The organism is Pseudoalteromonas sp. NZS71 (genome assembly GCF_015864715.1).
Taxonomy (GTDB): Bacteria; Pseudomonadota; Gammaproteobacteria; order Enterobacterales; family Alteromonadaceae; genus Pseudoalteromonas; species Pseudoalteromonas arctica.
On record NZ_JADYWS010000023.1, the window covers coordinates 1 to 57,671 of the forward strand.

52 protein-coding genes, 2 tRNA genes and 4 pseudogenes (1 of these 58 running past the window's edge) are annotated in these 57,671 nt (G+C 39.7%); 20 read left to right on the forward strand and 38 right to left on the reverse strand.

The annotated features are described in order from the left end of the window. The 3 genes and pseudogenes from I6E85_RS14970 to I6E85_RS14980 form a co-directional block, all read right to left on the reverse strand. Window positions 1-317 (reverse strand): annotated as a pseudogene (locus I6E85_RS14970) (transposase); the annotation flags it as partial. Between the two features lie 44 nt (window positions 318-361). Beyond that, window positions 362-1,660, reverse strand: coding sequence for a tetratricopeptide repeat protein (locus tag I6E85_RS14975; RefSeq protein ID WP_231621069.1), 1,299 nt, complete (start codon window positions 1,658-1,660; stop codon window positions 362-364). A gap of 229 nt (window positions 1,661-1,889) precedes the next feature. Continuing rightward, the gene (locus I6E85_RS14980) at window positions 1,890-2,999 is read right to left on the reverse strand and encodes an endonuclease/exonuclease/phosphatase family protein (protein ID WP_197237106.1); all 1,110 of its coding nucleotides are present in this window, start codon (window positions 2,997-2,999) and stop codon (window positions 1,890-1,892) included. Between the two features lie 506 nt (window positions 3,000-3,505). Between I6E85_RS14980 and I6E85_RS14985 the strand changes: the two genes are divergently transcribed. The 4 genes from I6E85_RS14985 to I6E85_RS15000 all read left to right on the forward strand — a co-directional run bounded on the left by I6E85_RS14985 (window position 3,506) and on the right by I6E85_RS15000 (window position 9,570). Further along, the gene (locus I6E85_RS14985; RefSeq protein ID WP_197237082.1) at window positions 3,506-5,797 is read left to right on the forward strand and encodes a peptidase U32 family protein; all 2,292 of its coding nucleotides are present in this window, start codon (window positions 3,506-3,508) and stop codon (window positions 5,795-5,797) included. Window positions 5,798-5,810: 13 nt separating this feature from the next. Continuing rightward, window positions 5,811-6,470: a glutathione S-transferase gene (locus tag I6E85_RS14990; protein ID WP_197183370.1), complete on the forward strand. Its 660-nt coding sequence runs from the start codon at window positions 5,811-5,813 to the stop codon at window positions 6,468-6,470. Window positions 6,471-6,604: 134 nt separating this feature from the next. Next, the gene (locus I6E85_RS14995; protein ID WP_197237083.1) at window positions 6,605-7,867 is read left to right on the forward strand and encodes a valine--pyruvate transaminase; all 1,263 of its coding nucleotides are present in this window, start codon (window positions 6,605-6,607) and stop codon (window positions 7,865-7,867) included. Window positions 7,868-8,370: 503 nt separating this feature from the next. Continuing rightward, complete coding sequence (locus tag I6E85_RS15000; protein ID WP_024589155.1) at window positions 8,371-9,570, forward strand: Nramp family divalent metal transporter; 1,200 nt, start codon at window positions 8,371-8,373, stop codon at window positions 9,568-9,570. Between the two features lie 103 nt (window positions 9,571-9,673). Here the strand turns inward: I6E85_RS15000 and I6E85_RS15005 are convergent, their stop codons facing one another. Next, window positions 9,674-10,126, reverse strand: coding sequence for a hypothetical protein (locus tag I6E85_RS15005; protein ID WP_197237084.1), 453 nt, complete (start codon window positions 10,124-10,126; stop codon window positions 9,674-9,676). Between I6E85_RS15005 and I6E85_RS15010 the strand changes: the two genes are divergently transcribed. Next, window positions 10,111-11,301 carry a PQQ-dependent sugar dehydrogenase gene (locus I6E85_RS15010; protein ID WP_197237085.1) on the forward strand — a complete coding sequence of 397 codons (1,191 nt, stop codon included), beginning with the start codon at window positions 10,111-10,113 and terminating at the stop codon, window positions 11,299-11,301. The two genes, I6E85_RS15005 and I6E85_RS15010, sit on opposite strands and share 16 nt — an antisense overlap. A gap of 196 nt (window positions 11,302-11,497) precedes the next feature. Here the strand turns inward: I6E85_RS15010 and I6E85_RS15015 are convergent, their stop codons facing one another. The 4 genes and pseudogenes from I6E85_RS15015 to I6E85_RS15025 form a co-directional block, all read right to left on the reverse strand. Continuing rightward, a complete protein-coding gene (locus I6E85_RS15015) occupies window positions 11,498-11,920 on the reverse strand; it encodes a hypothetical protein (RefSeq protein ID WP_231621071.1) in 423 nt (140 codons plus the stop codon). 126 nt (window positions 11,921-12,046) lie between these two features. Then, window positions 12,047-12,232 (reverse strand): annotated as a pseudogene (locus I6E85_RS21015) (hypothetical protein); the annotation flags it as partial. Window positions 12,233-12,389: 157 nt separating this feature from the next. Beyond that, window positions 12,390-12,611: a hypothetical protein gene (locus tag I6E85_RS15020; RefSeq protein ID WP_197237087.1), complete on the reverse strand. Its 222-nt coding sequence runs from the start codon at window positions 12,609-12,611 to the stop codon at window positions 12,390-12,392. Between the two features lie 376 nt (window positions 12,612-12,987). Beyond that, on the reverse strand, window positions 12,988-13,992 hold the full coding sequence (locus I6E85_RS15025; protein ID WP_231621072.1) for a transposase: 1,005 nt from the start codon (window positions 13,990-13,992) through the stop codon (window positions 12,988-12,990). Between the two features lie 278 nt (window positions 13,993-14,270). Between I6E85_RS15025 and I6E85_RS21020 the strand changes: the two are divergent. Then, window positions 14,271-14,420 (forward strand): annotated as a pseudogene (locus I6E85_RS21020) (PQQ-dependent sugar dehydrogenase); the annotation flags it as partial. Window positions 14,421-15,051: 631 nt separating this feature from the next. Here I6E85_RS21020 and I6E85_RS15030 read toward each other — a convergent pair. Beyond that, window positions 15,052-16,026, reverse strand: a complete 975-nt coding sequence (locus I6E85_RS15030; RefSeq protein WP_165723099.1) for a transposase — start codon at window positions 16,024-16,026, stop codon at window positions 15,052-15,054. 287 nt (window positions 16,027-16,313) lie between these two features. Between I6E85_RS15030 and I6E85_RS21025 the strand changes: the two are divergent. Next, window positions 16,314-16,463, forward strand: a pseudogene (locus I6E85_RS21025) (PQQ-dependent sugar dehydrogenase); the annotation flags it as partial. Window positions 16,464-16,681: 218 nt separating this feature from the next. Here I6E85_RS21025 and I6E85_RS15035 read toward each other — a convergent pair. From I6E85_RS15035 to lrp, 9 genes are all read right to left on the reverse strand, one after another. Then, window positions 16,682-17,206: a hypothetical protein gene (locus tag I6E85_RS15035; RefSeq protein WP_165735235.1), complete on the reverse strand. Its 525-nt coding sequence runs from the start codon at window positions 17,204-17,206 to the stop codon at window positions 16,682-16,684. A gap of 368 nt (window positions 17,207-17,574) precedes the next feature. Further along, window positions 17,575-17,991 (reverse strand): cytochrome c oxidase assembly factor Coa1 family protein, encoded by a 417-nt coding sequence (locus tag I6E85_RS15040; protein WP_197237088.1) that lies wholly within the window; start codon window positions 17,989-17,991, stop codon window positions 17,575-17,577. A gap of 125 nt (window positions 17,992-18,116) precedes the next feature. Then, a complete protein-coding gene (locus I6E85_RS15045) occupies window positions 18,117-18,587 on the reverse strand; it encodes a hypothetical protein (RefSeq protein WP_121954554.1) in 471 nt (156 codons plus the stop codon). A gap of 369 nt (window positions 18,588-18,956) precedes the next feature. Continuing rightward, entirely contained in the window at window positions 18,957-20,261 is a 1,305-nt protein-coding gene (gene serS / locus I6E85_RS15050) for a serine--tRNA ligase (RefSeq protein ID WP_197237089.1), read from the reverse strand. Between the two features lie 9 nt (window positions 20,262-20,270). Next, a complete protein-coding gene (crcB, locus tag I6E85_RS15055; RefSeq protein ID WP_021032117.1) occupies window positions 20,271-20,651 on the reverse strand; it encodes a fluoride efflux transporter CrcB in 381 nt (126 codons plus the stop codon). Next, entirely contained in the window at window positions 20,644-21,987 is a 1,344-nt protein-coding gene (locus tag I6E85_RS15060) for a replication-associated recombination protein A (protein ID WP_197237090.1), read from the reverse strand. The genes crcB and I6E85_RS15060 overlap by 8 nt, the downstream gene beginning before the upstream one ends. Next, a complete protein-coding gene (lolA, locus tag I6E85_RS15065) occupies window positions 21,980-22,612 on the reverse strand; it encodes an outer membrane lipoprotein chaperone LolA (RefSeq protein WP_197111262.1) in 633 nt (210 codons plus the stop codon). Before lolA ends, I6E85_RS15060 begins: the two co-directional genes overlap by 8 nt. Next, entirely contained in the window at window positions 22,609-25,107 is a 2,499-nt protein-coding gene (locus I6E85_RS15070; RefSeq protein ID WP_197237091.1) for a DNA translocase FtsK, read from the reverse strand. The genes lolA and I6E85_RS15070 overlap by 4 nt, the downstream gene beginning before the upstream one ends. Before the next feature lie 173 nt (window positions 25,108-25,280). Beyond that, window positions 25,281-25,760: a leucine-responsive transcriptional regulator Lrp gene (gene lrp, locus I6E85_RS15075; protein ID WP_007582985.1), complete on the reverse strand. Its 480-nt coding sequence runs from the start codon at window positions 25,758-25,760 to the stop codon at window positions 25,281-25,283. A gap of 142 nt (window positions 25,761-25,902) precedes the next feature. Between lrp and ald the strand changes: the two genes are divergently transcribed. Continuing rightward, window positions 25,903-27,024, forward strand: a complete 1,122-nt coding sequence (gene ald, locus I6E85_RS15080; RefSeq protein WP_007582987.1) for an alanine dehydrogenase — start codon at window positions 25,903-25,905, stop codon at window positions 27,022-27,024. 119 nt (window positions 27,025-27,143) lie between these two features. On the opposite strand, the gene pssA is transcribed toward ald, so the two are convergent. Then, window positions 27,144-28,469 (reverse strand): CDP-diacylglycerol--serine O-phosphatidyltransferase, encoded by a 1,326-nt coding sequence (pssA, locus tag I6E85_RS15085; RefSeq protein WP_197237092.1) that lies wholly within the window; start codon window positions 28,467-28,469, stop codon window positions 27,144-27,146. 298 nt (window positions 28,470-28,767) lie between these two features. On the opposite strand from pssA, the gene trxB reads away from it, so the two are divergent. The 4 genes from trxB (at window position 28,768) to infA (ending at window position 31,538) form a co-directional block, all read left to right on the forward strand. Then, window positions 28,768-29,718, forward strand: a complete 951-nt coding sequence (gene trxB / locus I6E85_RS15090) for a thioredoxin-disulfide reductase (RefSeq protein WP_024590328.1) — start codon at window positions 28,768-28,770, stop codon at window positions 29,716-29,718. A gap of 97 nt (window positions 29,719-29,815) precedes the next feature. Then, on the forward strand, window positions 29,816-30,532 hold the full coding sequence (gene aat / locus I6E85_RS15095) for a leucyl/phenylalanyl-tRNA--protein transferase (RefSeq protein ID WP_197237093.1): 717 nt from the start codon (window positions 29,816-29,818) through the stop codon (window positions 30,530-30,532). After that, on the forward strand, window positions 30,525-31,229 hold the full coding sequence (locus tag I6E85_RS15100; RefSeq protein ID WP_010552618.1) for an arginyltransferase: 705 nt from the start codon (window positions 30,525-30,527) through the stop codon (window positions 31,227-31,229). Before aat ends, I6E85_RS15100 begins: the two co-directional genes overlap by 8 nt. A 90-nt stretch (window positions 31,230-31,319) precedes the next feature. After that, entirely contained in the window at window positions 31,320-31,538 is a 219-nt protein-coding gene (infA, locus tag I6E85_RS15105) for a translation initiation factor IF-1 (RefSeq protein ID WP_002962494.1), read from the forward strand. Between the two features lie 213 nt (window positions 31,539-31,751). On the opposite strand, the gene clpA is transcribed toward infA, so the two are convergent. Next, complete coding sequence (gene clpA, locus I6E85_RS15110) at window positions 31,752-34,013, reverse strand: ATP-dependent Clp protease ATP-binding subunit ClpA (RefSeq protein WP_007585108.1); 2,262 nt, start codon at window positions 34,011-34,013, stop codon at window positions 31,752-31,754. 230 nt (window positions 34,014-34,243) lie between these two features. Beyond that, window positions 34,244-34,552 (reverse strand): ATP-dependent Clp protease adapter ClpS, encoded by a 309-nt coding sequence (clpS, locus tag I6E85_RS15115; RefSeq protein WP_007585109.1) that lies wholly within the window; start codon window positions 34,550-34,552, stop codon window positions 34,244-34,246. Window positions 34,553-34,761: 209 nt separating this feature from the next. Here clpS and cspD point away from each other — a divergent pair, with 209 nt between their 5' ends. After that, entirely contained in the window at window positions 34,762-34,980 is a 219-nt protein-coding gene (gene cspD / locus I6E85_RS15120) for a cold shock domain-containing protein CspD (protein WP_002962500.1), read from the forward strand. A 526-nt stretch (window positions 34,981-35,506) separates the two neighbouring features. Continuing rightward, window positions 35,507-37,729 (forward strand): NADP-dependent isocitrate dehydrogenase, encoded by a 2,223-nt coding sequence (locus I6E85_RS15125; protein ID WP_007585113.1) that lies wholly within the window; start codon window positions 35,507-35,509, stop codon window positions 37,727-37,729. Window positions 37,730-37,851: 122 nt separating this feature from the next. Here the strand turns inward: I6E85_RS15125 and I6E85_RS15130 are convergent, their stop codons facing one another. The 4 genes from I6E85_RS15130 to I6E85_RS15145 all read right to left on the reverse strand — a co-directional run bounded on the left by I6E85_RS15130 (window position 37,852) and on the right by I6E85_RS15145 (window position 42,345). Beyond that, a complete protein-coding gene (locus I6E85_RS15130; RefSeq protein ID WP_197237094.1) occupies window positions 37,852-39,093 on the reverse strand; it encodes an amidohydrolase family protein in 1,242 nt (413 codons plus the stop codon). A 12-nt stretch (window positions 39,094-39,105) separates the two neighbouring features. Continuing rightward, complete coding sequence (locus I6E85_RS15135; protein WP_007585115.1) at window positions 39,106-40,488, reverse strand: amidohydrolase; 1,383 nt, start codon at window positions 40,486-40,488, stop codon at window positions 39,106-39,108. A 100-nt stretch (window positions 40,489-40,588) separates the two neighbouring features. Next, entirely contained in the window at window positions 40,589-41,374 is a 786-nt protein-coding gene (locus I6E85_RS15140) for a hypothetical protein (RefSeq protein ID WP_007585117.1), read from the reverse strand. Between the two features lie 278 nt (window positions 41,375-41,652). Then, a complete protein-coding gene (locus tag I6E85_RS15145; protein ID WP_024607611.1) occupies window positions 41,653-42,345 on the reverse strand; it encodes a hypothetical protein in 693 nt (230 codons plus the stop codon). 125 nt (window positions 42,346-42,470) lie between these two features. On the opposite strand from I6E85_RS15145, the gene I6E85_RS15150 reads away from it, so the two are divergent. Both I6E85_RS15150 and I6E85_RS15155 read left to right on the forward strand, forming a co-directional pair. Next, a complete protein-coding gene (locus tag I6E85_RS15150) occupies window positions 42,471-43,343 on the forward strand; it encodes a fructosamine kinase family protein (protein ID WP_197237095.1) in 873 nt (290 codons plus the stop codon). A gap of 103 nt (window positions 43,344-43,446) precedes the next feature. Further along, window positions 43,447-43,650, forward strand: coding sequence for a CPXCG motif-containing cysteine-rich protein (locus tag I6E85_RS15155; RefSeq protein ID WP_008166246.1), 204 nt, complete (start codon window positions 43,447-43,449; stop codon window positions 43,648-43,650). A gap of 1 nt (window position 43,651) precedes the next feature. On the opposite strand, the gene I6E85_RS15160 is transcribed toward I6E85_RS15155, so the two are convergent. Beyond that, on the reverse strand, window positions 43,652-44,278 hold the full coding sequence (locus I6E85_RS15160) for a riboflavin synthase (protein ID WP_007585130.1): 627 nt from the start codon (window positions 44,276-44,278) through the stop codon (window positions 43,652-43,654). 128 nt (window positions 44,279-44,406) lie between these two features. On the opposite strand from I6E85_RS15160, the gene I6E85_RS15165 reads away from it, so the two are divergent. The 4 genes from I6E85_RS15165 to I6E85_RS15180 all read left to right on the forward strand — a co-directional run bounded on the left by I6E85_RS15165 (window position 44,407) and on the right by I6E85_RS15180 (window position 47,319). After that, complete coding sequence (locus I6E85_RS15165; protein WP_007585131.1) at window positions 44,407-45,777, forward strand: MATE family efflux transporter; 1,371 nt, start codon at window positions 44,407-44,409, stop codon at window positions 45,775-45,777. Further along, entirely contained in the window at window positions 45,740-46,804 is a 1,065-nt protein-coding gene (locus tag I6E85_RS15170) for a DUF3080 family protein (protein ID WP_197237096.1), read from the forward strand. The genes I6E85_RS15165 and I6E85_RS15170 overlap by 38 nt, the downstream gene beginning before the upstream one ends. A 113-nt stretch (window positions 46,805-46,917) precedes the next feature. Further along, window positions 46,918-46,994 (forward strand) — tRNA-Val (locus I6E85_RS15175). Between the two features lie 248 nt (window positions 46,995-47,242). After that, window positions 47,243-47,319, forward strand: a tRNA-Val gene (locus I6E85_RS15180). Window positions 47,320-47,967: 648 nt separating this feature from the next. Here the strand turns inward: I6E85_RS15180 and I6E85_RS15185 are convergent. The 12 genes from I6E85_RS15185 to corA all read right to left on the reverse strand — a co-directional run. Further along, window positions 47,968-48,855: a F0F1 ATP synthase subunit gamma gene (locus I6E85_RS15185; protein ID WP_024607607.1), complete on the reverse strand. Its 888-nt coding sequence runs from the start codon at window positions 48,853-48,855 to the stop codon at window positions 47,968-47,970. Beyond that, the gene (locus I6E85_RS15190) at window positions 48,852-50,432 is read right to left on the reverse strand and encodes an alternate F1F0 ATPase, F1 subunit alpha (RefSeq protein ID WP_024607606.1); all 1,581 of its coding nucleotides are present in this window, start codon (window positions 50,430-50,432) and stop codon (window positions 48,852-48,854) included. Before I6E85_RS15190 ends, I6E85_RS15185 begins: the two co-directional genes overlap by 4 nt. Then, window positions 50,432-51,232, reverse strand: coding sequence for a F0F1 ATP synthase subunit delta (locus I6E85_RS15195; RefSeq protein WP_010552607.1), 801 nt, complete (start codon window positions 51,230-51,232; stop codon window positions 50,432-50,434). Before I6E85_RS15195 ends, I6E85_RS15190 begins: the two co-directional genes overlap by 1 nt. Before the next feature lie 3 nt (window positions 51,233-51,235). Further along, window positions 51,236-51,517, reverse strand: coding sequence for a F0F1 ATP synthase subunit C (locus I6E85_RS15200; protein ID WP_010552606.1), 282 nt, complete (start codon window positions 51,515-51,517; stop codon window positions 51,236-51,238). Between the two features lie 34 nt (window positions 51,518-51,551). Further along, window positions 51,552-52,241 (reverse strand): F0F1 ATP synthase subunit A, encoded by a 690-nt coding sequence (locus I6E85_RS15205; protein ID WP_010552605.1) that lies wholly within the window; start codon window positions 52,239-52,241, stop codon window positions 51,552-51,554. After that, window positions 52,225-52,554 (reverse strand): ATP synthase subunit I, encoded by a 330-nt coding sequence (locus I6E85_RS15210; protein ID WP_197237097.1) that lies wholly within the window; start codon window positions 52,552-52,554, stop codon window positions 52,225-52,227. The genes I6E85_RS15205 and I6E85_RS15210 overlap by 17 nt, the downstream gene beginning before the upstream one ends. Continuing rightward, entirely contained in the window at window positions 52,547-52,900 is a 354-nt protein-coding gene (locus I6E85_RS15215) for an AtpZ/AtpI family protein (RefSeq protein WP_024607604.1), read from the reverse strand. Before I6E85_RS15215 ends, I6E85_RS15210 begins: the two co-directional genes overlap by 8 nt. A gap of 20 nt (window positions 52,901-52,920) precedes the next feature. Continuing rightward, window positions 52,921-53,313 (reverse strand): F0F1 ATP synthase subunit epsilon, encoded by a 393-nt coding sequence (locus I6E85_RS15220; RefSeq protein WP_024609583.1) that lies wholly within the window; start codon window positions 53,311-53,313, stop codon window positions 52,921-52,923. Next, entirely contained in the window at window positions 53,288-54,745 is a 1,458-nt protein-coding gene (gene atpD, locus I6E85_RS15225) for a F0F1 ATP synthase subunit beta (RefSeq protein ID WP_197237098.1), read from the reverse strand. The genes I6E85_RS15220 and atpD overlap by 26 nt, the downstream gene beginning before the upstream one ends. Beyond that, on the reverse strand, window positions 54,742-57,126 hold the full coding sequence (locus I6E85_RS15230) for a phosphoketolase (protein ID WP_197237099.1): 2,385 nt from the start codon (window positions 57,124-57,126) through the stop codon (window positions 54,742-54,744). Before I6E85_RS15230 ends, atpD begins: the two co-directional genes overlap by 4 nt. A gap of 70 nt (window positions 57,127-57,196) precedes the next feature. Further along, window positions 57,197-57,436 (reverse strand): SHOCT domain-containing protein, encoded by a 240-nt coding sequence (locus I6E85_RS15235; protein WP_008168384.1) that lies wholly within the window; start codon window positions 57,434-57,436, stop codon window positions 57,197-57,199. Between the two features lie 180 nt (window positions 57,437-57,616). Next, window positions 57,617-57,671 carry the end of a magnesium/cobalt transporter CorA gene (gene corA, locus I6E85_RS15240; RefSeq protein WP_308807825.1) on the reverse strand. It continues 1,043 nt past the right edge of the window, so only the last 55 of its 1,098 coding nucleotides appear in the window; its start codon lies beyond the right edge, outside the window; its stop codon occupies window positions 57,617-57,619.

Genomic DNA, 57,671 nt, shown 5'->3' on the forward strand with positions numbered 1-57,671 from the left:
CTCAATTAACGAGAATTGTTCAGGGAGTCGGACATCAAGAGAGCGGTAGCCTTTTTTAATATATCCTTTTCTAATTCGATGCGTTGGATTTGCTTTTTAAGTTCGCGGATTTCAATTTGTTCGGGCGTCATTGGCGAAGCCGATGGTGGCTGGCCATTACGCTCTTGCTTTAATTGAGTAACCCACTTACTAACGGTTGATTTACCCACACCCATCGCTTTGGCTGCTTCTTCTTGAGTATAACTTTGGTCAACTACAAGCTGAGCTGTTTCTAATTTGATTGCTGCAGAATACGTTGCACGTTTTAATTTCGTCATTTTTTCACCCAAATTTGTATGCTTATCAGCATAACATTTCTTTCTTAATGGGTGGCCAAAATTACTGTACCACTACAATAAATATTAGCAATAATACGCGCCGTTATAGAAATGTAGGATGTAAGATTTTTGTTTTTATAAGTTACATAAGCTTTTTTAGCATATTGCATCGCTGATACTAAATCGCCAGACTCATAGTTAATAACAGCCATTTCTCTTAAAGCTGATGCAAGCGTTTTTTCCTCGACCATACCTTTTGGCAAATCGATAGTTATTTGATAGAAAATCTCGGCCTGATCAAACTGCTTTAATCGAGTGTATAGCAGCCCCATTTGATTCGATGTTTTAGCAATCCCAAGCACGTTATTTACTTTTTTATAATATAAATATGCCTCATTTATATGCTTAAGTGATTTTTCATAAAGGTTGATATGGCGATAAATAATACCAGCACCTAATAATGCTTTAGCTAAGCCAACAGGATCGTCAATTTCTTTATGTATTTCTAATGCACGAGTGGAGTAATCAAGGGCTAAAACTAAGTTGTCTAAATAGCGCTGCGCTTCTGCTAGTGTATTTAATGTACGCGCCATTAACTTTAAATCATCTAAATTAGTATATATCTCTAAAGCTTTGGTATAAAAATGAGCCGTTTGCTCTCTATTTTCAAGACGCTTATACGACTGAGCTAATTTTTTATACGTTTCACCTAACTGTTTTTGTATTTGTTCGTCTTTATTTACAAGGTATTTTAAAGCAGATGAATATTGCGTGATCGCGTCATTGTATTTTTTTTGTTCATAAAACGAATCCCCCTTAGTAAGGAGCACTTGCGCTATAAAAAAATCATCGCCGTACACAAGGGTTGTTGGTAATAAAGTTTCAATGCGGGTAGTAAGTTCGTCATAACGTTTTTCTTCTAATAATATATTTATATAATTAATAGATGCCTTTATTTGGTTGCGTGAATCATTTAATTTGCTGTAGTAAACAGAGGATTGCAAAAAGTGATGGAGCGATTCATTAATATTGTTATTTTTTTTATTCGCTTTACCTAACAAGTTATGTAACTTCGCGCTGAGTAACGTGTCATCAGCACTTTGCGCTTGTAACAACAACGCCTTACTTAGTTCGATACTTGTAATAACGTCAGTATCCATAAGTAATTCGGCTCTTTTTAGCAGCCCTGCATTAGATTCATTGATTAAACTGTATGAGGTGGTTTCTTGCGCGTAAGCGCTACTTAAGCTAATAAACAAAGCAAAAAGCAAAGCTTTCACTAAAAATTTAGAATTATAAATTCGATTTACGAAGAAAGTGTATACTTGCGAAGTTAAGTCCATCTTTCGCGTGTGATACGAGTAAGTGTAAAATTCCATATTTACCATTTTAGTGATTTGTTATTAATTTAATGCAAAAATTCTGGCGATAAAATATACACATAAAGACTGCAGGTCAAGTTTCGCTGCAATATGGGTAATTGTTAATTTATGATTTTAGCATAATTATGCATAATGCAGCTTAATTCTTTTTTAGCTTAATCGTACGCTGTAACTTACTAAATGAGAAAACCTAGCTTCTCAGTTTAAGGGTAACCAACACAACACCGTGGTCGGTAGTTAAATCATCACGCTCATACTCGGGGTTTATTAAGTGTCTGTCATACGTGCTGTAGTCACTTACTTCAAAAAAGCTGTCATCGTAACTGGCATCAAACTCACATGACAATAAAATGTAATCAAGTACTGAACTGCTAGCACCATAGTAATGTGTAGGCGCTCTTAACGGTGCTGGCTTTGTTATATTTATATTTTTTACTTGGCTTTTATCCGTTGAATCTACAATCTCGTTGCTATTGCTATCACAATCGATTTGTACATCGTTTGTTATTGCTTCATCGCTAGAAACCTCATCAATACCTAGCTGCGACTTAACAAACAGATCCCATGAATCATTTAAACAATATTTAGCAAGGTAGATTTTAGCGTCAAAAGCAGGAGCAAAGCGTAATGTATTAGTGAGCAAATGGCTTAATACACCATCATTAAGCTCATTATTAAAATCCCCCATTAATAGCATGGGTTGCTGCGTAGCTTCGCGGCGAGCAATCATTTGTATCATTAGCAATGTAGCTTCACTGCCACGCTGAATAGTTGAGCCCCAACCACCCGCTACATTCGCTTTTAAAATCTCAATTATGTTTTGCTCGGGCGCTAGCTCTTTATTGTGTTCATCAACATTAATCATCGGGCGCTTAGATTTAAAATGCACCACATAGCAATCAGTATTGCCTATGTGCGGTAAAGTAACGGTCGCTCTCAATACCTTACGACTAAAAGTAAACTCACTATTAAGGCCAAGCATACTTGCAAGCTCACTATCGTGCTCAACCGCTGCCACTTCAACTATGGGGTATTTAGAGGCAATCGCTACTATGGGGCGTTTATAAATAAAGTCGTCAATCACCTCTGGCGTATCAACTACTGCAAAGTAATTATAATCTTGCTCGCCTACTAACTCTTTTAACGAGTCAATACTAAACACTTCCTGAAAACCAATCACATCAGGGGCATGCTCTGTTAAGTAATCAACAATCCAACGCTGCTTTTTAGCCCACTGCTGCGCGGTATAAATTTTCTCAAACTCATAGTATGCATTGGGCGGCTCAAGATAGTTAAACAGGTTAAATGTGGCTATTTTTAGTTGGGTGTTAATAATTACAGATTCTTCACGGTTTAAATCTGTATCTAACTGTTTAAGATCTTGATTGCTGATGGGGTTCGCCTAAGTAAAGTTGAAAGTGTTGCCTGCTTATAAACTATCATTTTATTACATGTTTACGTAATAAATCAGCCAGCTTAATTGTAATTTTATGCACTCTTTTATTCTATACCAATCCGCAATAATACTTAATCATTTTGCGGGGCTAAACGTGTCGCTGCCTGTGTTAAAAAATTCTCATTTACGACTGCATGGATGCAGAAGGTAGAGCAATGCAGGAGTAATTGCCGAGAACAACTAAATAGCGAATTTTTTGCCTAGCTATCAACACGTTTTTCCATCCTCAAAATAGATCACTTAATTAAGCGAATTGGTATTAGTTTTTATTATATCCCTCAATAAATAGCATTAACGTGCTTAACCATATAAAATTCGCGGCAATTAAATATGAGCGAAGCGACATTGTAATGAGTAGAAAGATTGAACTATTAGCCCCAGGCGGTGATGTAAACGCGGTAAAAGCCGCCATTGTAGCCGGTGCTAATGCGGTTTATTGTGGGTTAGATACCTTTAATGCACGTAACCGAGCGTCTAATCTTTCGTTTGATGAGCTTAACGGCGCACTTCGCCTAGCCCATGAATACGGCTGTGAGATTTTTTTAACGCTAAATGTAGTTATCTTAGAGCACGAAATGGGCGCGCTATTTAAGCTATTAAATCAGCTAGTAAATACCACGCTCGACGGTATTATTGTGCAAGATTTAGGGTTATTCAATATAGTTAAAAAGCACTTTCCTACTTTGCATATTCACGCATCAACTCAGTTAACCACCCATAACGAATCACAGGTTGAGTTTTTAGCGCGCATTGGCGCTACACGTGTAAATTTATCGCGCGAGCTTAACTTAACTGAAATTAAAATACTGACCGACGTAGCGCATAAATGCGACGTATTAACTGAAGTATTTGTGCACGGCGCCTTATGTATTGCGTTTTCAGGGCAGTGTTATTCAAGCTCAGTAAGTGTGGGTAACTCGGGTAATCGTGGTCGCTGCTCGCAAGCGTGTCGTGATGAATACGAGCCAACGGCGATGGGTAACAAACATCCGTTAAACTTAAAAGACAATTCAGCCTATTTTGATTTACCAGAGCTGGTAGCCGCAGGTGTTGACTCGTTAAAAGTAGAAGGCCGCATTAAAGGCGCTAACTACGTACATACGGTTATTGATAGCTGGCGCAAACAAATAGACACGTTTGTGCAAACCGGTAACCTAATTGAAGACGATTCAAGCTTATACAAAGTATTTAACCGTAACTTTACGAATAAGTTTTTAACCGGCGACATGACCAAAAACATGTTTACCGATAACCCGCGCGACCATAGCTTTGATCACGCAAACGAAAAAAACAACGCAATTTCGGTCGTGCAAATTTACGATGCACAGCAAGAGCTTTCCACTCAAAAAAGTGAAATTGATTCGTTAGTTAAAAAGAAAATTGAATTTTTAGATATTTCAAAGCGCGAGCTTACATTAGAATTTACAGGGCAATTAAATCAGCCATTCACTGTAAACATAATTATTGAAGATAAAAACGATATTACGCTTTCGAATAAAAACGAAAAAGAGCCTCTACGCTTTGAAGTTCAATCGCAAATGCCTATGCAAACCGCCGATAAATCGGTTGTTGATATTGCAGCTATTGATAAACGCTTTAAAACCTTTAGTAATGCCAATTTTGAAATTAAAAATATGGATTACTCAAACTTAGGCAACAACTTAAGCATTCCGTTTAAAGAGCTCGCCCGTATTAAAAAGCAAGTCGCGTTTTTATTAAACGAAGGCAAAGACGTACTCGCCCCTGTTGAACTGCCTAAACTAGTAAACCACGAAAAAGCCGAAAATAAAATGACGCTCTCTGTTTTAATATCGGACATAAAAGACGCTCACTTATGTAATTTAACAGATGGTGACGTTTACTTTAAATTACCTGAGAGCTTTAGAACCGATAACGATAAATACATAAATGTATTTTTAGAACACCCGCAGTTAATTCCGTGGTTTCCAGCTGTACTAATTGGTAAAGATTTTGAAGAAGCTGTACGTTTACTCGATGTTGTAAAACCTAAACTTATTATTAGTAATAACACCGGCGTGGCATACAAAGCAGTGCAAATGGGCATTGACTGGATTGCAGGCCCATTATTAAACACCACAAATTCTTACGCGTTACTAACACTACAAGAAGATTTAAACGCAAAAGGCGCGTTTATTTCAAACGAAATAAACAAACCACAAATGCGTAATATTAAACGCCCTAACAACTTTAAAATGATGTACAGCATTTATCATCCAATACTAATGATGACCAGCCGACAATGTTTTTTCCAGCAAACCGTTGGCTGTAAAAAACCACGTATTGACGCAAGCTGTATGTTGAGCTGTAAAAAAGAAACAACCGTTACCAATGTTAAAGGCATTAGCTTTGCAATTGATAAACAAAAAGGCGGCTACCCGAGCATTTATAACCACGAGCAATTTTTAAATATGGATATTGTGACTGATTACGCTGACAAGTTTGACGAGTTTATGATTGATTTAACCGACATTGGCTCAGGCGATAAAGAAAAACTCGATAAAGCCGTGTTACTTGCGCATTTTCAAGATTTAATTAGCGGGCAAACACAAGCAGCTGATCAGTTAAATCACATGGTGAAAGTAAAAACACGTCAGCAATATGTTGAAGGCTTAAACAGCTAAGGTAAGTATTAAAATGACATTGCCATTATTATATTCATTACAACACTGCCCATACGCAATGCGTGCACGAATGGGTATTTTAATGGCAGAGCAACACGTGCTTCTACGCGCTATAAAAACTAAAAATAAGCCACCGCATCTTTTGCAAATATCACCTAAAGGCACGGTGCCTGTTTTATTACTGCCGAATAATCAAGTTATAGATGAAAGCCTAGACATTATGCTGTGGGCTTTAAAGCAAAACGATCCGCATAATTTACTGCATACTCGAGACCCATTAGCACTTGAGCGCATGCTTGAATTAATTAAGCTAAACGACACGCAATTTAAACCGGTGCTCGAAAAGTACAAATTTTATGCTCGCACAAAAGACATGGCACAAATTTATTACCAAAAAGCCTGTGAAGAGTTTATTAAGCAATTTGAAGCAAAACTAACCACACATAAATACTTAATGGGCGATGAAAAAAGTCTAGCCGATTATGCTCTGCTGCCATTTATTAGACAGTTTGCCCGCGTAGATAAACACTGGTACTTACAAAGTGAATACACGCATGTAAGCGCATGGTTAAACGAGTTTTTGCACGCCCCCATGTTTACCAAAGTTATGACCAAATTTGATTTGTATATGGACTGCGGCGAAGAGTTTTTATACGGCGTTAAAAAATCTTAACTTAGCCTTTGTTTATAGAAATTACATTGTCATAGCTAGCTACAAAGCTAAGCATTGAATTATTCTCATCATCGAATTTAAGCCCTTTATTTACGCTATAATGCCCTCCCCATTACTAACAAACGCTATGCATTATGAACTACTCAAACTTTGGCACTAAATTCACACAACCCAACGGCATTACTCAGTTAATGGAAGATTTAGGCGGTGCTAAAAACAGCAATAATCCTAATATTGTTATGCTCGGTGGCGGTAACCCCGCACTAGTACCACAAGTAAATGAGGTTTTTTTAAGTGAATTACAAAAACTCGTTGCCAGTAACAAGGTATCGCAAGTATTTGGCCTTTACGATGGCCCTACCGGTAACGACGAGTTTAGAGCTGCATTAGCAGGCCAGCTAAGTAAAGAGTATGCATGGGATATTAGCGCCGATAACATAGCACTTGGTAATGGCAGTCAAGCTAACTTTTTTGTGCTGTTTAATATGTTGGCAGGCGAAATGCCGGATGGCAGCCATAAAAAGATTTTATTTCCCCTTGCGCCAGAGTACATAGGTTATGCCGATCAAGGCTTATCGGCTGATATGTTTATTGCCATAAAGCCTGATATCGAAATTTTAAATACAGGTAGTGCATCAAAACAGTTTAAATACGTAATTGATTTTAAAGCAGTTGAAAAAGTACTAGCAAACGACAGCAGCATAAGCGCGCTGTGCGTATCACGCCCTACTAACCCAACAGGTAATGTAATTACTGACGATGAAGTAAAACACCTTGATTTGCTCGCTAAGCAATATGGCATTCCACTCATTATTGATAACGCGTACGGCGATCCGTTCCCAGGTTGTATTTACACCGACGCAAACCTAACGTGGAACTCAAACATTATTTTATGTATGTCACTTTCAAAACTTGGCCTACCAGGTTTACGCAGCGGTATTGTGGTTGCAAACAATGAGATTATTAAAGCAATTGGCCGCGTAAATGGCAGTATGGTTTTATCGCCAAATAGTATTGGCCCAAGCTTAGTGACACGCTTAATTAACGACAACGAACTACTGCCATTGTGCCGTAATGTTGTACTGCCTTTTTATCGCAATAAAGCACACATAGCGATTGAATTGTTTGACGAAGTATTTGCCGAATTGCCTGTTTATTTGCACAAAGTTGAAGGTGCATTTTTTATGTGGCTGTGGTTTAAAGATACAAAAATAACAAGCGAGGTGTTGTATCAACAACTTAAAGAGCAAGACGTGTATGTGATCCCAGGTCACAACTTTTTTATCGGCATTGACGACAGCTGGGCGCACAAGCACGAGTGTATTCGTATTAACTATGCTACCGATGCAGATACCCTAAAAAAAGGCTTAGAAGCGATTAAAAGTCTAATAAAGTAAATATACTGATGCCGATATTAATATTGGCATCAGTCACTTAACTCGCTTATATATTCGTTTAAAATTCATGCAAACGCACTGTATCCCCTTTAAATTTATATACAAGTTGGTATCCTACGCGCCCTTTTTTAATAGCAATTCGCTTAATTAAGTGATCTATTCTGAGGTGAGAAAATCGTGTCGATAACCAGGCAAAAATTTCGTTATTTAGTTGTTATCACTAATTGCTCCTGCATTGCTCTGCCTCCTGCATCCATGCAGTCGTATATCAGAAATTTTCAACGCAGTTAGCGTCAGATTTAATCCCTCAAATTGATTAAGTATTATTGCGGATTGGTATAACATATGCTTATAAAAAAGAACCAGCCAAGGGGCGATAATCGCTGCAGGGCACTTAATTAAAGTGGCAGCAATAACACTACAGGCATCGCGTATAAATATTGGTTTTAAACGTTAGATGTAACTTTAAATAGCAACATGCAATAGCACTATTAAGGTCAATTATGCGATTAGGACCAGGACTACTTGTCACCGCTGCCTTCATTGGACCAGGGACTATTACTACCGCCAGCGTGGCAGGTGCAAACTTTGGTTTTGCACTTATATGGACATTACTGTTTTCAGTAGTTGCCACTATATTATTACAATCTATGGCGGCGCGCCTTGGCGTTGCTACCGGGCAAGATTTAGCTCAAGCGCTCAGAGCACATATTCAAACGCCCTTATTTAAATCTTTAGCTATATTTTTAGTCATTAGCGCCATTGGTGTGGGCAGTGCAGCTTATGAAGCGGGTAACTTAAGTGGCGCTAGCATGGGGTTAATTGAAATATTCCCACAAGTTAACTCCCAACTATGGACACCACTTATTGCTTTTTTAAGTGCAGCTTTACTGTATAGCGGTAAACATAAAGTGGTTGAAAACGCGCTAATTTTACTCGTTATTTTAATGAGCTTAGTGTTTATCTCAACACTTGTAATGGCAGCCCCTTCACTGGGTGATGTATTTGCAGGTTTTATTCCTAGTATGCCTGAGGGTTCGATTACAACCATACTCGCTTTAGTTGGCACTACCATTGTGCCGTATAACTTATTTTTACACTCCGGCGTACTCGCTGCTAGACACGACAGTAACAGCGATATGCAAAAAGTGATTAAACAAACAAATGTTGATACAAGCCTATCAATCACTTTAGGCGGTGTGATCACTTTAGCTATTTTATCTACAGCTTCAGTTGCATTTTATGGCACCGATGCGGGGCAAATTAGTGCGGCCAATATGGCCGTGCAGCTAGAGCCATTGCTTGGTGACGCCGCTCATTACTTTTTTGCTATTGGTTTATTTGCTGCGGGTTTAACAAGTGCTATTACAGCGCCACTTGCCGGTGCTTACGCCGTGTGTGGCATGTTAGGTTGGTCAAACGATATGGGTAACTCACGTTTTAAAGGCGTCGCTATTGTTATTTTATTGTTTGGTGCTGCGGTGGCGTCACTCGGTTTAGACCCTGTCGCGGTGATTATATTCGCACAGGCGGCTAACGGGTTATTACTCCCTATTGTTAGCACCTACCTTGTATGGCTGGTTAATCAAAAAGGGGTTATGGGAAACTACACTAACTCTTTGGTGTTAAACCTGGTAACCCTACCCGTTTTAATCCTAATTTTTGGGCTAAGTAGCTACAAACTAATTAGTTTAATTTTTTAATTAAATTCTAAAAACCATATTTAAAGGCCGCTGTTTACAATAAACAGCGGCCTTTATTTATTAATCACTAAATAACGTACAAGCCGTATTTATATTCACACATCTAACACGCTTTTTGGTTTTTAGTTGCCTTAACTAATTGCGAAAACGCAAAACCACCTACCGCGCCTGCAAGCACTTGAGCATAAAAACCCCAGCCTCTTGCGCCCGCTATAATATGAATATTCATAATTGATTCAATGGCAATTAACACAATAGCAAATGCCACAATGCCAGCAATAACAAATAGCTGAGTACTGTATTTTTGAACCTTTTTATTAAGCTTTGCGGTAACAAAAAAAGCGATGGCAAGTGCTACGGCAATAATAGCGCCGTAGGTAGGTAATAGGCCTAACCAATCATCAAGCGTTAAACTAACGCGATCACTAAAGCCCACCACTACACCTACATTAACTAATTGATTGACAACGTATTGGCTATGAAACAAGCTAGCAAGTGTGAATGTAAGTAACCAAGAAACTAAAAATGAAGGCAATATACGTGTTAAAAACGACATGGTTATCTCAACTTAAAATAAAGCTTTTTTCTTATACTAGTCATGCTAGCAAAGGCTTGCTCCGTAAACAATGTATCTCTTTTTTTACTTTGCTTTCGCTTTTTTCGTTTTCTGTTAATGCAGATGTTGCGCTACCAAAGGAGCAATACAGTACAAAAACACTGGCTACGCAATTACAGTCTCCGTGGAGCATGGTTGAACTACCAAACGGCACATGGTTAATTACAGAGCGTGATGGCCACGTAGTTATAGTTAAAAACAACGTGCAATCAAGAGTAAAATTAAACCTAACAGGTTTATACGTAGCAGGCCAAGGTGGTTTACTCGACATTGTGTTATCACCAGATTATAACAACTCCAAAGAAATTATTTTTACTTATGCCCAAGGTGATGCAAGCGCAAACAGGCTTGTTGTTGCCAAAGCTACGTTTAATGGCACTGACTTTTCAAAGCCTAACGTTATTTATAAAGTAGCGACTAATAAAAACACACCGCAACATTACGCAGGACGCGCCCTTGTACTACCCGACAATACGTTATTAATTTCAACGGGCGATGGGTTTGACTTTAGAGAGCAAGCACAAGTTATCACCAGCCAACTTGGTAAAATATTACGTATAAACCTAGATGGCACCATACCAACAGATAACCCATTTATTAATCACAAAAACCCAAATGCGCATGCTGTTTACTCACTCGGTCATCGTAACCCTCAAGGCTTAGTTTATGATTACGATACGCAGCAAATTATTAGCAACGAACACGGCCCTGCAGGCGGTGACGAGCTAAACTACTTAACCGCTGGGACTAATTACGGCTGGCCGGTAATCACCTATGGCAAAGATTACTCGCAAGCGCGTATTTCACCATTTACCGAATATAAAGGCATGCAAAAACCAAGTGTTAATTGGACGCCATCAATAGCGCCATCAGGCATGGCGTATTACGGCTCTAAACATACCGCCTTCCCTTCATTACAACAACATGTGCTTATCACTACTCTTGTTGATAAAAAGCTCTACAGCGTTAATCTGGCCAATGGTGAATTTACGCAGTCTCACGTATTTCCCAAGGCCGCAGGCAGGTTAAGAGATGTGTTTATAACTGATAAAGGTAACGTCGCAGTATTAACTGACGGTAAAGAGGCAAAGCTAATGTTGATGACAGCAAATTAATTAACAAAGGGGGTGAAAGCCGCTGCGCTTTAAAGGTAAGTAGCGGCTTTCAATAAGCGACTTTGGTTAATTAAGTAATTTGATCAGTAAGATCAGGGGTTAACTCCTTTAGTTTTAAGATTAAGGTGAGCGTCTTTATTATGTTATTAACAACGTTCTTGTCTCCAATTGCCTTTGCATATACTTACTGTGCTTGTTATTTACCCGATTCTAATTGCTGTCTCAATAATTCAATAAGTTGAGTGTTAAGCCCGGTAATTTCGGCTTCTAGCACTTTCACTTTAGCCTGCGACTCTTCATCATCTTTACTGCGTAATAATGCAGTTTCCTGTAATAGTTTTTCTATCTTTTCTTGTATTTCAGCAATCTGTTCATCAATAGGGTCACCTTCTGATTGTGATGCCTGACTTGCATCTTCATTGCCTGATAATTTACGTAACGCTTCACGATTTTGATCTTCCAGACTTTTTTCTTTTCCTTCTTCGGATATAACCAATTGGTCACTTTGAACCGCTGCTTTGTGCACAGTCGCTTTTTCGGTTACTTCATCAGCTACCACCTTTAAAATTTGTTTTTGCGGGTAAGTTTCTAAAGGTTTAGAGGTTATGTGAACTGACATTTTATCCATTTTAATATTCCTTGTTCCGTCAATTATTGGCGGCCAGTAGTTAACTATAAATATAATGCTTTACCAAAAGTCAATTGTAATAGCCCTTGTTTGATTCTTTATTAGATTACACTTTACTCACAAGCTTACCCATTGTTGTTTTAAACCAACAAAGTGAACAATACCAAAAGATAAACAAATAATAGAACTCCAAACCCAAAACTCAGGCGAACGCCCCATAGGGTTATTTATTAAAAAGCACCCTGCAACACCGCGGGCTAAATAAATAAAAGTTATTAATACAAGAGCTAGGCGGATGAATGGACACGAATACTATTTAGGCGCTGGAAAACACCTACGCCCTTACTTTTCAATCAGCTTACTTAACCACATTGAAAAGTAAGGGATCCCCGCTGTTAAAATTTGCGGTGGAAAGTGAGCTTTAGTGCTTGCTGTCCACCTAAGGGCGTGTTGTTATGCTCTATTCCCAAAGCTCACATTCGACAACCACGTTAAAATAACTGCTCTTCAGAAGCTCACAAAATGGAGTTATGTGGTTTGCACCACATATCACGAGTAATTGTTTCCCTTGCATAGCTTTAAGGCGCTTTAGCCATTCTTTTTCACGTGTTCTGAACGTACTTTGTTTTCGGGCTTCACTCTCAGCGGTTGCCTCTGGTGATTCATTGTCATCAAATTCCATTAGAGTAAAAAAGGACAGACACATATTTTTGTCAGAAAATTTTGCGCTTCTCCCATCGAGTAGAGTAAAAAAGAGAGTAAAAAAGGACAGACACATATTTTTGTCAGAAAATTTTGCGCTTCTCCCATCGTGGGTAACCGTATCATTATTTTTAGTAGAGTAAAAAAGGACAGACACATATTTTTGTCAGAAAATTTTGCGCTTCTCCCATCGTAGGTAACCGTATCATTATTTTTTGCGTACTGTTAGTGTTAGTGTTAGTTACAGCACTTAGAATTCAGTTGCTTGGCAGGAATTTTAGGTATAAAAGGCAAATCGAGGTCGACACTTTGTTTAATAACGTGTTTTTTAAACAAACCAATGAAGATGCAACTGTTCAACCTGCGCCTTTGTACCATTTTACATCGTTGCTGGCAGCTTGCTGCTTTAACCGTTGTTTGCTGCCTACAAAATTTGAGTACTGCTGCCTGAAACGTTGAATTGATTCAAGCCATTGCGCTTCTTCTATATTCAACGTCAGGAGCACTTTTGGTATGCTTTTGTTGATATGCCCTTTTTTCTTTGGATCTATCTGGCGGCCACTCCAGTCGACTAATTCAATGTAATCCAGTAAGGCAAAGGGGATCGTGCCTTTAATATGATTACCACCAAATGGCTTTAGCTGTGCTGGTTGACTTTCATGTTGAACAGTATCTTTTTGTTTGAGGGGTTTATTTGCTTTGACCGTGTCTGTGGTAAAGGCTTTGAAATGCGCTATACGCTCTTGAATTGAGGTAAAATCACTGTCTTCAAGCGTATCGGCTATGTTTGCTCTGATAGGATTCAAATCAACGTAGGCCATGCAACTGAGTACTGCGGTTTGATCTAATAATGCCTGTGACTTATAGCGCCCTTCCCAGTACTTGCCCGTGCAGTTATCTTCCTTATTGGCCTCGCGGGCAATGTACTCATTAAGGTTTTTCATATACCAGCTGATGTCATAAAGCCTTGCGCGCCATTTAGCGATGATCTCATTGAAAAAGAGCAAACTCGGCTTATCTAACTGCTCACCGTTTAAATGGCGGTCGACTAAAACATGGCCGTTATAAAGTTGATACCAGCGTTCAATTACCTCATCATCAGACCAATCTAGTGCTTGACGTCTATTGACGTTCACAACAAGGTGGTAGTGATTGCTCATTATCGCGTAAGCAGCAATTTCTATGGCGAACACGCTACTTAATAACTTAATTCGCTCTACTAACCACGCCCTACGGTGATCAAAGTTTTTACCTGTGTATTTATCATCACCACACAAGAATGCGCGTCTCACGCATCGTGAGATTAAGTGATAATAAGATGTGGACGCTAAATCAATCAGCTTTTTTCTTGCGCGAGTCATAAAATATCAACCTTAGTTGAACTGTATGTAATAACAGTAGTTGATATTATGATTTTTGCAAAAAGACTTGTGCCTGTCCTTTCTTTTTCCACTGTTATCGATTTTTTTTCTTGCGCGAGTCATAAAATACCAACCTTAGTTGAACTGTATGTAATAACAGTAGTTGATATTATGATTTTTGCAAAAAGACTTGTGCCTGTCCTTTCTTTTTATGATTGTTGAATGTTTACGCGTGATATCAAAGCTCGCATTAAACTAGACAGCCACTCCAATTGTAAATTAATCTGGTTAATGGTGAGTTTACGCAGTCTCACATATTCCTAGAGACCGCAGGACGATTAATAGATGTATTCATAACTGATAGAGTCAATGTAGCTATATTAACCGATGGGGAAGATGCAAAGCTTATGTTGGTTATATCGAATTAATCTGCATGAAATAATCAATAATAAAGCTAATGGCAAAAAGAAAGACCTGACCCCATTATTTTTGTTATGGCATTAAATTAGACAGCCACTCCAATTGTAAACTAATCTAGCGCGCCACTAAATTTACTTTTTTGGGCTAAGAGTTCACCTCTTTTTATATCTTTCCTCGCGCGTTACACATTAAGTAAGCAATTATCACTGTTAAACCTAAATTACACGCATGAAAATGACTGCATAATGCAGTTGTAATTTATTACTGAATAGTTTAAGTTTTATGCCAGTAGCTTTTCGCAGTTACTGATATTCGCTCGCCGCTTTCGGTTTAAGTTTTCACAATAACCTTCTTGTGAGGCTGGCCTGCCGACTGCACCATGAAATACACGCGTAAATTGTGTGGTGAGCTTTAACCAGTTTTCTGGGGAGATATCGCATTAGACTAGACAGCCACTCCAATTGTAAACTAATCTAGCGCGCCACTAAATTTACTTTTTTGGGCTAAGAGTTCACCTCTTTTTATATCTTTACTCGCGCGTTAGACATTAAATAAGCAATTATCACTGTTAAACCTAAATTACACGCATGAAAATGACTGCATAATGCAGTTGTGATTTATTACTGAGTAGTTTAAGTTTTATGCCAGTAGCTTTTCGCAGTTACTGATATTCGCTCGCCGCTTTCGGTTTAAGTTTTCACAATAACCTTCTTGTGAGGCTGGCCTGCCGACTGCACCATGAAATACACGCGTAAATTGTGTGGTGAGCTTTAACCAGTTTTCTGGGGAGATATTAACTCTTTCGAGTAAGGGTAAGTGTGTACTTTCAATATAACCACGTTTGTCTTCTCGTATACAGCGCCCTGTTAGCTCAACAAGTTCAAGGTACGATTTAAGCTCAAACGGCAGCCCTTTTGGCATAATTTGACGTGGCATGCCTGCAAAGCGCAGTAGTTGTTTTGGTTGCTTGCCATCCTTTGCATACGTTAAACGCTGTTTGATGCTGGTATGGTCTGACTCTTCTGGGGTGTTAGCCATTTTGGCTCTAATGGGGTTTAAATCGACATACGCCATACAGGCCGCAAGGGCTGCTTCATCTAATAATGCTTGAGACGTAAATCGTCCCTCCCAAAAACGGCCAGTGCAGTTATCTTCTTTATTTGCTCTGCGAGCAATGTTTTCATTTAACAACCGCATAAACCAGCTAATACTTGATAGGCGCTCGCGGTATTGTTTTACTGTTTGATTAAAAAAGATAAGTTCAGCTTTACTTAGCTTTTCACCCTGTATGTATTTTTGCGTAAGTACAGTGCCTTTACACAGCTTGTGCCAGCGAATAACAATCGCTTTATCATTTAGCCTATTCGCTTTTTTATCATCAACATACAGCACTAAATGGGTGTGATTACTCATAACAGCATAAGCACATACATCAATACAAAACACTTTGGCTAACTCAAGCAGTTTATCTTCAACCCAGCCTCTACGATGCTCGTAGGATTGACCTGTAAAGTGGTCTTCCCCACATAAAAATGCACGGCGTACGCAACGTGATATGCAATGGTAGTACTTTGTATCAACCAAACTTACTTGGCGCTTTCTTGCAATTGCCATAAGACACCCTGCTTATTTTTCACACTGATAAAAGCCTAGTACTTAGTTCACTAAACTGCAAAAAATAGGTTGGGTGTCATTGTTATTTAAAAATAGGATGGGTGTCACTGTTATCGTCGGATGGGTGTCACTGTTATCGTCTTCACTGTTATCGTCTGTAAATTAGCTGGTTTATTTATCTTGATAAACAAACCATAGCCGGGTTTTTATCTGGGTACAATCGATTGTTGAATGTTTACGCGTGATATCAAAGCTCGCATTAAACTAGACAGCCACTCCAATTGTAAATTAATCTGGCTAATGGTGAGTTTACGCAGTCTCACATATTCCCAGAGACCGCAGGACGATTAAGAGATGTGTTTGTAACTGATAACGGTAACGTCGCGGTATTAACAGACGGTAAAGAGGCAAAGCTTATGTTGGTTATAGCAAATTAATCTGCATGAAATAATAAAGCTAATGGCAAAAAGAAAGACCTAACCCCATTATTTTTACTTTATTTATAATAATGCACTCTTCATGCTGTTTTTTGGCTTTTTTCGTAATAATTAGGATGGGGTCATCCTAATTTTTCTCTTAACTTATTTATAATTGAACTCCGAAAAATAATTTCTACTTCAGTGTAGAGGTTGGGAGTCCAATTATCTTGTTGGCTTTACTTTTGCTGTAATGTAGACAACTCAGTCGTAAATTTATGTTGTTCTAAAAGCTTAGGAAACTGAGCTTTTAAGTCGCTTTGAATTTGTTCAGATTCATTAACTATCCGAGATTCTCCTGACATACTAAACATACCAAGATCTAATTGAGAATATATGTCACCAATATAAGTAACTTCATTGGGCTTGATAGTAAATCCGCCATTTAAGTCCATATAGTAATTACCAAAAAGAATACGAAACCACTTATATTCACCGGCGGGCAATGCTACTACTTTTAAATCATCGGCTTTACTAAGCACAAACTTTGAATCTTTTTTCTTCCCATCAGTTTGGGTGAATATGAACTCTAAATCGGCTAAAAGAGGGTTGTTATAACCATCCCAGTTAGAATGAATTTTGGTTACAACTATTCCTTGGTTAGTATCTAAACTTTGATCCGTTTTGATATTTTTGGTGGTACTCGCACAAGCCGTTAAAAAAAGAAACGAAATACATAATACTACTTTCTGATTGAACTTCATTGTTGATTACAACTCCTGTAAAGCTAACGAGCCTGTAGATTAACTCGTTTTTAAATTTGTTTTTATTGATAAACAAACCATAGCTGAGTTCCTATTTTGGTTCAATCGATTACTGTATTTTTACGCAGCATATAAAGAAGTGTTTGGTGTTGTTTAAATTGGCGTTTTAGAAGTGATTACGAGTGGTTGAGTGGCTTTTATTTAGGTTAAAAGGGCCTCCCCTTCTTAATGCATCGTGTTTTGCAATTTTTCTATATTATAAACAAGATAATACAGTTGTCATTGCAAAACATTAAACTGGACAGCCACTCCAATTGTAAACTAATCTGGCGTTTCACAAAGTGCAAAAATTAGGATAGGTGTCACTGTTAATTGCTATTACCGCCCACCAAGACCAAAGGCTCTTGCCCCTCTATTAATATATTCAAATTATCTATCTCCCAAACACCGGCTGTTTTAGTCATAGCAACATAGCCCAACCCAGATTTGTCAGCTCCTGACACTTTAATTACAAAATCTGCATCACCCGACCCACCACGCAAATATATGGAAAATCCATCAAAATAACCGAAAGAATATTCGAGACTTTCGCCAAATTGCTCTGTCACCTGGGCATTAGTCGATAATTCAGTTACGGCTAACTTGTATCCATCGCCATTGATAAATGCTGTGACACCAAACGCCAATATACAAAAGAGTAACAAAAAGAAACCTAGCACAGATGATAAGCGCTTGTTCCACTTAGTCTTACGTCGCCACCAGTCAAAGTTGATTTCAAATTGCATGTTAATACCTAATCGTTTAAAGAGACATAACGCCAAACTAACCAGCGGTGTGCTGGCGTACTTTGTTGCGTCTCTTTCGCGAAAAAAACGACAGCTTTAGCCGTCTGGTTTAGCTTCTTGTTAGGCTAATTTTCCACTTTATCTAATTTACAGGGAAATGTATGAACATCATCACATTGGCTGCAAACGTAGGTAGACGCACCTATAATATTTTTGCTTATTCCTGTAATAGTAAAAACAAAAGATCCTGCACCTTTTGTACTAGCGTCTTTAGACTCATAGTTTAAAACTAATATTTTATCGGCTGTAACGAAACCAAAAACTTTGAAAGATAACTTTAAATTATTGTCACTATAAACTTTATAAAACCCATTTATATTTTTACCGTATTGCTTTAATTCGAATTCAGAACGTTCATTTTCAAACCAAGGAAGTTGGTTTTCTACATTCCCAAATGTAATGGCAAAACGACCGTCAATTTTAGGGTATATTTTTGAATACAACTTATGCCACGAAGAAACCCAAAAATTTCGTGTTAAAAATATAAGCCCAGTTGCAACAATTGAAGTACTAATACCAAAAATAAAATCTAACACCTAATCTCCTTGATTAGCCTAACAACTTTGTATCCGACATTTGTCGCTTTACAAACCGACAAATGTCCAAATATTACAAAGGTTCTAATTTAACCAGCTAATAAGGACTTGTAAACAACTAGTTAGCCGATATTTAAGTTTCCTTGATGTAGAAATACCCCAAAATGGTAGAGATCAGTAATATCGGACAAACAAGTAATGAGCTATAAAAATAGGTGTAAGCGATATTATTAAAAAGATAACTTAAATTTTTATCTAAGCTTTTGCCTTTAACCTAAAACAAAAAAGCCGCTGTTCATTGCAAACAGCGGCTTTCGTCTTAAGATTTACAAGCTTAAAGCTTGCTTAACTTAAACTTAAACTTGATTTTTATTGTTTACCAATTACTTCAAGTCCACCCATGTATGGGCGTAATACTTCTGGTACTACTACTGTGCCATCGGCTTGTTGGTAGTTTTCTAGGATGGCTACTAGTGTACGGCCAACGGCTAAGCCTGAACCATTTAGTGTATGTAGTAACTCTGGCTTTTTAACACCTTCACGGCGAAAACGTGCTTGCATACGACGCGCCTGAAAGTCAGCCATGTTTGAACATGATGAAATTTCGCGGTATGTGTCTTGCGCAGGTAACCATACTTCTAAATCGTATGTTTTAGCTGAACCAAAGCCCATGTCGCCCATACATAAAATTACTTTACGGTACGGAAGTTCTAGCGCTTGTAATATTTGCTCTGCGTGACCAGTTAACTCTTCAAGCGTTGCCATTGAGTCTTCTGGTTTTACAAGTTGTACAAGTTCAACTTTATCAAACTGGTGTTGACGAATTAAGCCACGTGTATCGCGACCATAACTGCCTGCTTCACTTCTAAAACACGGAGTGTGAGCAACTAAGCGAATTGGTAAATCGCTTTCGTCGTAAATTTCGTCACGGGCGCTATTTGTAAGCGGTACTTCAGCAGTAGGAATTAAGCTAAAGCCGGCTTGTTGTTCGCCGTCGTCATTTACAAGGCCTAATGTGTGGAATAAATCGCCTGCAAATTTAGGTAATTGGCTGGTGCCATAAAGGCTTGCGCTATTAACTAAGTACGGTACATACATTTCTGTGTAGCCGTTTTTGTCTGCGTGTGTATCTAGCATAAATTGCGTTAGTGCACGGTGCATACGCGCTACTTGGCCGCGCATTACGGTAAAGCGTGCGCCACTAATTTTAACGCCCATTTCAAAGTCTAAGCCGTTTAGGTCTTGGCCTACATCTACGTGGTCTTTAACTTCAAAATCGAATTTTTTAGGTGTGCCCCACGTTAAAATTTCAACGTTGTCGTCCTCGTCTATACCGGCAGGTACTGACTCGTCTGGCAAGTTTGGAATTGCTAAAGCAATGTCGTTAATTGCAGCTAATACTTCATCTTGCTCTGTTTTAGCGGCGTCTAGCTCACTGCCTAAGTTAGCCACTGCATCAAGTAGTGGCTGTGCGTCTTCGCCTTTAGCTTTGGCTTGACCAATTGCTTTTGCGCTTGCATTACGTTGACTTTGAAGTTCTTGCGTTTTTACTTGTAATGTTTTGCGTTTTTCTTCAAGTGCAGTTACCGTCGCGACATCGAGTTCGTAACCGCGAGCTGCTAAACGTGCTGCAGTTTGTTCGATGTCTTGACGTAAAAATTTAGAATCTAACATGTTAGTTTTTTAACCTTTTTGCATTACTAGCTGAAGGCCCAGCCAAGCCATAAAAATACACACCATCACGTTTAAGATGATATTGAGGGCCATTTTAATAAAGTGACCTTGTTGTAATAACAACAACGAGTCCATTGAGAATGTTGAAAAGGTGGTTAATGCACCTAAAAAGCCAATACCGATAAGGGTTTTGGCGGGGCTTGCGGTGATAATTTCTTTATCTATCAAACCGTACAAAATGCCCATTAACAATGAACCCAGAATATTAACCGTCAACGTGCCAAAAGGGAATCCCCTACCGAGGAGTTTTAGCATGCTTTCGCTAATAAAAAACCGTAAACACGCACCTGAGGCTCCGCCAAGGGCGATCATCATATAAAGTTTAATCATTTTCGTATCGTTTAAGTGGGCTTTGCGCATCGCGCTCTTTTAGGTAATCGAGTTTTTGTTTAATTTTTTGCTCAAGGCCGCGCTCGCTCGGTAAGTAATATTCTTTACCATGCATTTCTGGTGGTAAGTATTTTTCACCTGCGGCAAATGCACCTTCTTCATTATGCGCATAACGGTACTCAGCGCCATACCCTAAGTCTTTCATTAAATTAGTTGGGGCATTGCGTAAATGCTCTGGCACGGGGTAACTTGGCTCGTTTTGAGCGTCTGCTTTGGCTTGATTAAACGCCATATACACCGCATTACTTTTGGGTGCGCTGGCTAAATACAATGTGGCTTGTGCAATTGCACGTTCGCCTTCGCCAGGGCCTACTCGCTGAAATATATCCCACGCATTTAAGGCTACTTCCATCGCGCGCGGATCGGCGTTACCTATATCCTCTGTTGCAATGGCAAGTAAACGCCTTGCTACATACAAAGGGTCGCCGCCACCAGCTAAAATTCGGCAATACCAATACAGCGCACCATCGGGGGAGCTACCACGTACTGATTTGTGAAAGGCTGATATTAAATCGTAAAACTCATCGCCACCTTTATCGTATTTGGCTAAATGCGTCGGTAACACTTGGCTAAGTACGTGCTCGTCTACGTTGTATTGACCGTTTTGCTCGGTTGTTAAATCAACCGCTTGTTCAAGTAAATTAAGCACTTTACGCGCATCGCCGCCACTTGCTTGGCATAGTGCCTTTTTAGCGTTATCGGCAATAGTTATGTGTTTTTGACTTAGCTGCTCGTCTTGTTTAAGTGCGCGCTCTATTACAGTGTATAAGTCGGTATCGGCAAGCGATTTTAAAACATACACGCGTGCACGCGACAATATAGCGTTATTAAGGGCAAACGATGGGTTTTCGGTGGTTGCACCTACAAATATAAAGGTGCCGTCTTCTATGTGCGGTAAAAACGCATCTTGCTGAGACTTATTAAAGCGATGAACCTCGTCAACAAACATAAGGGTGCGTTGGCCACGGCTTTCTAGGTTATCGCGCGCTTGCGTTACGCTGTCGCGTATATCTTTTACGCCTGCAGTTACCGCTGACATTTGAATAAGTGAGGCATCAGCATGGTTGGCAATTATTTGCGCAAGTGTTGTTTTACCCACACCCGGCGGACCCCATAAAATTAAACTATGGCATCGCCCCGCGACAATGGCTTGATGCAGTGGTTTATCAGCACTTAATAAGTGTTGCTGACCAATGTACTCGTCAAGCGTTGTGGGGCGCATACGCGCAGCAAGTGGCCGTACATCGGGCCCAAAGTTAAAACCTAAATTACTCACCGTTACTCTGATCGTCTATTTCAACACCTTCAGGAGGCGTAAATTCAAAAGTGCTTTTATCAAGCGGCGTATTAACTTGGGCATTGTTAAACGTAAATGACGATAGCTGCCCTGAGTTGTCGGTAACGACTAGTTTAGCAAGGCCTTGCTCGTTACCCGCACCTGAAAACGCTATATCAAGTTGTTCTACTTGGCTTTCTACGCCTTTATTTGGCGTTACACTAAAGCCTGTATTTGTTGCAAGTACGCTGTATTTTTCCCACTGTGCTGGGTCTTTTGATGTAAGTAGCACAAATGGTGTTGAGTCGATTAGGCTGCTGGTTTTCATAATTGTTACTTGCTCAGCAAAGCTGTCGAAGTAATAGGTTTTATCGCCGTTTGATACAAATAATGTATCGTCTGGGTTTGTTTGCTGCCAGCGAATCATCATAGGCTGTTGAAGCGCTATTGTGCCCTCGCCTTGCATAACAGCTTGGCCTTCTTTGTCTGTTACTTTTTGTGCAAACTGCGCTTTAAAGCTTTTTAAAGTAGCAAGTCTGTCTTGTAATGCTTGGCTGTCATCAGCAAAGCTTGGTGCGGCAAGTACGCTGCCTAGCACTAATAATAAGGCGTTAAATTTTTTCATGAATTTGCTCCATTAGGTACTAATACATCGCGAGCGCCGTTATGACCTGGTGAACTCACGATACCCGATGTTTCCATTTGTTCTACTAAACGTGCTGCGCGGTTATAGCCAACACGTAATTTACGTTGCACTGAAGATACCGATACCTTGCCGGTTTCAATTACAAACGACACGGCTTCGTCGTATAACGGATCGTTCTCTTCGTCTGCATTTTCGCTTGCTTCACCTGGCAATAAAATATCTTCACTGGCATCACCATTGAGTATTTCATCAACGTAATTTGGCTTAGCACGCGCTTTCCAATCGTTTACAACGGCATGTACTTCGTGATCGTCTACAAACGCGCCATGCACACGCTCTGGTACACTAGTGCCTGGCGGTAAATAAAGCATATCGCCCATACCCAGTAAGTTTTCTGCGCCTTGTTGATCAAGTATGGTACGCGAGTCTATTTTACTTGATACCTGAAACGCCATACGCGTTGGTATATTTGCTTTAATTAAACCTGTTATTACATCTACCGAAGGGCGCTGCGTTGCCAGTATTAAATGAATACCTGCCGCACGTGCTTTTTGGGCTATGCGGGCAATCAGCTCTTCTACTTTTTTACCAACAATCATCATCATGTCGGCAAACTCGTCAATTACTACAACAATACTTGGTAACTTACCAAGTTCTTCCGGGCCTTCTTTCATGCCATCGGTGTCTTTAAATAATGGATCAAGAATCGGGTAACCCGCTTCATTGGCTTCAAGCACTTTTTGGTTGTAGCCTTTTAAGTTACGCACACCCAATGCTGACATTAATTTATAACGACGTTCCATTTCGCCCACACACCAACGCAGTGCGTTAGCCGCTTCTTTCATGTCGGTGACTACTTCACACAATAAATGCGGAATGCCTTCGTATACTGATAGCTCAAGCATTTTAGGGTCAATCATAATCATACGTACATCGTCAGGACCCGATTTGTAAAGCAAGCTTACTATCATGACATTAACGCCCACTGATTTACCTGAACCAGTTGTACCGGCTACCAATAAATGTGGCATTTTACCTAAATCAGCACATACCGGCTGACCGGCAATGTCTTTACCTAGCACCATGGTAAGTGGCGATGGATTTTGCTCAAATTTAGGCGCGTTTATTACTTCTGACAAACGTACTATTTCGCGGTGTTTATTAGGAAGCTCAATACCAACATATGTTTTACCCGGTATAACTTCTACAACACGCACACTAATTGCCGAAAGCGAACGGGCTAAATCTTTTGCCAAACCTGTAATTTTTGACACTTTAATACCTGGCGCTAAATCTAGCTCAAAGCGTGTAACAACAGGGCCTGGGTATACCGCTACAACTTTAGCTTGTACGTTAAAGTCCAGTAGTTTTGTCTCTACTAGGCGCGATACTGTATCGAGCTCTTCTTGCGAAATTGGGTTTTTAGCTTTGTCCGGTCTGTCGAGTAAATCGAGCGACGGTAATGGCCCCGGTGGTGGTTCTTGCGATAATAATTGCTCAAACTTCTCTTTTGCCGTCGGCGGTGGTTGATATTGCGCTTTTGATTTAGGCATTGGTCTTGCTGGCGATACCACTGTTGTAACTGGTTTTTCTGGCTCTACAACTGGGCTTTGGTCAAGCGCATTTAATGCAGCGGCCGTGTCCATTGGTTCGTCGTCTATGGCGCTAAAGCCAATTTCTTGATCGAGTATGTCGTCAAGCTCGTCAAACGGTATAAAATCGTCACTAATTTGTGGCTCATTAAACGGTGTTTGCGGTTTATTAATTGCTTTTTGTTTATCTGCTTTTTTAGCTGATGTAGGCAGCTCTATTTGCTCTTTTATATCGTCTTCAAAATGGGCGTCTACGTCATCGTGATTATTTGCTTTGCCCGCAGCGTGTTCTCGGTGCATCCAACCTTTTGCGTACGATACAATAAAGCGGTAAAACCTAACCATTAAATCGCCAAGGTAATCTACAAAATCAACCCACGATACACCCGTTAATAAGGTAAGCCCGGCAAAAAAGAAACACAGCAATAATATAGATGTACCGGTAAAGTTAAACGCAGGCATCATGGCCGATGCAATAACATCGCCCACTACCCCACCAGAGGAAAAATTATAAATATCGTCAAAATTGATACTACTGATAGCGGTAGCTGAGGTAATAAATAAAGCAAAACCAATAACACGCAGCGCTAAGGTGGTGTAATCAAGCTGTAAAATGCGGTGAGGTTGTTTAAATAGCAAGTAGCCAAATAGCTGAATGGCCGCTGGCACTAAGTAAGCCAACCAACCAAAGGTGAGTAATAAAATGTCGGCTATCCATGCACCGGCTGCTCCTGTGATGTTGCTTACTTCGCTAAAACTAGTTTGCGACCATGCAGCATCTGCTGGATCAAAGCTGATCAAGGCACATAAAATAAATATTGCCGTAAAGGTGCTGATAATCAGCCCTGTTTCTAATAGTCTTTGCACACCGTTTAGGCGCATAGTTCCCTATTCCTCTTTATTATTCTATTTTTATTCACACTTACTTAGCAGTGAAATACCTTAGCAGGAAATGCAATTTGTTGCACTTTATCTTAACCTTGATGGCCTGATTATGAACAAGTTTTTATAATTTGAGCTTATATAAGCAAATGACGCAGCTAATATAAATAACCTTAAGTAATATAAGGACGAATAATTACTCCTTCTTCACCTTTTACTTCTTCCATTACTACATAAGTTCGGCTTTCACTAACGTTAGGCAATTTTAATAATATGTCACCTAATACACCACGGTATTCTGACATATCATTTACGCGCGTTTTAAGTAAAAAATCAAAATTACCCGATACTAAATGACATTCGATAATTTCTTCGTGCTTTTTAACGGCCGCACTAAACTCATCAAATACGTCGGGAGATGTTTTAGTAATTGTTACTTCTACATACACCGATAAACCTTGCCCAAGCTTAGCTGGATCGACCACTGCTTTATAGCCAAGTATGTAGCCTTCTCGTTCTAGCTTTTTTACTCGCTCCAGACAGGGCGTGGCGCTTAGGCCAACTCGTCTGGCCAGTTCAACATTTGAAAGGCGTCCATCGTGCTGTAATTCCATTAAAATTTTACGGTCAATTCTATCTAATAACTGATGCATAGTGCCAACTAGTTTTTTATGCTGTTTATTTTTGTTATATAGATGATAACACTAGATTTGACTTTAAAAAAGGTGAGACACACGGGCTTATGATGAATATAATAGTGAAAAATGTTAATCCGTTCTTAATAAGGCAAATGATATGATTATTGGTGTTCCTAAAGAAATTAAAAACCATGAATACCGTGTAGGTATGGTTCCTGCGAGTGTTCGTGAATTAGTAAACCACGGTCATCAAGTGATTGTAGAAACTGATGCAGGCATGGGTATTGGTTTTACTAACGAAGATTACACGCTAGCGGGTGCTGAAATTTTAGCAACTGCTGCTGACGTTTTCGCTAAAGCAGACATGATTGTAAAAGTAAAAGAGCCACAAGCTGTTGAACGTGCAATGCTACGTGAAGACCAAATTCTTTTCACTTACTTACACCTTGCACCTGATCTTCCACAAACTGAAGACCTTGTAAAAAGCAAAGCTATTTGTATTGCATACGAAACTGTAACTGACTCTCGCGGTGGTTTACCGCTTCTTGCTCCTATGAGCGAAGTTGCTGGTCGTATGTCTATTCAAGCTGGTGCACAAGCGCTAGAAAAATCTAACCACGGTCGTGGCATGCTACTAGGTGGCGTACCAGGCGTTGAAGCGGCTAAAGTTGTTATCATTGGCGGCGGCATGGTTGGTCGTAGTGCAGCGCAAATGGCTGTTGGTCTTGGTGCTGAAGTTGTCGTTCTTGACCGTAACATCGACGTATTACGTGCACTAGACGCGCAATTTGGTAATAAAGTTAAAGCTATTTACTCAACTGCTGATGCTCTAGAAAAACACGTACTAGAAGCTGATTTAGTAATTGGTGGCGTACTAATCCCAGGTGCAGCTGCACCTAAACTAGTAACTGCTGCGCACATTAAAGCAATGAAACCTGGTTCTGCAATTGTTGACGTTGCAATCGACCAAGGTGGCTGTATTGCTACTTCTAAAGCAACAACGCATGCTGATCCTACTTTCATCGTTGATGAAGTTGTTCACTACTGTGTTGCTAACATGCCAGGTGCTGTTCCACGCACATCTACGTTTGCACTTAACAATGCAACATTGCCTTTCATCATTAACCTTGCAAACAAAGGTTATAAAAAGGCGTTACTAGATGACGCTCACTTCTTAAAAGGCTTAAACGTAATTAAAGGCCAAGTAACTTACAAAGAAGTAGCTGAAGCGTTCAACATGGAATATGTTGACCCACGCACAGCGGTAGAAAACGCATAATTTAGCGTTTTGTAGTTAGGTTGGTATTAAGTAATGTAGCTACCTAACTACAACCCATAAAAAAAGCAGCTAATTAGCTGCTTTTTTTATATTTAAATTTCAGATTTATATAAACTTATTTAGATAAAACGCTTAATTATAAAATCTACTTTTACGCGCTTAGCTTGGCCAAGTAGTTTTTTAACTGGCTGCGGGTAATCATCCATCGTTTCTAAATCATCTGGGCCTGTTAAACGTCGGCAGTGTTGTAAAATTTCCTGCTTTTCGTTATCAATAGCATCCATAATTGTTTGCTCTGGATCTTCTATTAAAATACCATTTTCGATATCAAGACCCCATGCACGCGGATTTAAGTTATGCCCGCTCAATAAATGTTTTGTTCTATCTGAACAAATACCTTTTAAATGAAACGAATTACTTCCATCTTTCCACAGATACACATTTAAATTACCGTTATCGATATGGCGCTTTTGCGTTTTTACAAATTTATGCAAAATAGTTTCGTATAAATAAGGTAATGCCCCTATTTTACTAAACGGCTCGCTTGGCGGTAAATAAAAGTCATTTGCTGTTTTATCGCCTACAACAATAGTCACTTGCTTGCCTTGCTTTAATAATCGGCGCAGTGATCGCATAAGCGGTGCCGGAAAATTAAAGTATGGCGTATACAACACAAGCTCTTGCTCTGTTGTATCAAATAACGCTTTTATTAAACGATTTAACTCGTTATTACGACGCCCGAGTCCTAAAAACAAGCGAATACCTAATGCTTGCGTATTTAGCTGCTCTGCTGCGTTATAACTTGCGACTTTTAAATCACGCATTAATTGCTTTTGATCAAGCTTAAAGTCGTGCAAACGCTTAAGCGGTCGTGTGTCAATGCGTGGCACGGCCACTGATGAAAGTAGCTTTGTTTCAATAAAATCAACTACTGAGTCACACAGTTCGCTCTGCGTTATTAAAAAGTAGCGATCGAGTCTGTAGCGTTCGTTATGCTGCAAGTACACGTTATTTAAACTTGCGCCGCTGTAAAGTAAGGTGTCGTCAATTACAAAACCTTTTAAATGCAATACGCCAAACAATTCTTTAGCTTTTACAGGTACGCCATAAACTTGTACGTTCGATTTAAACTTTTCTAAATCGTCACAGTATAAACTTGCGTTACCGTCTGATTTATCAGCGCCAATTAATCCACGTTGCGCACGATGAAAATCCACCAGCACTTTTACCTCAAGTGCCGGGTTTGCCAATGACACACGATGCAGCGCTTCTAAAATTTCGCGACCTGCTTCGTCATCTTGTAAATACAACGCAGTAATATAAATTCGTTTTTTTGCGTTCGCTATCAAGCGTAGCAATTGCGTTCGGTAATCTTGCGCATTGGTTAAGACGTTAACGTCTTTTGAAGTCAACCCGAATGCGGGTTTTTCCTGCCAAAATAACATAGTTGCCTATTTGCTTAGGTCACATAATCTATCAGTGACAAATAAAATTAGGTAAAACATAACAAAAAAATTCAAAGGGGTCATGAAATAACGCTGTTTTGTTGCCTGTTAGTCTATTTATTGAGCTACTTAGGCATTTTAACTGTAAAAGCATAGAGCTCTAGTACACAATACTGCACAGCTTTTCGATTTGATAAAAAAAATAATCGCGGATTTTGTTTACATCTGCCTTGTTTTTCTTAGAATCAAGCGCATTAATGAGCATATTGAACACCGTATTAAACGTTTAGGAAAAATAATGACTGAAGCAAAACATTGTAAGCTACTAATTTTAGGCTCTGGCCCAGCTGGTTATACTGCCGCAGTATATGCAGCACGTGCAAATTTAAACCCTGTTTTAATTACAGGCATTCAACAAGGTGGCCAATTAACAACCACAACTGAAGTTGAAAACTGGCCTGGTGATGCACACGGTTTAACAGGTCCTGCGTTAATGGATCGTATGAAAGAGCACGCTGAGCGCTTTGAAACTGAAATCATATTCGATCACATCAATAAAGTAGATGTATCTAAGCGCCCTTTCACACTAACTGGCGACCAAGGTACTTACACATGTGATGCATTAATTATTGCAACGGGTGCTTCTGCTAAATACTTGGGCCTAGAGTCTGAAACTAATTTCCAAGGCCGTGGTGTTTCGGCATGTGCTACGTGTGACGGCTTTTTCTATAAAGGTCAAAAAGTGGCGGTTGTTGGTGGTGGTAATACAGCGGTTGAAGAAGCGCTTTACTTATCTAACATTGCTGACGAAGTACATGTTATTCATCGTCGTGATAGTTTCCGCAGTGAAAAAATACTTGCTGAACGCCTTGCTGAAAAAGCAGCAAACGGTAACGTTGTAATGCATTACAACCGCACGCTTGACGAAGTATTAGGCGACCAAATGGGCGTAACCGGCGTTCGTATTAAAGATGCACACTCTGATGCAACTGAAGAGCTAGATTTAGCAGGCGTATTTATTGCTATTGGCCACAAGCCAAATACTGATATGTTTGTTGGTCAACTAGAAATGAAAGATGGCTACTTAGTTGTAGAGTCTGGTCTTCACGGTAACGCGACTCAAACAAGCGTAGAAGGCGTTTTTGCTGCAGGTGATGTGTCAGACCACATTTACCGTCAAGCAATCACATCTGCGGGTACAGGCTGCATGGCTGCCCTTGATGCAGAGCGTTTCTTAGATAATTTATAAGCAATTAAATAAATTATTATAGGGCTGATTATTCAGCCCTTTTTTTATGCCTAAAATATAGTTACACTTTTACGATAAATTATAAAATAAGTACTGTATGAGAAATCAGCTATACCAATTAAGCAAAAACGATATAGCATTCCCCAATCCGGAATACGCATTAGAATCCCCTGATGGCTTGTTAGCAATTGGCGGAGATTTGAGTTTACCTCGCCTAAGTAATGCCTACAAAAGCGGAGTATTCCCTTGGTTTAGTGAAGATGAGCCTATAATGTGGTGGTCTCCCAGCGAGCGAGGCATTTTTGAACTGGATGATTTTCATATAAGTAAGAGCCTGCGTAAGCATTTAAAAAAGCACCCTGTAAGAGTAACCATTAATAATGCCTTTGAAGAGGTGATAGAAGCCTGTCGCGATCAACGCCTTGATACCGATGGCACCTGGATCACCTCTGACATGCTCGACGCTTACGTTAATGCACACAATGCTGGCATTGCACATAGTTTAGAGGTGTGGAGTAACGGAGAGCTTGCAGGTGGCTTATACGGCATTATGCAAAATGGTGTATTTTGTGGCGAGTCGATGTTTCATCATCAAACCAATTGCTCTAAGCTTGCTATGTGGGCACTGGTAAATTGGCTTAAACGGCATAATGCACATTTTATTGACTGCCAGTTAGAAAACCCTTATTTAATGACCCTAGGTGCAAAAGTAATCCCCCGTTCCACATTTTTGACTAAACTAAAAGCTGCACATAACTATACTGTTAACCCTATTATGTGGGAGCCACAAGAACTTGACGCAATCTATGAATGAGCAACTTCCTGCACGTGTTGGTTTAACCCAAGAGTTTGACTGTAGTTATTTACCCAACAGACAAGAACAACTTTTAGTTATTCTTGATCCCAGTTGCTACAGCACCGACAAATTTGAGTCATTATTAGGCTTAGGGTTTCGTCGCAGTGGTAACCAAATATACCGTCCGCACTGCCCAATATGCAGCGCATGTAGTTCTGTACGTGTATTAGCACAAGACTTTATGCCCTCAAAATCGCAAAAACGTAAACTAAACAAAGCAAAAACACAGTTTGAGGTAAAATATTCAACGCAAGAGCGACCTGAGTACTATCCACTTTATAGCAAGTACATAACGATGCGTCATCAAGATGGAAGTATGTATCCTCCTGAAAAAGAACAGTTTCAAAGTTTTTTGCTTTGCAGTTGGCTCAAGATCACATTTATTGAACTGTGGCACCAAGATACTTTAGTCGCAGTTGCCGTAACTGATTGTATGAATAGCGCTATTTCTGCAATTTATACCTTTTTTGATCCCGACTTTGAACACTATAGTTTAGGCTCTGTGATGATATTAGAGCAGCTAAAGTTTGCTAAAGAGCAAAATAAGCAATACGTGTACTTGGGCTATCAAATTGATGAATGCGACAAAATGAAGTACAAAACTCAGTTTTTACCTGCTCAAAAACAGCTCAATGATGAGTGGGTGGCTATTTAATTTGCAAATATAGCCCCTGCGCCTTTACTTATTGGAGTATTTTGGGCAAAATCTGCAGCGTTTAACTATTAAAGAGGTGTTACGCTAAACATGGCGAAAGAAGACGTAATCGAAATGCAAGGGACAGTCCTTGATACTTTACCAAATACAATGTTCCGAGTTGAGCTAGAAAATGGTCACGTAGTTGTGGCTCATATTTCAGGCAAAATGCGCAAAAACTATATCCGTATTTTAACCGGCGATAAAGTAACGGTAGAAATGACTCCTTACGATTTATCAAAGGGTCGTATCGTATTCCGTGCTCGCTAAGTAAGTGCGTAAACGAGATTTAGTTTTTGGCTAGTGTTTTACTAGCTTTAAGCGTTTATTAAATGTAATTGATAGACATTGACTAGCAATTACATTTAATAAACAAAAAGCCCAGTTTTTGCTGGGTTTTTTGTTGCCTATAAAAAGGGCAAAAAAATGGCCCGCTATTATGTAGCGGGCCATTTTATTTAACTAAATTATTTAATTAACGTTTTACGCTGGTGTTAAATTACTCTCGTAATCAAAGCGAATCTTCTTGTCTTTAACTGATACTTTAACCGTACCACCATCAACAAGTTCACCAAACAGTATTTCGTTAGCTAATTGCTTTTTAAGCTCTTCTTGAATAACACGTGCCATTGGACGTGCACCCATTGCTTTATCGTAGCCCTTATCTGCCAACCACTCACGTGCTTTAGACGTAAGCTCAAGGTTAACTGATTTTTTATCAAGCTGCGCTTGCAGTTCCACAATAAACTTATCAACCACCAGTAAAATAACTTCACGTTCAAGGTGATTAAACCAAATGATGTTATCTAAACGGTTTCTAAATTCTGGTGAAAATACTTTATTAATTGCACCCATTGCATCGTGCGTATGATCTTGCTCTGTAAAACCAATCGACTTACGCGTAGTTTCTTGTACGCCCGCATTGGTAGTCATTACAACCACTACATTTCTAAAGTCAGCTTTACGGCCGTTATTATCGGTCAACGTACCGTGATCCATAACCTGTAGCAAAATGTTGTAAATGTCTGGATGCGCTTTTTCAATCTCATCTAAAAGTACAACAGCATGTGGATTTTTAATAACTGCTTCTGTTAATAAACCACCTTGCTCAAAACCAACATACCCTGGTGGAGCACCAATTAATCGACTTATTGCATGGCGCTCTACATATTCCGACATATCAAAACGAATAAACTCAACACCCATACATTTAGCAAGTTGCTTAGTTACTTCGGTTTTACCCACACCGGTAGGCCCTGCAAACAAAAACGAACCTACTGGCTTTTCTTCGCTCGATAAACCAGAGCGAGATAAGCGAATAGCTGATGTAAGCGCATCAATAGATTGATCTTGCCCAAACACGAGCATTTTAAGGTTACGGTCTAAGTTTTTAAGCGTTTCTTTATCTGTCGACGAGACGCTTTGCGCTGGGATACGTGCCATTTTAGATATAATTAGTTCTATATCTGCCACGCCAATGGTTTTTTTACGTTTAGAGCTAGGTTGCAGGCGCTGGCTTGCACCGGCTTCATCAATTACATCAATGGCTTTATCTGGCAAGTGGCGCTCATTAATGTATTTAGCACTGAGTTCTGCAGCTGCTTTTAGTGCTTTTTGAGTGTAACGAATGCCATGATGCTCTTCGTAACGCTCTTTTAAGCCGTTTAATATTTTAGTGGTATCGGCAACACTTGGCTCAAGTACATCAATCTTTTGAAAGCGACGTACTAATGCACGGTCTTTCTCAAAAATATTTTTATACTCGTTGTAAGTTGTTGAACCCATACAACGTAGCTTACCACTTGAAAGGAGTGGTTTAAGCAAGTTTGATGCGTCCATAACACCACCAGACGCCGCGCCGGCACCGATTATGGTATGTATTTCATCAATAAATAAAATAGAGCCTGGCTCAGCTTGCAGCTCTTTTAGTAAGCTTTTAAAGCGCTTTTCAAAGTCGCCACGGTATTTAGTACCCGCAAGCAATGCACCCATATCTAGCGAGTACACAACAGCATCTGCAATTACTTCTGGTACTTGCTTATTAACAATGCGATACGCTAAGCCTTCAGCAATTGCTGTTTTACCAACGCCCGCTTCACCAACAAGTAATGGGTTATTCTTTTTACGACGACACAATACTTGTACCGTGCGCTCTACTTCGCTGTCGCGTCCGATCAGTGGATCAATGTTACCTTCACGAGCTTGAACGTTTAAGTTAGTTGTAAAGCTGTCTAGCTTGCTTGCTTCTTCATTTTGAACTTCTTGCACTTCATCATGAATATCGTCGCTGTCGTTGCCTAATTCATCATCTGCTTTAGAAATACCATGCGAAATAAAGTTAACGATGTCTAAACGCGATACATCATGCTTTTTAAGTAAATATACAGCTTGGCTTTCTTGCTCAGAAAAAATAGCAACTAGCACATTCACGCCAGTGACTTCATTTTTACCTGACGATTGCACATGGAACACAGCGCGTTGTAATACACGTTGAAAGCCAAGTGTTGGCTGAGTTTCACGCTCTTCTTCTAAATCTGGAATGACGGGTGTTGTTTCGTCAATAAATTCTAATAATTCGGTTTTTAAACCAGAAATATTAACACCACACGCGTTTAGGGCTTCTCCTGCAGAAGGATTATCTAACAGCGCAAGTAAAAGGTGCTCTACGGTCATAAACTCATGACGGCGAGTGCGCGCTTCACGAAACGCGGCATTTAATGTGAGTTCTAAGTCTTTGTTTAGCATTGGCAACCCCTTACTGAGATAATAATTTATACCACAACAATCGGATGTTTGATCACCCTAATTGGTATTTATACCAATTGCATTAAATTAGTGGCCTATTATAGCGATGAGAAAATAACTTAGTAACAAGGCAAAAATTACAAATATAGTTGTTCTATACAAATAATTTTTAACGAAGTTAATAAGTAATTTAATCCGCTAAAATGGTCATTTTTTAATAAAATTGGTATTTATTCCTGCTCACAACTACAAAGCAGTGGATGCTCGTTATCACGCGCGTAGCGGTTAACTTGTTCAGCTTTGGTGTGGGCTACGTCAGCGCTGTAAACACCACATATACCTTTACCTTTTTCATGAACCTGAAGCATCACGTCGGTTGCTCTATCGCTATCCATATTAAAAAACGTCGTTAAAACTTCTATTACAAAGTCCATCGGCGTGTAGTCGTCGTTATTTAAAACAACTTTATATTTTCGCGGCGGCTGTAGCTTTTGCTTTTCACTGTCGCGAACTGTATCGATAACACCTGAATCTTTCATACCACTCATAATTAAATATAGTCTTGTCTTTGTAACTCAAGCAAACTTGAATAAAAAATAAATAAAATGTTAAAAAAATAACTCAAAACACTTGACTGGTTGGCTAAATAAACTACAGTCAAACGTAGATTGATTAAACCTTAGTCAGTCTAGCAAATAATACAATTTAGAATAACTAAATTAGTCAACTTATTGAAGGATGTAGAAGTATGGCTTGCGGTAAAGTTAAATGGTTCAACAACGCTAAAGGTTTTGGTTTCATCGTAGAAGACGGCTGCGAGAATGATATTTTCGCTCATTACTCAACAATTGTAATGGACGGTTATAAAACGCTTAAAGCTGGTCAAGATGTAACATTCGAATTAGAACAGGGACCTAAAGGTCTACACGCTAAAAATATTGCCCCAGATGGTGACATTATTGAGTGACTATTGTTTTGTTCGACTAAAGCGAGTGACCTTTTAAGATCCTCGCTTAATTCCTTAAGCATACTAACTTATCTCTTCTCCCCTATTTATTGCCTCTTTTAATTCAAATTCAACCCTTTTCCTTGAATTTATTTTATATACCCCAATGTTCTAAGAGTTGGTTGTTTAACTGCTTATTGGGCATGCTCAACCTCTAGCCCTTTTTATTTAAGCTTGTTACACTCTTGGTGCTAAAAATTGCGTATTAACGCAGCAACTAATCCAACTTGTCGCCTCTTTTATATGTACTAGGCTAAAGGCTGATTTATTTTTGTTAATTTTTTAGCTATAAATACAATTCCAGTTCGTCAGGTGTGACTATTCTGCTTTTATAAAAGAGCAACGCTGAGTACCAACACCTAACAAACTATTCATTACGAGCGTATGTATTCATTAACTTGTTTAATCATATGTACTCACTCATTAGTAATGATTTTCTTTGCATTGTTGAATAAGACCTTATTAGGTCTACTATCTAGGAATGATGATGACATCAAAAATTATCTATACAAAAACGGACGAAGCTCCGGCACTAGCAACTTACTCGTTGCTACCGATCATCCAAGCATATACAAATGCGGCCGGTGTTGAAGTTGAAACTCGCGATATCTCATTAGCAGGTCGTGTAATTGCTAGCTTCCCTGATTATTTAACACAAGAACAACGCATTGGTGATGCACTTGCTGAACTTGGCGAGCTTGCTAAAACACCAGAAGCAAACATCATCAAACTACCAAACATCAGTGCATCTGTACCACAGCTTCGCGCTGTAATTAAAGAGCTTCAAGCAAAAGGTTACGCTCTTCCAGAATACCCTGTTGAACCTAAAAATGATGAAGAAAAAGCAATTCAAGCTGCTTACGACAAAATCAAAGGCAGTGCAGTAAACCCAGTACTACGTGAAGGTAACTCAGATCGTCGCGCACCAGGTTCTGTAAAAGAATATGCACGTAACAACCCGCATTCAATGGGTGCGTGGAGCAAAGATTCAGAGTCTTATGTTGCAAGCATGAGCGAAGGCGACTTCTTTGGTTCAGAAAAGTCAGTAACTGTTGATACAGCCACTGATGTACGTATTGAACATGTTGCAACTAACGGCGACGTTTCTGTACTTAAACAAAGCACGCCTCTTTTAGCTGGCGAAGTTATTGATGCATCAAGCATCAGCGCTTCTAAGCTTCAAGCTTTCTTAGCTGCTGAAATTGACGCTGCTAAAGAAAAAGGTGTTTTATTCTCGCTTCACATGAAAGCGACAATGATGAAAGTATCTGATCCAATTATCTTTGGTCACGCTGTAAAAGTATTCTACAAAGATGTATTTGCTAAACACGGTGAGCTTTTTGAAGAGCTAGGTGTTGATGTAAATAATGGTTTAGGCGATGTATATTCTAAAATTCAAACATTAGACGATGCTAAGCGCGAAGAAATTGAAGCGGACATTCAAGCTGTTTACGCCAGCCGCCCTGCTATTGCTATGGTTGATTCTGACCGTGGTATTACAAACCTACACGTACCAAGTGACGTGATCATCGATGCTTCTATGCCTGCTGCAATCCGTTCAAGCGGTCAAATGTGGAATAACGATGGTAAATTACAAGACACTAGCTTTGTAATTCCAGATCGTTGTTACTCAGGTATTTACCAAGCAACTATTGATTTTTGTAAAGTAAATGGCGCGTTTGATCCAACAACTATGGGTAGCGTACCTAACGTTGGCCTTATGGCTCAAAAAGCTGAAGAATACGGTTCACACGATAAAACGTTTGAAGCTAAAGCTGACGGTTCTATCCGTGTTGTTGATGCAAATGGTAATACATTACTTGAGCACAGTGTTGAGCAAGGCGATATTTGGCGCATGTGTCAGGTTAAAGACGCACCAATCCAAGATTGGGTTAAGCTTGCAGTAAATCGTGCACGCGCAACAGGCGTTCCAGCTATTTTCTGGTTAGACGAAAACCGTGCACATGATGCAGAGCTAATCAAAAAAGTAAATAAATACCTACCAGATCACGATACAGCTGGCCTAGATATTCAAATTTTAGCACCGCTTGAAGCAACATTGTTCTCACTAGCGCGTATTAAAGAAGGTAAAGACACTATTTCTGTAACAGGTAACGTTTTACGTGATTACCTTACAGATTTATTCCCAATTTTAGAGCTAGGTACGAGTGCTAAAATGCTTTCAATTGTTCCACTTATGAACGGTGGTGGATTATTTGAAACTGGCGCGGGTGGTTCTGCACCTAAGCATGTTCAACAATTCGAAAAAGAAAACCACTTACGTTGGGATTCTTTAGGTGAATTTTTAGCACTTGCTGCATCGCTTGAGCACCTTAGCGTAACTACGGGTAACAACAAAGCACAAGTTCTTGCTGATACACTAGATAAAGCGACAGGCACTTTCTTAGCAGAAAACAAGTCTCCTTCACGTAAAGTGAAAGAAATTGATAACCGTGGTTCTCATTTCTTCCTATCTTTATTCTGGGCACAAGAACTTGCTAAGCAAAATGATGACAGTGAACTTAAAGCACAGTTTACTCAAATTGCTAGCGACCTTGAGTCTAATAAAGAACAAATCGTAAGTGAACTTAACGATGCGCAAGGCCCTGCAGTTGATTTAGGCGGTTACTTCCAGCCTAACGATGATGCAGCCTTTAAAGCGATGCGTCCAAGCACTACATTTAACGATATTCTTGCTAAATTAGTATAAATATTGGTTTAAATTTAAAAGCCGCTTACTTGTAAAAGTAAGCGGCTTTTTTATGTCTGTATCTTGTAAAAAAGGCCGCTATTTATAAAATAGCGGCCTTTAAATAATTAAATTTATTTTAATTATTTAGTATAAGCCCGTGGCATTTTTGAATCAGTCGTATAACGGTCACGCAGTTTATCTTGACGAGATTGTGTAGATACCTCAACGCCATTAATAAACATTTTGCTCACGTGGCTGCTTAGTTCAAACGGGTCATTACTCCACATTACTACATCAGCAGCTTTACCTACTTCAAGGCTACCTGCATTAATACCAAATACATCAGCAACGTTTGATGTAACCGCTTTTAACGCACCTTCTTGGCTCATACCATACGATACTGCATTACCAGCATCAAAACGCAGCTGATAAATGTTGTGACTTGCATCACCACCTACCGTTAATAATACTTTAACGCCTGCTTTTTCTAGCACACCTGCATTATCTAAACTCGCATGAAGCGAATCAAAACTTGCTGGTAAGCTGTCCATTGCACTAATAATCACTGGGATATTTGCTTTAGCAACGCGCTCTTTAACTACAACAGCGTCTTGTGCGCCGTTAAGTACTAAGTTAATACCAAATTGCTCTTTTACTTTAATAAGCTCAATAATATCTGCCGCACGTGATACGCCAACCACTAATGGCATTTCGCCACTGAGTACTCTTGCCATTACTTTGTCTTCAGTACTTGGCTTGTCGTCATCTTTTTTAGCTTTTTTACCGGCTTTCGTTTTGTGCTCATCAAGTTTATTAATCAGTGTTTGCAAAGTAAAAGCACGAGAGCCTTTACTGCGCTCACCTAAGTAAACAATTAAAGCCGCTTGTTTTTGCATGTCGCTGTCAAAACTACCACTTAAATCAACAACACTCGCAAGGCCTGAAAAAATGCTATCGCCGCCATGAGGGGTAATGACATCGCGTGTTACACCGCCTTTACGAGCGTAAGGGATTAAGCTTGAATGTGCGTTGTAAGCAAGACTTACGTCAAAATCAATACTGGCTTTTTCCTCGCCTGCATCGCGAGAGCCCGCAACTGCACTTACTTCAACTAAACCAAGTTGATTAATACTTGCAATAAAGCCAGGGGTTACAATTTGGCCCTTTGCATCAATAATTTGATCTACTTTAATTTCAGTTGGGTTAATCGCTGTGATTTTACCATCTGTCATTACAATGCTTGCCGCTTCTAATACACCTTGATCAGATGACGTATGCAATGTTGCATTAATAATTGCTAGCGATTGTGCGCTTACAGCACCAGATGCTAATAATCCTGCAGCAACCAGAGAAAGCGAAAACGAACGTGATAAATTTTTCATTCTGGGTGCTCCTTATTGTTGACCTAACATAAAATCACTTGTAGCTTGATACGCGCTGTCGTTTCTATCGTAAACTTTTGCACCATCAACAAACACTTGTTCAGCTTTAGCATAAACACTAAATGGGCTTTGATTCCAAATAACAACATCGCCCTGCTTACCCGCTTCTAGTGAACCTGTTTTGTCATCAATACCTAACGACTTAGCAGCGTTAGCCGTGATCCATTTAATAGCGTGTTGCTCAGAAATATCAAAACCGTTTTCGTTAGCACGGTACATAACCTTGCCAGCTTCTTGGTTTAAGCGCTGAATAGTGGTATCTGAATCTGAGTGGACAACTGCACATGAATTTTTAACAGCATCAACAATAGCTACGTTTTCTTGAACCATGTCGTAGGCTTCCATTTTAAAACCCCACCAGTCTGGCCAAAGTGCAGCACACGAGCCATTCTCAGCAAGTAGGTCAGCAATTTTATATGCTTCTACACCGTGATGGAATGTACCCGCGTCGTAATTGAATTCTTTTGACAGGTCAATCATCATTGCCATTTCTTCAGCTTTATAACAATGATTATGAATACGTACTTCGCCCTCAAGCACACCACGAAGCGTATCGTGTTTAATATCACGTACTGGTGCTTCTGGGTTTAAACCTGCTTCATAATCGGCATCGTACTTATCCCATGCACGTTTGTATTCAGCGGCTTCAGCCCACGCCATACGATAACCAGCCATATTACCCATACGAGTTGAAGGCAATACACCTTGACGACCATAAACACGTTTAGGGTTTTCACCACACGCCATTTTTAAACCATACGGCGCCTCTGGAAATTTCATACCTTGCATAGTGTGTGCAGGGACGTTTTTAAGCGTAACGCCGCGTCCACCAAATAAGTTAGCTGAGCCTGGTAAAATTTGTAGAGAAGTAATGCCGCCTTCGCGTGCACGATTAAAGCCTGGATCTTGTGGCCAAACAGAATGCTCAACCCACACTTCTGCAGTGTTAGGGCTGGTCATTTCGTTACCATCTTGATGCGACTCAACCGAAGGGCTTGGGTATGCACCTAAATGTGAATGTACGTCAATAATACCCGGTGTTACCCATTTGCCTTGTGCATCAATTGTAATATCAGCAGTAGCAGTTAAGTCTTTACCAACTTGTTGTACTTTGCCGTCAACAAGTAATACATCAGCCTCATCTAAACGCTCACCAGTACCTGTAAGTACTGTTGCATTTGTAATAAGTGTGCTTGATGTAGAAACGGGCTGATAAGTGCTTGGGTAAGGATTTTTGTTGATTGTTATTTTATCGTCTTGCGGGCCGTTTTCTTGGCAACCTACAAGTGCAGCAGCTAAGCCAACTGCTAATAAAGAAGGTGCAAATTTTTGCATGTTGTTTGGATCTCCTGTTTTTTTGCTACTTTAGCGAAAGCTAAGGAATAAAGCCAAAAAAACAGGTGAAAACGCAGTTAATTAAGATGAATATCTGTAATTATTTCTTTATATAATTGTTATACAACTTTTCAAGCGCACCTTCGGTTGTAAGCGATGGATCTTTACTAATAAAGTGCTTAACCGTACGCGTTACAAAATCAGAGTTTTGCTTATGTAACTTAGAAAAATCTTTAATAATTGTATTACCGTCTTTAGCTGCAGTTACTTTGTCATGACGATGACGATACTGGCTTAGCGCTTTATTAAAATCCCCTTGGTAGTCTTCAACCAAAATTTTATAAAAGTCACTTTTTTGTACGTTTAAATCATTAATGCAGTAATTTAGCGCCTCTTTAAAGTCGGTAAATATCATGCCTTCTACATCAAACTCTTTTGTTTTTTCACGTACTGCTACTTTGGCATCTTCTGTGGCATAGCTAAAACCAGTAAACGCTAAACGCTCAGCGGCTTCTTTACCTAATTTCATACCCGCTTGAATACTATGCGCAAACTCATCGCTCATATCGCCAAGTTCGTTTTCTTCCCACATGTTATAAACACGCAGAGGTTTTGCATATTTAGTGGCAAGCTTTTTTTTCATTTTAGTAAAGCGCTCATCAATCGTCATCAGCCTTTCGTTATGTAAAAGTGCATGGCACTCATAACACGCAGGAATAGATATAAAATCAGCTTCTTCACCTAAATCAACAATGCTTTGTAGCATATGCAGCGGCGGACAATGGTCGCGCTCTGTCGCTTCACAGCCACAATAAAAACACTGGTTAAAATGCTGCTGATCGCAAGCGTATGCTTGCTGATAATAACTGGCTAACGTTTTGCTCACCGTTGCTCCTAAAAAATACGACTAAATTATGGGGGCGATAATAACAGCCTGAAAAAATAAGTCATACCAATTACATTAAATTAGTAATCTATTATTGCGCTAATAAAGTAGCGCAATAACAAGGCGAAATTATAACGTGTAGTTGCTATCACTAATTGCTCCCTGCATTGCTCTACCTCCTGTATCCATGCACTCGTACACGAACAACTTTTAACGCAGTGAGTGCGCTATTTAATGCGATAGAATGATTGTTTTTTAATTGGTATCAGTAGCTATATTTAAATCACGGCCGCTATTAAACCAAACAAGCCACCAAACACACCACCCCATACTACAAGCCAGCCTAAGTGCTCGCGGATCATGGTTTGAATAATCTCTTTAACCATTTTTGGGGTAAGCTCATCTAAGCGCTCATCAACTAATTTAAGTACTGTTTTATGTAGGCTCTCTGCGCTATTACCTTGTGAGAGTGTTTGGCTTACTAATGCTTTAAAGTCGTCAGTTTGGGAAATCTCACTAAGCGACAATTGCATTTTTTCAATAAACTTTTCACGCATTGGCTCTATTGCTGCTGTGCCGCCAAACATCCCAAGCATGCTACCAAACTGAGATTGCTCTATTACCTCTAACAAATTGTCGAATGCGGGGTTTAAATCAACATTACTAATTATTGGCTCAAAATCGATATTGGGCTGCGCTTTATTGAGTAAATTATTAATTTTTTGCTCTGAAAAAAACTCCGTTAATATTAAGTTTCTAATTGCGATTTTAAAGCTTTCAAACTTAAGCGCTATAACGCCTGAGCCATATAAAAACGGGACTTTTTCAAACAACATATGAATCGCTAATAAATTAGTTACCGCGCCAGAAAGTGCAAATAAACCAACTGATAACACAATTGCTTGGTTAAACATAAAACCTACAACAACACATAAACCCGCTAGCAAATTGGTTATTAAACTTTTGTTCATTTTTACTCCATTACAGTAAGTGTAATTTTTATGCAATATAGTCATTAATTTTACAACGTTTAGATTGTTAAATTAATACCTTTTTGCCATAGTTTAAGTATCTGTTTAAAAGGCGAGCAATTGTTATGTGGAAAACAGTAAATGAGCACATCAGCCAAGCCATTAATTTTGACTTTAAACACACCTATAAACGCCAATTACAAAGTACAAATACCGACAAACTATTTCATATTACCAATGGTACGCATAACTTCTTCGTTAAAATAGCATTAAAAAGCGAACTCGAGCGTTTAGAAAGTGAATTTATTGGCTTAAAGCTTTTAGCGCAAAATAGTAATTTTAAAGTCCCTAAATGTATTACAACCGGTGCAAATATAGAGTTTTCGTTTATTGTTTTACAGTGGCTTGTTTTAGATAAACAACCCCACAACACGTGGGCAACTATGGGAAGCAGCCTCGCTAAAATGCATCAAAAGCACGACCAAGCCATGTTTGGTTTTGATGTAGACAACTATATAGCCACTACCATACAACCTAATCGTTGGCACAAAAAGTGGGATGTATTTTACGCCGAAGAACGTATAGGGTGGCAATTACAGTTAATCGCTGAGAAAGGCATTAACTTTATTGAACCCGAGCGCTTAATTAATGCCGTTAAAGAACAGCTGCATAGTCATCAAGTTGAGCCTTCATTACTGCATGGCGATTTTTGGCGTGGCAATATGGGCTTTTTAAAAGCAGAGCCAACATTATTTAACCCGGCTTGTTATTATGGTGATCGGGAAGTGGATATTGCAATGAGCGAACTATTTGCGCCACTTCCAAAAGACTTTTATAGCGCCTATAACCAGCACTACCCGCTTTCTCAAAATTACGAAAAACGTAAGTTAATATACCAGCTATACCCTATTTTAAATCACGCTAACATCTTTGCCGGTCACTATCTTACTGAAGCTAAACAACATATAGAAAAACTGGTGTTTGAAGGTATAAAATAAGTGTCATAAGCTGCATTTCAGCACTATATTTAATGAGTAAGTAGGCGTTCATCTGTAAGCGATTAAGTTGAATCTAACTTAATTATTTATAACTGGAGTGATTATGAAAGATTTTTTATCACAACGAATAACGTGCCCACACTGCGGACACCACATACATTTAGACTTAGACGCAAGCATGGGCGATCAAGACTACATAGAAGATTGCACTGCCTGCTGTAACCCAATTCATTTAAATATGCATATAGATCATGCTAACAATAAATTAGAGCTACACGTAGACAGTGACGACGAACAAATATTTTAACTTAAGCCTGATGGCGTAAGTAGTTTTCTACCGTATTTACAATAGTGTAAGTTTGCTGATCAACTTCAATATTAAACTTGTCACCCACTTGCGCTGCACCAATGTTTGTAATGGCGAGCGTTTCCGGAATTAGGTGTAACCAAAAACCTTGTTCATCAACTTCGCCCACGGTTAAGCTTGCGCCATTTATCGCAACAAACCCTTTATATAACACATACTTTTGCCACTCTTTTGGCAAGCTGAGTTGTATTTTGCAGTTATTCTCAAGCTTCACTATTTGAGAAATTTGTGACGTACAATGAATATGCCCAGACACTATATGCCCACCTAGCTCAGTACCAAACGTAACAGAGCGTTCGTAATTAACTAAACTACCTAGCTCAAGCAGTCCTAAATTAGTTAACTTTAGGGTTTCGTCAATCACATCAAAATGCACTTGCGCTACCACATCGTGATTACTTAGCTCAACTTGCACAACTGTTAAACAACAGCCATTAATAGCAATACTTGCGCCTAAATCTAAATGCTTAACGTACTCATCGCTCACCGATACAACTAAGCGTAAAACACCGTCTGTTTGAGTCTTAGAGACCACCGTAGCTTGCGTTTGCACTATTCCTGTAAACATAAAATCACTTTAAATTATTACAAAGTGCTAGTTTAACGTATCAACTCATAAAATCATTCACTACTGTGATTTTTATTTAAACCCCAATAGATTACAATTACGCCCTATTTTATCAACTAGCTGTTTTTATGACCTTTTGCAATTGGGAAGCCAAGCGTTTACTTTCCCTCGCTTTACCTGTTTTTTTAGCGCAAGTTACACTTATTTTAATGTCGGTCGTCGACACAATTATGGCAGGCCAAGTTAGCCCTACTGACTTAGCTGCACTGTCTATTGCAACAGGAATATGGAACCCTTTATTACTTGGCCTTCAAGGTATTTTATTAGCGCTTACTGGTATTATTGCGCAGTTTTCGGGCAGTGATGACCGCAAAGGCATTAGCCACTATTTTCAACAAGCGCTTTATTTAACCGCTATTTTGAGCTTTACAGGCTTTGGAATTGCCCATTTAGCAGATGCTATTATTTTTAAGCTCGATACAACGCCTGCAATTGCAAACCTTGCCATTGACTACATTCACTTTGTGAAATGGGGTGTATTTGGATTTTTAATTTTTACGGTATACAGAAACGTTACCGAAGGTATGGGAATGACCAAGCCCGCGTTTTACATAAGCCTATTAGGTTTAGCTGTTAATATTCCGGTAAATTATATTTTCATAAATGGCTTATTTGGTTTTCCTGCTTATGGCGGCGCGGGCTGTGGCATTGCCACTGCAATTGTTTTAACTGTTATGGCAATAGCACAAGTCACTTACTGCCAAATGAGTAAAAAAGTAGATGCTAAAGGCCTGCTTTCATCATTCGAAAAACCTAATTTCACTACCATTGGTATTATTACTAAGTTAGGTATACCAATTTCACTCGCCACCTTTTTTGAAGTCACTTTATTTGCGTGTATACCGCTATTTATAGCGCATTTAGGTGCAGTAGCTATATCGGGGCATCAAATAGCAGCCAGTGTAACTACATTGCTATTTATGATGCCGCTGAGCCTATCAATCGCTATCAGCATTCGTATAGGTAACTTATACGGCCAAAAGAACATGACTCAATTAAAAGTTGCGGTTTCTACCAGCTATATTTTAGCCATTGCTGTGGCGTTATTTTTAGCGCTTATTACGTTTGCCGGTCGTGATTTAATTAGCCAACTGTATACCGACAGCCCTGCTGTTATGGCATTGGCTTCATCAATTATGATTTTAGCGTGTATTTACCAATTACCTGATGCACTTCAAGTTGCAGCAAATGGCATACTCCGTGGGTTAAAATACACCACGCCTATATCGTATATTACGTTTATATCGTATTGGTTAATCGGCTTTTGTTTAGGTTACGTATTGGCAAGAACAGACATAATTGTGCCAGCTATGGGGCCACACGGTTTCTGGACTGGGATAATAGTGGGACTTAGTGTCGCTGCTATTTTATTAATGCTAACGGTAAAAAAACGTCTAAAATATGAATTTCTTAAAATTGATGCACTCAATCAAAACTAATAAACTCAGCCTTAAAACATTACCAGCTACTTTGCTGGTAATGTGTTTTTTAACGCTTACTGGCTGCAACAAACCACAAAGTAGTATAAACGTTACTTATATTGAACGCTTAAGTAGCACAGTTGATACAAGCCCAACACAGCCTGCGCCACTCAAGCAACTCCCCTTACTGCAGCCTACCCCAATAGCACAAAGTGACTTAACACTGAGCATTGTTGAGCTTGCAGGCATTAGCCAATGTAAGCTTAACGTGCTTATAAGTGAGCACAATAACCAATTAGGAAAAACCGCCAGCGCTGCTGGGCAATTAAAATATCAAATAAACTTTATTAAAAGTGCACAGGTTTGCTTAAACACGCTTGATAAAAATAGTCCTAGTTACACAAAAATACTCGCAGCCAAAAACTACAAAGAAACACACCTAATGCACTTTTTTAACACCATGTTATTTAAAGAGCCTGAGCTAAATCGTACTTGGCAACTCACTTCAAACGAGCTTACTACTGAACCTGCTGGTTTTAGTGATACCGTACTTGCGCTAAAGCAACTTGTACTCATTAAGCAACAAATTAAGGCTAAAGAATTTAGTGAAATTAATAGCGATTCTATTTTTAGTGCACTCGAGCAGCTTAATAAATTTCAATTTAACCAAGCACTCATTCAATCGGCCCGTAAACAGGTAGTGTTAAATAACAACGCCACGCAGTTTGTAAAAACACTAAACTTGAATACCCTATGCCCTCAGGGTAAAAATAATAAAAGCGCAAAAATCGTAAACAACGTATTTCAAAAGTTTTACCTAAAAGAAATTCAGCCCTATCAAGCGCAGTTAACTGGTTATCTAGAGGTACTACAACCGCTTTATAATGAGCTTTGGTTTAACGAAAGTATCTCAAGTCCTAAAATTAATAACTTAGTCAAAACGGACTCAGCAAGTAACTTACTGAACTTACTAAAAAGCTCAGCTAAAAAACACGTGGTTTGGTGGCAAGGTTTTTATAAAACGTGTGAAATAAGCCCAATATGAATAAAAAAACGGCAAATAAACTCAAAAACAACAAACTTGCTTGATTCACCAACCGCCACGCTATATATTAGCCGCCGTTGTTAAGCAATTAACACCTACTTAAATAAAGTAATACGACTGTAGCTCAGTTGGTTAGAGCACTACCTTGACATGGTAGGGGTCGGTGGTTCGAATCCACTCAGTCGTACCAACATTAATGAAACGTATAATCGAAGGAAAGAGCACTACCTACTCTTGACCACCCGGTCCAAAGGTCAGTAGTTCGAATCCACTCATTCGTACCAAAATTTAAGTAAAATAAATAAAAGTACATCTGAAGGAAAAAGCACTACCTACTCTTGATCACCCGGTCCAAAGGTCAGTAGTTCGAATCCACTCAGTCGTACCAAATTTATTCTAATATCACAGAATAAATTTATTTAAGAATTCAAAAATTGTACGACTGTAGCTCAGTTGGTTAGAGCACTACCTTGACATGGTAGGGGTCGGTGGTTCGAATCCACTCAGTCGTACCACTTCAAAGTAATGAAAAAAACTTAAGTAAAAGCACTACCCACTCTTGATCACCCGGTCCAAGGGTCAGCAGTTCGAATCCACTCAGTCGTACCACTTCAAAGTAATAAAAAACCTAAGAAAAAGCACTACCCACTCTTGATCACCCGGTCCAAGGGTCAGCAGTTCGAATCCACTCAGTCGTACCACTTAAAAGTAATGAAAAAAACCAAAGAAAAAGCACTACCCACTCTTGATCACCCGGTCCAAGGGTCAGCAGTTCGAATCCACTCAGTCATACCAGTTCACAACAATAATAAAATACCTCAAAGAAAAAGCACTACCCACTATTGAACACTCAACTTCAACAGTTAATCATTAATTAACGATCGCTTACAACCAGGTTATAGCTTTATTTCTTGTAAATTATCCTTGTGAGTTTTGTTGACATTTCATGATTAAAATTCATTCAATTTACGGGGGGGTAATCGTGCGCGATTTGTAACCTATTGGGCTCGGTAACGGCTTCTGCGTTACTCTGATGGCTTACATTCTTGTAAGAATAAGTAAAAATCGAGTAACAAAGAGTCAATAACCGCACTGTATAGGCGATGTTTTGATTAAAAAACAACACATACAGCTGCAAATTCAACCTCTAAGATCAACAGCCTCTAGTCTATTTTATTTAGTAATTCATAACCTGCAAGTACATCACTCAACTCCTCGTCAATGGTACTTTGACGCAGAGTATTAAACTCACTCGAAAGCTTATCAAGTAGCTCTTCAATATTTTTTTCAGCGCGTTGCATTGCGCCAAGACGGCTGCTATTTTCGCTGACCAACGACTCGGCACATGCACGATAAAGAGAAATAAAAATATACTCGCGGATCAATGCCCTTATTGTTGTAGAGTGCTTACAGAGTACTTCTGGCAAAGCTTTAGTTGGCCATAAAATATTTTTAAAATTATCTCGCCATTGCTCGTCAAGTGGGAGTAATCGCTGAGACACACATTCATAAAGCGCGCCTTGTTTAGGTTGATTATAAAACACCAATACACGGCAACCAGGATTAAGAACCAAGCTTGATTCACTGTCTATTTGAATTTGCCTAACTAAGGTATCTATATCGTGAACACTCACTGGCACTGTGTATACTTTTACTAAATTAAAGCCGGCATCGGTAAGTCGAGATGCAGCACGTGCGCCTACTACCCAAATTAGAGGTGGCTGGGTCTCGTTACTTAGCGCTTTAATTGTAAAGTCGGTGATACTTTCATTAAATTGCCCTACCAACCCTTGATCTGAGCCGAATATGATCACACCCACTCTGCTTTCATTTAAATTTTTGGGTTGTGGTGAAAATTGAGATGACATGTCATCACGCAAACTCGCACTTAATCCTAACTCAACTGCCCGGTAGTAATCGGTCAATGAGCTAATCGATTTTTCATATTGCCCAATACTCGAGGCAGCAAGTGCCTTCATCGTTTTTACAACGCCTTGTAAATCACTTGCACTGGCTATTTTATGGCGTAAATTAGCGGCACTATTGCTCATGTTGTTATTGCCTTGTTTTCAGACTCAAAATCAACAAGTGCGCGCTTAGCCAACTCAACAATTGTTTGTCGATCGTCATCACTTAAGCTTTTAGCGGTATCAAATCTATCACACAAAGTATCGTCTAACTGCGCAACTGCTTTTTTAAGAATATTTTTTGCGTCGTTTATTTTTAGCAGTTCAATCGAATCTAAAAAGCCATTACTGAGTGCGAGTAATAGCATAATTTGCTCAGGCACTGGCATAGGTGATGATTCAGATTGATGTAAGCTCGCTCGAATTCGCCGTCCATGTTCAATTATACGCCGTGTATCATCATCAAGTCGGGCACCAAAACGAGCAAAGGTTTCTAGCTCTTCAAATTGAGCATATGCAAGCTTTAGATCGCCAGCAACTGCACGAAATGCAGCACGCTGTGCTTTACCGCCCACACGAGAAACCGACTTACCAACGTCAACGGCTGGTAATACACCTAGAGCAAATAATGAGGGTGATAAATAAATTTGTCCGTCGGTAATCGAAATTAAATTAGTTGGAATATAGGCTGAAATATTTTGAGCTTCGGTCTCTATAATGGGGAGTGCGGTCAAGGAACCACCGCCACGTTCTTTATTTAAATGGGTCGCACGCTCTAGTAATCGTGAATGAATATAAAAAATATCCCCAGGAAATGCTTCTCGTCCGGGCGGTCGTCGTAACAACAAAGACAACTCGCGGTAAGCTCTTGCGTGCTTAGTTAAATCGTCATATACAATAAGTACATCACGTCCTTGCTCCATAAAATATTCTGCAATACTGGTTGCAGCGTAAGGCGCTATATACTGTAAGCCCGGTGGCTCATTACCCTCTGTTGCAACAACAACCGTATAAGCCATTGCATTTTGCGCGCGTAATATTGCTATTGATTTAGCGACCGTTGATGCCCGCTGACCAATAGCGCAATAAATACAAATTACATTTTGTTCTCGCTGATTTAAAATCGTGTCTATGGCTATAGCTGTTTTACCTGTTTGCCTGTCACCTAAAATAAGCTCTCGTTGTCCTCGCCCTATTGGGATCATCGCATCAATTACAATAAGTCCGGTTTGCAAAGGCGTAGTAACAGGAGAGCGGTCCATAATTGGTGCAGCTGGACGCTCTATTGGTAAACGCTGCTCGGTTTGTATAACGCTTCCACCGTCTAGTGCCTCGCCAAGTGGGTTTATCACTCGCCCTAATAGCGCATTGCCAACCGCTACATCCATTACACGACCACTGCGGCGCACTTCATCCCCAGCTTGTAAGTGGGCGTATTCACCTAAAAGCACAACACCGACTTCTTTTTCATCAATATTAAACGCAATTCCAAGCACATTACCGGGAAATATAATTAGTTCCTCAAAGCCAACGCCAGGTAATCCCGACACCTTCGCAATACCCGTTGATACACTGGTAATAATACCAACTTCATGTAAGTTCAATTTTGAGTTAACTGTTTTTAGCCCTTGCTGAATGTGCTTAAATACATCACCAAACGCGTTTCTTAAACTGTGTATTTTTGTGTTTTTATTTTGAGTGTTTTCGCTAAGGTTACTCATCACTTATCAACAGGTTGAGAAGTTGTAGGCTGAGCTGTTTTTTGTTTTAGTAGCATATCAACTTCCTGCTCGATTGATTGTAAGTAATCGTCAATACTCCACACCAGCTTTTGTCCATTGACACATAACTCAATCCCGCTGATAAGGCTCTCATCGGTGGTGAATTTAATGGTAATATCTTTTGAAAACACAGTATTAATAGCATTCTTAAGTGCTAAACGCTGAGATTCAGTTAGCTCAAACGCACTTTGAATTAAGGCAGGTACAAATTCACTATTTGTACTTAGCGCCTGCGCTAAAGTGGTTTTTTTGTCGTCATCAAGCTTATATAAGCGCGCTGTAAACACCTCACATATTTGTTGTTCTAAAGTTGTTGATGCCAGTTCAGTTAAGGTTTTGCGACTAATAGCAAATACCTCTTGCTTAACTTTTCGACTTAAAGACTCCTTTAAATTATCAGTCTCTTTTACTATATTTTGTTGATATTTAGTGCCCCAGCTTTGGACTCTTTTTTGCGCCTCTAACATAAGTGTTTGCTCTGCTTGCTTAGCACTCACGCTTACTTGTTGCATCTTTTGTGTACGTTGTTGTTCAAACTCTTCATTTTTCAGAAAAAACTTTTCACGCTCCGCCAGTGCTTCATTTTGGTTTGTTTCAGCATCGTCTAACTCAGCGGCTATACGCTCTTCTCGCTTATCAATAGCGTGCAAAATTGGTTTATATAAATAGCGTTTTAGTAACCACACCAAAATTAAAAAATTAACCACTTGGGCTGCAACTGTAAACCAATCAATTAGCATGGTTTAACTTCCTGCAGCTTGTGCGATAGCGTAGTTCCAAAACGGATTGGCAAAAATAAGAATCATCGACACGACAAAACAGTATATTGCGGTCGATTCAATCATCGCAAGCCCTACAAAGAGCGTGCGCGTAATAGTTGCTGATGCATCAGGTTGCTGTGCTAATGCACTCAATGCCGTTGCTACTGCTTTACCTTCGCCAAGCGATGGACCTAAACAACCAAAACTAATTGTAATTCCTGAAATAACGATTGATGCCATTGCGATCATTGTCATGCTATCCATGTTCTCTCCAAGTATGATGTGTAGAAATACGTGATTAATTAACTCGTTGTTTGGCTGGTTTTACTGAGCGCGTAGCCGCAGCAATATAAACGGCGGCTAAAATAGTAAAAATATAAGCCTGTACTAAGCCTGTAAGCAAACCCAGTGCCGTCATTACGATTGGGAATATAAAGGGTGTAATGGTTAACAAAATGCCAATGATCATTGCCCCGCTCATCATGTTGCCAAATAACCGCACAGCCAGAGCAAGTGTCCGTGATAATTCGCTAATAATATTAAATGGCAACATAATAAAAGTAGGAGCCATATAAGATTTTAAGTAATTGCCAAGCCCTTGTTCACTGATACCAAATAAAGGCACTGCAATAAATACGGTGAGCGCCAGTGCTGCTGTAGTCGATAACGACGCCGTGGGTGGCTCATAACCCGGAACAATGGTAAACATGCTCGCGGTTACTAAAAATAAAAACAGTGTGCCTAAAAAGCCAAGGTATTTTTTAGCGTCATTCAAGCCTACGTCTTCAATTTGTTGTGTGATCCCCGTTACTATAATTTCTAAAAAATTTTGCCAACGAGAACGCTTTAACGTGGTTGAAAGCTTACGGGTTATCAATATCGAACTAATCACCAAAACCAACATTAAAACCCAAGTGAAAACGATGGTTGCATTGAGTTTTAAAAAACCATTTTGCCAATAAATAACCGTATCAGGACTCAGGTGCATGATGTGTCACCTTTGCTAAATGAGAGGTTGATGCAGTACGGGAAACATAAGTGGTAATAAAACGGGCTATCAAAAAGCTAAATAAACACAGTGGTAATTGCAACCAAGATCTTGATAATAAGTCACTCGTCATCACAATATAAAAGCCACTTAAAGTAATTCCCATGCGTATAAATAAACTCAGCACAACCCATAGCGCTGGGTGAGTCGATACCATACTTTTTTGCACCGTCCACCACAGGCCACCAAAAAATAAGGCACCAAGCATTAGACCTACACTAACAATAATTAATACGCCGACTAGCTCATGCATCTTCGTCATCCTTTTGCTCTTGATGTATCGCGCTGTCTTCTTTGCTCATCCAGTGCCACGCGTTAAAGCACCCAAGCGCCAAACCCGCCACCAATAAAGCCAATGTCCATGACCGCTCAGTGGCATAATGCGAATCTATATACACACCTAAACTTGCACCAAGTATGGTAGGCACTGCAACCGACCAACCAATGAGGCCCATCATTCCTAAACCAAACCATATTTTTTGATGAGAGTTAAGCCTTGCTTTTAGCTTACGCTGGGCTTTTATTTCTACTTGTTCTGCAAGTGTTGATGAACTGCTTTGTGAGTCTTTTGAACCTAGGTCGTCTTTTTTGTTTGTCATAAATAAATAGCTTTTAGTGGTTAAAGTCGAAAACGATTTAAAAAGCTACTTTCTAATTTAGCCATCACTGTTCTTACTTGTTGTGCTTGTTCATTGAGTGCCAAAAACTCTTTATCTACAGCGCTGCGAAGTGTTGCCAGATCAGTACCTAATATGGCACTTCGCACCGATACCAGCACAGTGTTTCCTGTTTTAATTAATACGCCCTCATCTACGGCTACAAATATCTCACCGTCTTTTTCGCAATTAAATGTCAAAATACCTGGGGTTAGAGGCGCAATACAGTCAAGGCGATTGGGTAAAAATCCGTACGATCCTTCGCTTGTTTCGGCAACAACATGAGTCACATCATGCCTGTCGAAAAATATCTCATACGGCAGCAATAATTTAAGGTGTATCTGAGTTTGCGTCACCGCTTGTATCCTCATTATTATTTACTGTGGATTTTATTTTGACCTCACTTATGGCACCTATCATATAAAGTGCACTCTCTGGCACGTTTTTAAATTCATCATTTAAAATGCGTTCACACCCATCTAGCGCATCATCAAGGCTAACAAGTTTGCCTTTATAACTAGTAAATTGCTCTGTTGTAAAAAATGGCTGAGTAAGAAAACGCTCTAAACGCCTTGCGCGTCCAACAATGTTGCGGTCCTCAACTGATAACTGTTCAAGCCCTAACATAGCAATAATATCTTTGAGTTCATTGTATTGCGCTAAGGTGCTACGTACCTTTTGTGCAAGTAAGTAGTGGCGCTCTCCCACAACCCCGGGGCTCGCCATTTTTGAATTAGATTGCAGGGGATCTATAGCCGGAAATAATCCTTCGCTTGCGCGTTTACGAGAGAGCACAATAGAAGCCGATAAATGCGAAAATGTATGAACTGCGGCCGGATCGGTAAAATCATCGGCAGGTACATACACCGCTTGAATAGAAGTAATAGCACCATTTTGTGTATTGGCAATTCGCTCTTCTAACCCAGCAAGCTCTGTGCCCATAGTAGGCTGATAACCAAGCCTTGAAGGCATTTGCCCCATTAAGCCCGATACCTCAGAGCCTGCCTGAATAAAACGAAATATATTGTCGATTAGCAACAGCACATCTCGCTGCTCATCATCACGAAAATACTCAGCCATAGTTAAAGCTGCATGCCCCACCCTAAAACGACTCCCTGGTGGCTCGTTCATTTGCCCAAAAATCATCGCCATGTTTGGCAAAACGCCCGCGTCTTTCATTTCGCGATAAAGCTCTTCGCCTTCACGGCAACGCTCACCTATGCCACAAAATAGGCTAACACCTTTGTGCTTGCCCACCATATTGTGAATCATTTCAGTCAATAACACTGTTTTGCCAACACCTGCACCGCCAAACAATCCCGCTTTGCCACCACGTTCTAACGGCACCAGCAGATCAATTACTTTTATACCGGTTTCAAAAATCTCTGATTGGGTTGACCGTTCGGTTAATGGCACTGGCTTATTATGTACAGAGCGCCACTGAACATCTTTAAGCTCACCACCGCCATCAAGCGTGTTACCAAACACATCAAACATTCTCGATAAGGTTCCTTTACCAACAGGGGTAAGTAACGGTCCGCCACTGTCAACAACTTCCATGCCACGCGCAAGTCCTTGTGTAGGCGTGAGCGCAATTGCTCTTACATGATGCTCATTGCGCTGCTCTAGCACTTCAAAAATACACTGTTTATTTTCGCCAGCACTAAGCATTGAATTAATCGCAGGTAGCTTTGTGTCAAAACGCACGTCAATTACGCTGCCGCGTATAGCGGTAATTGTACCGAGATTTTCAAATTTACTAATCGTGGATTGAGCTACAAAATTCATTGATGCGCCTGCCACTGCCAATTACGAATTTCAGGGAGATCTTGCCCATGCTTATTAATATATTTTTTATGCTCAACAAGCTTTTCTTCAAGCTGTTTTTTTAGTGCGTCTCTTTTTGTACCCAAGTTTGGCAGGCGTTCCAGTGTATCTAACACTAAATGAAAACGATCAATCTCGTTTAATACCGTCATATCAAAAGCAGTTGTAATAGTGCCTTCTTCTTTATACCCGCGAACATGAATATTATGATGATTATTACGCTTGTACGTAAGCCTATGAATAAGCGTTGGGTAGCCATGAAATGCAAAAATAACCGGCTTATTAATAGTAAACAGAGTGTCAAAATCCTCTGCGATTAACCCGTGAGGATGTTCGGTATTAGGCTGTAAACGCATCAAATCAACCACGTTAACAACCCGGATTCTAAGATTACTAAAATGCTCGAGTAAAATCATAACGGCTGCCATCGTTTCCAATGTAGGCACATCACCACAACAAGCCATCACCACATCAGGTGTTGCATCTACGCTATTACCCGCCCATTGCCAAATGCCAATCCCTGCCTCGCAATGTTTAACAGCTGCCACCATATCTAACCATTGCGGCGCAGGATGCTTGCCTGCAATAACGACATTAACGTAATGACGACTTCGCAAACAATGATCCATTACCGACAGCAAGCAGTTAGCATCAGGCGGTAAATAAACGCGCACAATTTCAGCTTTTTTATTAATAACATGATCGATAAAACCCGGATCTTGATGGGTAAAACCGTTGTGATCTTGTCGCCATACATGCGATGCCAGTAAATAATTAAGTGAAGCGATTTTTTTACGCCATGGTAAACCTGCCGCCACTTTTAACCATTTAGCATGTTGATTAAACATCGAGTCAATAATATGAATAAACGCTTCATAACTATTAAACAAACCATGGCGGCCGGTTAATAAATATCCTTCAAGCCAACCTTCGCATTGATGTTCACTCAGCATTTCCATTACTCTGCCACTAGGCGAAAGCTGCTCATCGTTGCTATGGGTTGCTGCATTCCACTGTCTATCGGTTACCTCTAACAGTGCACCTAAACCATTGGATACTGTTTCGTCAGGTCCAAATACTCTAAAATTACGTTGCTCGTCATTAAGCTCAACTATATCTCTCAAAAATGGACCTAAAACTCTGGTATCACCAATTCCTCGTATACCGGGAGAGATTACTTCGCATGCATAATCGCGAAAATCAGGCATATGCAAATCTTCTAGCAGCAACCCACCATTCGCATGAGGATTTGCTCCCATACGGCGATTCCCCGTTGGGGCCAATTCAGCAAGCTCTGGTAATAAACGCCCTTGTGAATCGAAAAGTGTTTCTGGATGATAGCTACGCAGCCAGCTTTCTAATAATTGCAAATGATCTGGATGAGCTGATGGGCTAGAAATAGGAACCTGATGCGCACGCGATGTTCCCTCTATCTGAAAACCATCTACGAGCTTTGGACCCGTCCACCCTTTAGGTGAAATGAGGATAATCATTGGCCAACGTGGACGAGTTGGATCGTTATTATCGAGAGCATCTTTTTTTATTTTTTTTATTTGATGTATTGCGACATCAAGTGCTTTAGCCATAGCCTGATGCATTAGCTCAGGCTCATGTCCTTCAACAAAAATAGGGCTCCAGCCATAACCGAACATTAATTGCTCTAATTCTTCACGGGTAATACGCGCTAAAACGGTAGGATTGGCAATTTTATACCCATTCAAATGCAATATAGGGAGAACAGCACCGTCACTGATAGGATTAAGAAACTTATTAGAATGCCATGCAGTTGCAATAGGCCCTGTTTCTGCCTCACCATCACCCACCACACAAGCAACTATTAAGTCTGGATTATCAAATACAGCTCCAAACGAATGACTCAAAGAATAGCCCAGCTCGCCACCTTCATGAATCGAGCCCGGACACTCGGGCGACACATGACTAGGAATGCCACCGGGAAACGAAAACTGCAAAAACAGTTTTTGCATACCTGCTTTATCTTGGCTTATATCAGGGTAAATTTCACTGTAGGTCCCCTCAAGATAAGTATTAGCAACCATAGCTTGCCCGCCATGCCCTGGGCCAGATACATAAATCATATTTAGATCGTGTATTTTAATAATGCGATTTAAATGCGCATAAATAAAATTTTGCCCGGGTGTTGTTCCCCAGTGCCCAAGCAACATATTTTTAATATCACTTAGTATCAGTGGGCGCTCTAAAAGTGGGTTATCGCATAAATAAATTTGACCTACCGACAGGTAATTCGTGGCACGCCAATATGCGTCAATTAACTCTAATTCTTTTGATGTTAATGAAGGAAGAATCATATGCAGGGTTTCCATCTTGTCGCATCCAAAAATGCTTAAGCCATGCTCTATATAAGAGCATGGCGAGGATTAGCCAGCGCACTAACTACGCAGTGGTAGTTATGTCCTGTTTTTTTTGCTCGAATTCTTTTTTGTCAATATCGCCGCTGGCGTATCTTTCATTAAGAATATCAATTGCTGTTTTATTAGACTCTAACCCATAGCGTCTATGGGTTCGGTAGCTATAACCCCAATGGCTTAAACTCGATATGAGCAATAACCACATACCAAACCATAAAAACCAACCCCAACCTGAGTACCACTCACTCCAAAATTCATGACCCATTTTAATCTCCACTTAAAATATGGAGCGCAAAACACTTACACCCCAATTAATACAATGAGTGTAAGTGAGTGATATTATTGGTTCTGTTCGCTAGCGTACGCATTTATTATTGTTAATCATAAGTAGTTGTTTTATTGAGTATTTACTTACTGTTTCTATTAAAGTTTGTTTCTATTAAAGTTAATTTCTATTAAGCCAACCTTTACGCCAAAAAATAAATATCATTGCTGCCGTT

Excerpts from the sequence above, each read along its gene's own strand:
- I6E85_RS14975 (WP_231621069.1), bottom strand. The coding sequence starts at position 1,660 with ATGGACTTAACTTCGCAAGTATACACTTTCTTCGTAAATCGAATTTAT.
- I6E85_RS14985 (WP_197237082.1), top strand. The coding sequence starts at position 3,506 with ATGAGTAGAAAGATTGAACTATTAGCCCCAGGCGGTGATGTAAACGCG.
- I6E85_RS14990 (WP_197183370.1), top strand. The coding sequence starts at position 5,811 with ATGACATTGCCATTATTATATTCATTACAACACTGCCCATACGCAATG.
- I6E85_RS14995 (WP_197237083.1), top strand. The coding sequence starts at position 6,605 with ATGAACTACTCAAACTTTGGCACTAAATTCACACAACCCAACGGCATT.
- I6E85_RS15000 (WP_024589155.1), top strand. The coding sequence starts at position 8,371 with ATGCGATTAGGACCAGGACTACTTGTCACCGCTGCCTTCATTGGACCA.
- I6E85_RS15005 (WP_197237084.1), bottom strand. The coding sequence starts at position 10,126 with ATGTCGTTTTTAACACGTATATTGCCTTCATTTTTAGTTTCTTGGTTA.
- I6E85_RS15015 (WP_231621071.1), bottom strand. The coding sequence starts at position 11,920 with ATGTCAGTTCACATAACCTCTAAACCTTTAGAAACTTACCCGCAAAAA.
- I6E85_RS15020 (WP_197237087.1), bottom strand. The coding sequence starts at position 12,611 with ATGGAATTTGATGACAATGAATCACCAGAGGCAACCGCTGAGAGTGAA.
- I6E85_RS15025 (WP_231621072.1), bottom strand. The coding sequence starts at position 13,992 with ATGACTCGCGCAAGAAAAAAGCTGATTGATTTAGCGTCCACATCTTAT.
- I6E85_RS15030 (WP_165723099.1), bottom strand. The coding sequence starts at position 16,026 with ATGGCAATTGCAAGAAAGCGCCAAGTAAGTTTGGTTGATACAAAGTAC.
- I6E85_RS15035 (WP_165735235.1), bottom strand. The coding sequence starts at position 17,206 with ATGAAGTTCAATCAGAAAGTAGTATTATGTATTTCGTTTCTTTTTTTA.
- I6E85_RS15040 (WP_197237088.1), bottom strand. The coding sequence starts at position 17,991 with ATGCAATTTGAAATCAACTTTGACTGGTGGCGACGTAAGACTAAGTGG.
- serS (WP_197237089.1), bottom strand. The coding sequence starts at position 20,261 with ATGTTAGATTCTAAATTTTTACGTCAAGACATCGAACAAACTGCAGCA.
- crcB (WP_021032117.1), bottom strand. The coding sequence starts at position 20,651 with ATGATTAAACTTTATATGATGATCGCCCTTGGCGGAGCCTCAGGTGCG.
- lolA (WP_197111262.1), bottom strand. The coding sequence starts at position 22,612 with ATGAAAAAATTTAACGCCTTATTATTAGTGCTAGGCAGCGTACTTGCC.
- I6E85_RS15070 (WP_197237091.1), bottom strand. The coding sequence starts at position 25,107 with ATGCGCCTAAACGGTGTGCAAAGACTATTAGAAACAGGGCTGATTATC.
- lrp (WP_007582985.1), bottom strand. The coding sequence starts at position 25,760 with ATGCATCAGTTATTAGATAGAATTGACCGTAAAATTTTAATGGAATTA.
- ald (WP_007582987.1), top strand. The coding sequence starts at position 25,903 with ATGATTATTGGTGTTCCTAAAGAAATTAAAAACCATGAATACCGTGTA.
- pssA (WP_197237092.1), bottom strand. The coding sequence starts at position 28,469 with ATGTTATTTTGGCAGGAAAAACCCGCATTCGGGTTGACTTCAAAAGAC.
- trxB (WP_024590328.1), top strand. The coding sequence starts at position 28,768 with ATGACTGAAGCAAAACATTGTAAGCTACTAATTTTAGGCTCTGGCCCA.
- aat (WP_197237093.1), top strand. The coding sequence starts at position 29,816 with ATGAGAAATCAGCTATACCAATTAAGCAAAAACGATATAGCATTCCCC.
- I6E85_RS15100 (WP_010552618.1), top strand. The coding sequence starts at position 30,525 with ATGAATGAGCAACTTCCTGCACGTGTTGGTTTAACCCAAGAGTTTGAC.
- infA (WP_002962494.1), top strand. The coding sequence starts at position 31,320 with ATGGCGAAAGAAGACGTAATCGAAATGCAAGGGACAGTCCTTGATACT.
- clpA (WP_007585108.1), bottom strand. The coding sequence starts at position 34,013 with ATGCTAAACAAAGACTTAGAACTCACATTAAATGCCGCGTTTCGTGAA.
- clpS (WP_007585109.1), bottom strand. The coding sequence starts at position 34,552 with ATGAAAGATTCAGGTGTTATCGATACAGTTCGCGACAGTGAAAAGCAA.
- cspD (WP_002962500.1), top strand. The coding sequence starts at position 34,762 with ATGGCTTGCGGTAAAGTTAAATGGTTCAACAACGCTAAAGGTTTTGGT.
- I6E85_RS15125 (WP_007585113.1), top strand. The coding sequence starts at position 35,507 with ATGACATCAAAAATTATCTATACAAAAACGGACGAAGCTCCGGCACTA.
- I6E85_RS15130 (WP_197237094.1), bottom strand. The coding sequence starts at position 39,093 with ATGAAAAATTTATCACGTTCGTTTTCGCTTTCTCTGGTTGCTGCAGGA.
- I6E85_RS15135 (WP_007585115.1), bottom strand. The coding sequence starts at position 40,488 with ATGCAAAAATTTGCACCTTCTTTATTAGCAGTTGGCTTAGCTGCTGCA.
- I6E85_RS15145 (WP_024607611.1), bottom strand. The coding sequence starts at position 42,345 with ATGAACAAAAGTTTAATAACCAATTTGCTAGCGGGTTTATGTGTTGTT.
- I6E85_RS15150 (WP_197237095.1), top strand. The coding sequence starts at position 42,471 with ATGTGGAAAACAGTAAATGAGCACATCAGCCAAGCCATTAATTTTGAC.
- I6E85_RS15155 (WP_008166246.1), top strand. The coding sequence starts at position 43,447 with ATGAAAGATTTTTTATCACAACGAATAACGTGCCCACACTGCGGACAC.
- I6E85_RS15160 (WP_007585130.1), bottom strand. The coding sequence starts at position 44,278 with ATGTTTACAGGAATAGTGCAAACGCAAGCTACGGTGGTCTCTAAGACT.
- I6E85_RS15165 (WP_007585131.1), top strand. The coding sequence starts at position 44,407 with ATGACCTTTTGCAATTGGGAAGCCAAGCGTTTACTTTCCCTCGCTTTA.
- I6E85_RS15170 (WP_197237096.1), top strand. The coding sequence starts at position 45,740 with ATGAATTTCTTAAAATTGATGCACTCAATCAAAACTAATAAACTCAGC.
- I6E85_RS15185 (WP_024607607.1), bottom strand. The coding sequence starts at position 48,855 with ATGAGCAATAGTGCCGCTAATTTACGCCATAAAATAGCCAGTGCAAGT.
- I6E85_RS15190 (WP_024607606.1), bottom strand. The coding sequence starts at position 50,432 with ATGAGTAACCTTAGCGAAAACACTCAAAATAAAAACACAAAAATACAC.
- I6E85_RS15195 (WP_010552607.1), bottom strand. The coding sequence starts at position 51,232 with ATGCTAATTGATTGGTTTACAGTTGCAGCCCAAGTGGTTAATTTTTTA.
- I6E85_RS15200 (WP_010552606.1), bottom strand. The coding sequence starts at position 51,517 with ATGGATAGCATGACAATGATCGCAATGGCATCAATCGTTATTTCAGGA.
- I6E85_RS15205 (WP_010552605.1), bottom strand. The coding sequence starts at position 52,241 with ATGCACCTGAGTCCTGATACGGTTATTTATTGGCAAAATGGTTTTTTA.
- I6E85_RS15210 (WP_197237097.1), bottom strand. The coding sequence starts at position 52,554 with ATGCATGAGCTAGTCGGCGTATTAATTATTGTTAGTGTAGGTCTAATG.
- I6E85_RS15215 (WP_024607604.1), bottom strand. The coding sequence starts at position 52,900 with ATGACAAACAAAAAAGACGACCTAGGTTCAAAAGACTCACAAAGCAGT.
- atpD (WP_197237098.1), bottom strand. The coding sequence starts at position 54,745 with ATGAATTTTGTAGCTCAATCCACGATTAGTAAATTTGAAAATCTCGGT.
- I6E85_RS15230 (WP_197237099.1), bottom strand. The coding sequence starts at position 57,126 with ATGGAAACCCTGCATATGATTCTTCCTTCATTAACATCAAAAGAATTA.
- I6E85_RS15235 (WP_008168384.1), bottom strand. The coding sequence starts at position 57,436 with ATGGGTCATGAATTTTGGAGTGAGTGGTACTCAGGTTGGGGTTGGTTT.